This is a genomic window from Providencia xihuensis (assembly GCF_041953405.1).
Lineage (GTDB): Bacteria > Pseudomonadota > Gammaproteobacteria > Enterobacterales > Enterobacteriaceae > Providencia > Providencia vermicola.
Genome location: NZ_CP169565.1, coordinates 2537544 through 2595214, shown reverse-complemented (window position 1 = coordinate 2595214; position 57671 = coordinate 2537544). Strand labels below are relative to the sequence as shown.

Sequence of the window (57671 nt, the reverse complement as noted above, 5' to 3'; positions counted from 1 at the left end):
ATTTAATCAGCTCCCCTTAAGCGAAGGGATTATGACCGTTTCTCAATGTATCCGTCATGATTTTCCGCTGATGAAAGTCCAAGCTCAATTAGATAGCCTTGTTGTATCTGCAAAATCGGCCATTGATTTACATGCGGATAATGAAACTAAAGTAGCGCAATTGATTTCATTGTTTTATCAACAATGGTCATTCGGCCCTGCACAGGGTATATATGCATTATCAGACATGCTTTGGCTTGATAAAGTCTTAATTTCCAAACAAGGTACACCTGTCACTCTCGGCGCCATTTTATTGTATATCGCTCAGCACCTAGATATTGATATTCGGCCTGCCATTTTCCCTACTCAGCTATTAATTATTACTGAAAAACGTGATGGTGAACCATGGTTTATTAACCCAGCTAATGGTGAGTCATTGTCATTTCATACGCTGAATATGTGGCTAAAAGGAACAGTCGACCCATTCTCTGAATTTTTCCAAGACCAACTTGATGTTGCGGAAAATAGCATCGTTATTCGTAAAATCTTTGATACGTTAAAAGCCGCTCTAATGGAAGAGAAAAAAATGGAGCTAGCGTTAAAAGTTTGCGAAACGTTGCTTACGCTAGACCCTGAAGATCCCTATGAAATCCGTGACCGTGGGCTGATACTGGCGCATTTAGATTGTAATCATGTGGCATTAAGTGACCTCAACTATTTTATTGAGCACTGCCCAGAAGACCCAGTATCTGAAATGATCAAAATTCAAATTTATTCATTGGATAACCATCCAATCGTATTACATTAATTAGCATACAAGCTTCTTGGCTATTCATAAACATGATTGAGTGTCATATTTATCAGTAGCTTGGGCTTGTAGCTAAAATATCATCCTATTGTGAGCAACTTTTTATTGATGATGCTAATGATAATTGTTATCGTTAGTGTTATTTAATAGAGATTGCAACATGAAAAAAAAATATCACCTGCTAGCAATATCCTTTTCTGCATTACTTCCTTTTGCAACATCAGCAACAACATACCCAATAACGGTTACAGATACCGATGGCCAAAAAATAACGTTGAAACAAGAACCGAAGCGAGTTGTATTGCAAGATGGGCGCGATATTTTAACGTTAGCTTTACTTGATAGAAGTAACCCGTTTGAAAGAGTCGTCGCTTGGAACAACAACCTAAAAAAATCAGACCCACAAACAGTTGCTTTACTTGAACAAAAGTGGAAATCAAATATAAATGCGATCCCTGACATGGGCTTCAATGATAAAGGTGAAGTTAATACTGAACAAGTGATTGCACAGAAACCCGATGTTTTGATTGCTCAATTAAGAGCAAAACCTGCTTTAGAAGGTTCTGGAGTAGTTAGTCGATTAAAAGATGCCAACATACCAATTATTTATATTGATACTTTCTTAGAGCCTGTCAAGAATACGAAAGAAAGTGTTGATCTCCTTGGTGTTATTTTAAACAAAGAAAATGAAGCGAAGGAATACACTGATTTTTATCAACAGCACCTAAACAGCATTCAAAGTAAAACACAGTCAATTAAGCATAAGCCACGTGTGTTTGTAGAAGCAAAGGCTGGAGCTAATGGAGATAGCTGTTGTTTTACACATAACAATGCAGGTTGGGGGGGAATGGTACAGGCTGTTGGTGGCGATAATATTGGTAGCCGCTTCCTACCGGGGGCTTCAGGTGTTGTCTCATTAGAGCAAGTCATTAGTACCAGCCCTGATGTTTATATTGTGACGGGTTCTCATTGGGTTAATAAAAATAGCATCGCGGCACCGTTTGGTTATGGGGTATCTGACAAAGCAGTGCAAGAAGGATTTAATCGCCTGAAGAACCGTATCGGTTTTAACCAAATTAGTGCGGTCGAAAATAACCGATTGTATGGCGTATATCATAACTTCTATAACCATCCATATAACATCGTTGGTTTAGAGTATTTAGCGACGTTTATCTACCCAGAGCAATTCTCTGAATTGAAACCAGGTGATACATACAAAGAGATAATACAAAAATATACGACACTTCCAAGTTCAGAAGCTATTTGGGGTGCGAAAGCAATCAAATAACATCGATTGAGTCTTAAGCCCTTAATATTTTAAGGGCCTTTATTCGTTGTATCAATATATTCGCAGCCTCAATAATCGGCTATAAACGATTTTTTATTGGGTTTGGTGGGCTACTTTAAACAACATTTACTATTCGGGATAAACCTCTCAATGCAACAGTGTGAATGATGGGGGAAACGCTTGTACAACAGTCGCTTAATAAGGTTAACTTATATTTTTTTGCTTGCTCAGAAATTGCTGTAAATAGTACACAGTTTTGAGTCATCATCCCACATAGTTCAATGTCGTTAATATTATGAGCTATCAGTAAATCATCAAGTTGAGTTTCATCAAATGAGTTACCATGATGTTTAGTCACAATAAAATGTTTTGTAGATAGCTTGGTTAAACTTGATATCAGTTCACAACCTTGTGTTGTTTCATCAAAAAAAGCAGCGCCTTGCGGTGATAAGTGCTGAATAAAGATAACGATATAACCATTTTCTTCATATTGTGAAGTCTTATCTGATATATGTTTCAATGTTTCATCAATATTCCATAGTGGAAATCTGCCATCAGAAAGATAGTCATTTTGTGCATCTATAATGATTAGAGCCTTATTCATAATTCCTCATTTATTTAGCTTAAGTTGAGTTTAACTATGAAATAACACAGCTGTAATGACAACTGTTTTAATAAATATCAGTTATGAGTGAGGTAATCCCCCCTTCAGTATGATGCATAGAACGATTCATTAAGATGCGACTAGCGATGAGAAAAGGGAATTTACGTAAAGGGGTATTGGCTATGATGTTTTATTATATGCAACGATAATCTATAATGTCCTGAATATAGCAATGTACTAACTTGGTATGCACGGCTTAGAATAGAAAAATACATTTTTACGGTTTCGTTTTTCATGCGCTACATTGAAGATATCTCTATACAGTTCATGAAAAACAATCATTTAAGATATAATTATATTTAAGGTAAGAGTATGCAACAGAAAGTAGTCAATATTGGTGATATCAATGTCGCGAACAACTTGCCGTTTGTGCTGTTTGGTGGAATGAACGTTCTTGAATCTCGTGATATGGCAATGAAAGTGTGTGAGCACTATGTCTCTGTGACGCAAAAATTGGGCATTCCTTATGTTTTTAAAGCATCATTTGATAAAGCAAACCGCTCATCAATCCACTCTTACCGTGGCCCTGGTCTTGAAGAAGGGATGAAAATCTTCCAAGAACTTAAACAAACTTTTGGCGTAAAAATTATTACGGATGTCCATGAACCAGCACAAGCGGCACCCGTTGCTGAAGTGGTTGATGTCATTCAATTACCTGCATTTTTAGCTCGCCAAACAGATTTAGTTGCTGCGATGGCAAAAACAGACGCTGTCATTAATATCAAAAAGCCACAGTTCATCAGCCCAGGCCAAATGGGGAATATTGTTGAGAAGTTTATCGAAGGTGGTAATGACAAAATTATTCTGTGTGACCGCGGTGCAAACTTTGGTTATGACAATTTAGTTGTTGATATGCTTGGGTTTAATGTAATGGTTCAGTCATCTAAAGGCTGTCCTGTGATTTTTGACGTGACCCACGCACTGCAATGCCGTGACCCATTCGGTGCTGCATCAGGTGGTCGCCGCGCTCAAGTTGCTGAATTGGCGAGAGCAGGTATGGCTGTGGGTATCGCGGGGTTATTCCTTGAAGCGCATCCAGACCCAGATAACGCACGTTGTGATGGCCCATCAGCACTACCTTTAGATAAACTGGAACCATTCCTCAAGCAAATGAAAGCTATTGATGATGTGGTGAAAGGGTTCCCTGAGTTAGACACTAGCCGTTAAGTTTGGTGTAAATGCAACTCACTGAAGTTGTTTCCATGTTCGGCGCTGATCTCCAGCGCCGATACGGTGAAAAAATTTATAAAATTACATTACACGGGGGTTTTAGTTGCCCAAATCGTGACGGTACCCTTGGGCGAGGGGGCTGTACCTTCTGTAATGTGGCTTCTTTTTCCGATGAGAGCCAATCTAGTCAATCCATTAGTGAACAAATATCTGATCAAGTCACGCGAATTTCCCGCGCTAAACGCTATCTTGCTTATTTTCAAGCCTATACCAGTACCTATGCAGAAGTAAATTTACTTAAACAATTGTATGAAGAAGCATTACAACAAGCCGATATTATTGGCTTGTGTGTGGGGACGCGTCCTGACTGTGTGCCCGAGTCTGTTTTATCGTTGCTTAGTGAATACAAACAGCAAGGTTATGAGATTTGGTTAGAGCTTGGGCTACAAAGCGCTCATGACAAAACATTGCATCGGATTAACCGTGGACATGGATTTGACGCTTATCAGCAGACAACACAAAAGGCGCGGCAAGTCGGTTTAAAGGTGTGTACCCATTTAATCTGTGGCTTACCTGGTGAGGATGCCCTGATGAATATGCAAACCTTAGAAAAGGTACTTGAATGTGGTACTGATGGTATCAAGCTACATCCTTTGCATATTGTTGAAGGTAGTGTGATGGCCAAAAGTTGGCGAGCAGGGCGTTTACCCACATTATCTTTAGATGAATATACCGCTATAGCTGGTGAAATAGTACGTCACACACCGAAAGACATTGTTTACCACCGCATTAGTGCCAGTGCAAGAAAACCCACTTTACTCGCGCCACAGTGGTGTGAAAACCACTGGATTGGCATGAATAACTTATATCAATACTTCTTACGAAAAGGCGGGCAAGGTTCCGCACTGTAGTCGCTTAATTGAGAGCATCTATGAAACTAATCCTCAAAAAAACAATTATTACTCTTTCCTTATTTATTCTTCCTTTTCAAATTGTTGCACAGCCAGAATTGACCGCTGAAGATAAACTTCTTTTTTCTGAAGTGAAACAAAAAGCTGTTAATAATGATGCCTCAGCGCAATATCAGTTAGCACAAATGTATTACTCAGGTTTGGGCGTAATACAAAATTTAAATAGTGCACGTTTGTGGGCGAATGCGGCGGCAAAAAATGGTAATCCAGAAGGATATACCTTGTTAGCGGATATTAGCTTGCTAAGCGATAGTTATTTTACGCAAGAATTTGTCGCTGCAAGGCAATTTGCAACAAAAGCTGTTGAACAAGGCAGTGTACGAGGAAAGATTAGCTTAGCAGAATCATTAATTAATCCGATAGCAGGAAGTACGGATTACCCACAATCAATTCAATTGTTGGAAGAGGTGGTGGAGCTTAATAATCCAGATTATTTTAGCGCCCCATTGATGTTAGGGATCATTTATTTAGATGGGAAAGGTGTACCGATGGACGAGCAAAAATCACAGGAATGGTTTGATAAAGCCGATGCGATGACATATGCAGGTTATGCAGAGTGGATGGCTGCCTTTCGATTTGCAGAAGATAACACAGGAACCGTGACCCTTGATCAACAAAAAGCAAAGAAATTAAGAGGTTCGGCCTGTGAAAAAGGCAGAAAAGCAGGCAATGAAATGTTTTGCTTAGGTGAACAATAAACAATAATAGGTCACCCGCCACCACATTGCTGTGTGGTGGCGGGTTGAACAGTACAATTATACTGCTTCAGTATTAGTGGGAGTGTTTAATTGCTTAGCTTGTTCAATGGATTTAACCGCTTCTAATGCGTTATCCATGGAATTATGGAAGCTTAATACCCCAGCAATTGGCGTAACTTTAGCGCGAGCCAAGGTTTTTAGCGGTTGGAATGGAATATCACAAACCATCACATGGGTGTCTTTACGCACGGCATCAATGAATTTTTCAAAGGCTTCTAATCCCCCTGCATCCAAGACGGGTACTGCATCCCATTGCATGATGATAGTTTCATAGCCTGCACTTTTTACGCGCAACTCATCGAAAATACGTTCTGCGGCGGCGAAAAATAGTGGGCCATTAATACGCACGACTAATCGGCTATTTTCTTCATCCGTTTCAGCAAGTTGTGTTGAGCGAGTCATATTAGCGATACGGCGCATAAATAACAGAGATGCCAATACGATCCCCACCGTAATGGCAATGACCATATCGAATAAAACGGTTAAAGACATACATAGAACAAGCACAATGATGTCATCTTTAGGGGCGCGTTTAATTAAATACACCACTTTACCTGCTGCACTCATATTCCATGCCACAATTAACAGTAATGCGGACATCGCAGCGAGTGGTAAATAAGAAAGCATCGGTGCTAACACCAGTAAGGTGAGTAACACTAAGATTGAATGAATCACCGCAGAAATCGGTGATGTAGCTCCCGCGCGGACGTTTGCAGCAGAACGGGCAATCGCAGCTGTCGCCGTGATCCCACCAAAAAAGGGTGCCGCAATATTACCGACTCCCTGGCCAATCAGTTCACTATTGGAATGGTGCTTTTTACCCGTCATGTTATCAAGCACAACAGCACAAAGCAGTGATTCAATCGCACCAAGAACCGCCATCGAAAATGCTGCAGGCATAAGTGCGGTGATCATTGCCCAACTAATTGGCGCACTACCAGGAAGTTCCCAAGGTAAAATAAACTGAGGCAGAATAGGCGGAATACCACTCCCTTCAGTTCCATCAGGTAGAAAATAACTAAATTCAGAGCCGATGGTTGCCACTTCTTGCCCAAATAATGAAAGTACCCACATGACCAATGTGCCCACGACGAGAGCAGGTAAGTGCCCAGGGAATTTTAGCTTTAACTTAGGCCAAAAAATTAAGACAAGCAGTGTGGATAAACCAATTAGTGTGTCACTAAATTGAAACGTGGGGAATGTATTGCCGATGGCAATCAATTTATCAACATAGTTCTCAGGAACATGTTCCATCTGCAAGCCAAAGAAATCTTTGATTTGCATGGTGGCAATGGTGATGGCAATACCTGAAGTAAAGCCCAAAGTTACTGATACTGGGATATATTCAATAAACTTACCAAAGCGGGCAAAACCCATCGCCAGTAAAATGACACCTGACATAAGTGTGGCAACTAATAGGCCACTAAGACCAAACTGTTGTGATACGGGATATAAGATGACGACGAATGCTGCTGTAGGCCCCGAAACGCTATAACGAGACCCTCCCGTAATGGCAATAATTATTCCCGCAATTGCTGCGGTATAAAGGCCATATTGGGGGGGAACGCCACTGGCGATCGCTAAGGCCATGGCTAATGGTATAGCAATAATCCCAACGGTAATACCTGCAATTAAGTCCTTCACAAAACGTGCAGCAGTGTATTTTTCTTTCCAACACGAATCTATTAGTGCGCTAAAAGGGCGCAGCCTATTAATATTTTTTGTACTCATTATACCCTACCAAATAACAGGGTGAAAAATAAACGAAAATGTACCTATAAGGATACGCTTAGCTAAGCTCAAAAAATCTGTTATGCATCAATGAAACAGTAATTATCATAACGTTTTCAGTAACAAAAGTAAAAACCACCTAATTTACCAGGTAAATAAAGCTAATGGTGTTTTTACTTGAATTTAAAATAATAAGCAGAAATTTTTCATAACAAATAAATAAAAATTAACCTAACTCATTATAATGTTATTACCGTAACTAATAGCCATATCCAAAGGATAACAACAGATAAGACAGCATGTTTAAATAAGTTCTTTGTGCCTTGCCAACGCTGTTCCATCGTTCGGTTAGTGGGCTTTTTATGCATAAAGAAACTGAGTGCATAATCAAAGGGCTCAGTTGTTCCTTGTTGATAAATCATCTTAAAAAAATGATTATCAAGCCACAAACGATAAATATAGTAATGACTAATAATAAATAAAATAATGCCAACAAATAAATAGTACTTTCCGTTATTTATACCTAAAAAAAGATTAAGCTGGCAAATTAAACCTAATACAGAACCTATAGCCAAATAGAGCCAACTTCGCGTCAGTATCTGAATGACTTCTCCGCAGTTTTTATCTGTAAGCTGGTTCATTTATGTTTCCTATTTAAATAATAGTGCGTAAACCAATTATTTAATTGTTCTTTAGTTGCTGGGTTTAAAATAACCTGTGGCCTAGCAAGTTCAACCATTTCGACTGCTTTATCTATCGTTTGAGCATCACCATGGTGAACTAGCCATGCAACAGCAACGGTGGCACTGCGTGAATAACCCAGTTTGCAATGAATATAGACAGCACCGTGCTGGGCTAAACTATCCATCGTATGGACTGATTGCTCGATATCCTCTGCGCTCAGTGGTAACAAATCTATTTGTGGCTGGCTACAATACTTCAGCCCTTTGCTAAAAGAATTGCGAGGCCATTCGCAAGTCATGTCTAAAACAGCTGCAGTTTGCAAAGGGTAAAGCGGGCGGCCTCCCAAAACGATATGTTGATTCACAATGCTAGGTTGCCTGCAATGTTTAGCAAAGTAATGATAGGTTCCCCAAGCAATTAGGCGATAAGGTAATAATAAGATAGCGGCGGACGGGGAAATCTTGCCATCGGGTGTTTTTTGAAAGACGCTGGCACCAGCGCCTAAGTAACCGAGAGTAATAAACAATAAAGTAACAGCAGGCCACAGCAATATCCAAGCAGCACCTTGAATCAAAAAAGCGAGAGCAAAGCAAACGACTGAGCCAATGCCATAATTTTTGCTCATTTTAAAACTGCGAGGGGACCCTGTGTAATGCCATTGCCAGCGTGTATTGATAGGCAGCAAATAACTGACAAGCAAACCAACTGAGAAACCAGCAATAACATCAATAAAATGGTGCTGCCAAGTCGTGAGGACAGAAATTAAGATCAAAACTGACCAACTGTGGAGCAGCCAACGCCACCGTGTTGGTGTATGAGCTCGAAAGCGTAGCCATAGGAGCCAAAGCAAAATGATATGTAATGAGGGGGCTTGGTTAAATGGCAGGTCAAAAAGTTCTAAGCTGTCAAACATCCAGCCAAAAGCGCCATCCGTAGTTGGGCGAGGAAAGCTAAATTTAAGTGGAAATAAAAGAAAGCCAACGCAGGCAGAAATGGAAGCGGTAATTAATCGTAGACCATGGATTGTTTGTTCACGCCGTGTTGTACAGATAAATAAGGATAATCCGTAGAATAGGTCAATGCTCCAATAGGGAATAATAGTCCAAGGAACAAACGGGATGTGCTTTTCCCATGAATACACAAAGGAAGGTACATGGGGTAAGGTCGCTGTGTAGTTATTGACCTGTCCATAAGTGAGAAAGAAAAATGGAGCTAAAAAAATTAGCCACAGCAGGCCAAACAACAAAGTGTGTTGTTTAGATAATAGCTGAGTAGGTTGGTGAAGGGCTGTCATCGTCCTTTGCAATATTCCTTTGTGCTCTAAAAATCATCTAAGAATAAATAGTGAGTGCTGCAATTACCTGTTTGTAGAAAGAAAATGTATATTTAACTCACAACATAGGGGCTTTGCCTATCAGAAGCAATAGAGATAGCCAATATTGGCAAACTTGAGGTTAGCTACGTTGACGGCAACCAACCTCAAATGATAGGTTAAAAGATTAACGGCGTCTCGCTATTGATACGCTGAATATTCCCCAGTTATCAATAGATTGACTTAATTTTTCGAACCCTACTTCGTCAACTAAAGCATCCATTTCGCCTTGGCTGCGGCAACGCATAACCCAAGCTTGTCCGCCTTGGTGGCTGGGTAAAACACGAGCAATCATTTCCACTTGAGGGTGCCATGGTTGGCAAGTGTAAATGAGCAGCCCACCTGAAGGTATGACTCGGGATAATCCATCTAATGAAGCTCTAATTAGTTGGTTACTCGGGAATAGCTCATATAAACCACTCACAACACCCAGTGTAGGCGCAGGCGTCACGGAAGCTAAATCATCAGCGTCGAAGGCATTGCCTTCCACAAAATGGATTTTATCTTCAAGGAAACGCTCTTTTATATGTAAACGCCCCTGTTCTACATTAATTGGGCTGTAATCACGCAAAAGAACAGATTCAACTTTGCCATAATCGTTAATTGCATCGAAGATATAACGGCCTTGACCCGCTGCAATATCCATAATACGTACTGGCATATTGTTATCTGTTAAGTCACGGATAGCTTGGCGTAAAGTATTTTCAATATTGACTTTACGCTGACGGATCCCTTGCCAGCCAATACTGTTGAGGTATTGCCTGTCAATCACGCGTCCGAATAGGCCTTTTCCTTCCGCTTTATCACGATAGACATAGTCTAAAGTTGATCCTGAATCAAAGCCCTTATCGTAACCGATGCGAACACCCTCAGAAGCTTTACCTAAGGTGTTCATTGATTTACTCATAATCTTGAAGGCAAGGTTTTTCGGGCACCATTTGGGTAACGGAGTAGCCAGTTTACGGTAATTTTCTGCGCTAGTGCTCCATGTGTCTTCGTACTGGTAATCATGTCGGTAAACAGGGAGACTAAATAATTTACTAATAAAATCACGTATTTTTTCGATAGGAATATGACGCTCTTTCTCACCTAAAGTATCGTGATAAAAGCCTGGTAAGATGTGCTTTTCTTTGATTGGTGTATTTAAGCGCTCAAAAAACTGATGCTGTGGGCGGTGATGAACAACATGGTCGCTACCTGATATAAATAATTGAGTTGGCAAGGTAATTGCGTTGGCATCTGCAACGACTCGATCGGCTGTTTTATACAATTCAAGTAAGATATTAACGGCAATAGGTCGAGTGATTAGCGGATCGCGGTTAAACGAATCAATACGCTGTTCATCATGGGTAAGAAATTTCGCTTTTACATAAGAATTAACATAGAACAGGCCTCGCATTTTTTGCATTAAAGCTAACCCTGTGCGAGCAAAAGGAACATACAGTTTAACTTTAAATGCAGGTGAGGCAAGAACCATCCCACGAATTTTCGGCGCATAGTCATGTACCCATGCGGAAACCAACACAGCCCCCACGCTTTGCCCAATTACAATGATATTTTCTAAAGGGATTTGATATTGCGTGGAGACATATCGGACAAATTCATCGACATCATGGATGGATGTGCCAAGAGAAGGGCTATAGCCCCTTGGACCTTCATTTCGCCCATGACCGCGAGCATCCCAAGCGAACATGGCGTAGTCAGGAAAGTTTAACTCATCAACAAGGTGTGCAACACGGCCTGAATGCTCATGACCACGATGGAATAAAATAATTGCTTTGTCCGTTGTCGTTTCCGTTGGCCAGTGGCGGTAAAAAAGCGAAATGTGATCACTAGTTGTAAATTGCGATTCTAAAACAGGGCGTTGCGTCAGATAATCTGTCTGAGCGTTCATAATTATTCCTTAATTATTATCCGAAGACGTGCGAAACTCATCCAATGCACGGCGGATACGGTTATAGCAGGTATAAAGCAGCAACAAAGATAGAATAATAAAGAGATAATTTATCCAATCAGCGAACAGAAGCTGAGGAAAAATACTCACGAATAATCCGAGAGCGCCAAAAATAAAGGCTCGGTCACTTTTCCCGATAGGGCCGTCATAGCGTCTTGACGCACCTATTGCTTGTGAGGTGACACCAATAAACTCAGTCAACAGTGAGAAAAATAAAATAAGCAAAATTAGCCAAATTGCATGGGGAAAAATAATAGCAAAAGGGAGGTATAACGCGACATCAGAAACGACGTCACCTAATTCATTGAGGATTGCACCTAATTGGCTTTTTTGATGATGTTCTCGTGCTAGCATGCCATCAATAGCATTGAGCGCCATGCGGATAAACAACACAAACGGCAATAAAATAAATAGATGTGGGTTTGGGAAGAAAAACAAAACCAAACCGACAATAATGGAGAGTAATAATGCAGCCAAAGTCACTTGATTAGCCGTGATCCCTGCATTAAATAATTTACTAACGATTGGGCGAAGTAGATCTTGAAATTTTGGTTTCAGATCATAAATGGTCATTTTTTATCCTTTTATATGACATGCAATAGTGTCTTACATTGGACATATCAATACGCTATTCATAAATAGCCGCAATAAGAGCTATCTTAAGTTAATTTATTTTACTTAGGTATATTAAGATCAAAGTAGGATGTTTTTTTCGATTAGTCTATTGAAATCAATGAGGAAATTAGCTTAATCAACAAAGATTAAACAAAGCTTGTTTTATACTCAGTAAGATTAGAGATGAACAATAAGATACCCGATCACGCGATTATTTTTTGCTTATCAAGTGTTGAACGCATACGCTTAAATTGGCTGGGTGTCATGGTGGTCATTTCTTTAAATTTGCGACAAAAAGCACTGTGATCAGTGTAAGCACATTTTATTGAAATATCTGTAATTGAATGGTCATCTTCTAATAACTCAATGGCATGTTCGAGACGCTTTTTTTGAATATATTGTTGCGGTGTAATTAAAAAAATAGCTTTAAATTGACGATTTAATTGTGAAAGTGAAAGTCCTGAAATATCCGCAAGTTTCGTTATTTTAATTGCAGTATCAAAATGGTCACTAATATAGCGTTCAACGAGGCTAAGTTGGTTATTTAATTTAGGACTAACAGATTTAATATCTTGTAAATCGACAGAAATCCCTGCTACACCAATTACTTGGTTTCGAGTGTTAAATATGGGTACCTTTGTGGTTAAACACCAGCCAAGTAACCCAGCTTTATAAAGATGTAACTCAAGTTTATTAATCACACTGATTTTCTTTTCCATCACAAGGTAATCTTGCGAACTGTAACTTTGCCCTAATTCAGCGTGAAATAACTCTTCTGCACTTTTACCAATTACGTCATTAATACCATTCTTTTTACAGCGAATCGCCAAGTTATCATTGGCAAGTAAATACCGTGCATTATGGTCTTTCACAAAAAAAGTGACATTAGGGAGTGTATTAATTAACGGCATGACTAAACCGAGATGGTTTAGTAAAACTTCAATGTTATCAACAGGAAAAAGCATATTTTCTTGGCTGATTAATAATAACTTATTTAAATTGATCATGCTGCGCCCCCAAATATTAAATTATTGTTACTAATTTTCTTAAATATTTTTAGATTGTGCAGAAAAACGCATAAGTTCGATGGAAAGATATCAAGATTGATTAACAAAAATCAAGCAATCTATTAACAAACTATGATTAATAGGGTGCTAATCAATGCGATCTGAATATTCTAAAATTGAAGTAATAGATTCCCATACAGCAGGGGAACCAACACGCTTAGTGATTGAAGGATTCCCTCAGCTAGGTGGTGAAAGCATGGCAATACGTTTGGCAATATTGCGTGATAACCATGACGAATGGCGAAGAACAACCATCCTAGAACCACGAGGCAATGACATTCTCGTGGGGGCACTATTATGTAAACCACAAAATCCGAAAGCCGCGGCAGGGGTGATCTTTTTTAATAACGAAGGGTACCTTGGGATGTGTGGGCATGGAACGATAGGTTTAGTCGCATCCTTGCATTTTCTCGGGAAAATTTCTTACGGAAAGCATTTGATTGAAACCCCTGTTGGGGATGTTACGGCGGAACTGCACAACGATGGCAGCGTGAGTATCCAGAACGTATATTCATATCGTTACCGTAAAGCAGTACAAGTTGATGTGCCTGATATCGGTATGGTCACAGGGGATATCGCCTGGGGGGGTAATTGGTTTTTTCTTGTAGAAAACTCACCTATTTCGATTGATTTTAAAAACGTTAAATTGCTAACAGACGTGAGTTTGAAAATTAAACAAGCACTTGTTGACCAAAAAATCTTTGGTAAGAATGACCAAGAAATTGATCACATCGAACTATTTGGTTCACACCCTAAAGCCGATAGCCAAAGTTTTGTGTTATGCCCTGGTGGTGCTTATGACCGCTCCCCTTGTGGGACAGGTACCAGTGCCAAATTAGCCTGTTTAGCTGCGGATAAAAAACTCGCAGCGGGAGAAATTTGGCACCAAGCGAGCGTGATTGGCAGTGAGTTTCAAGCGAGCTTCCAGCCCGCGGATGAAAACGGCATTATTCCTACAATTCGAGGAAATGCCTATATTAGCGGCCAAAATACGTTGCTGATTGATGCGCAAGACCCATTTCGTTTCGGTATTTCGGTTGCGTAAGGGGATGGCGATGAAGAGTCAATATTCAGTGATTGTTGTCGGCGGTGGAATTATTGGCCTAAGCATTGCGCTTACCGTACAAGCTAATGGTACCGACGTCCTGCTGGTGGATAAAAATGAAATTGGCTCTGGGGCGTCATTTGGTAATGCAGGGCATATTGCAACTGAGCAAGTTTTCCCCATTGCAGACCCTTCTGTATTGAAATCAATTCCGAAAATGTTGCTCGACCCACTTGGCCCATTACGTTTGGATTGGCGTTACTTATTACCACTAACACCGTGGATGTTAAAGCTAGTCGGTAACATGCGCCATAAGCCGTTTACCCACATTCACCAGACGTTAATGACGTTAAATAGTGCGGCTTTTGACTCGTGGCAAGCCTTTATTCAAAAATGGCAACTCAGCGACCTTGTTAAAATGCAAGGCTCATTATTAGTGGCTGAAAAAAAAGAAACACTCGAAAAGCTCCATCAACATGGTGAATCTCTACAAAACATGAATGTACACAACTTGGTTATCGATCAAACCGAGTTACTTGAGCGCGAACCTGCACTTGCCACGAATCAACTTGGAGGGCTATTTTTCCCAAATACTGGGCATGTGGTTGATTTATCAAAATTACATTCAAAACTTGCGCAGTCATTTGTTGAGTTAGGTGGAAATATACTGACCAACTGTGAAGTCATTGCGATATCTTCGACATCAAATAAAGAAGCCTCTATCACCACAACCCAAGGGAAATTTACAGGGCAAAAAGTGGTTATTGCAGGCGGCGCATTTTCTAAATCATTAGTCAAAATGGTCAGTCGTATTAATGTGCCACTTGAAACAGAGCGCGGCTACCATTTAATGCTACCTCAAGAACAAGGGCGGCTGAATATTCCCGTATCCAGCATGGACAGGCGTTTCATTATGACCCCGATGGCGGGTGGTTTACGCCTTGCTGGTACCGTTGAATATGCAGGGTTAAAGCGCCCTGCAAATATGCAGCGGGCTCGTCACTTTTTACCACTCGCCGCCCCAATGCTAAAGGCGCCATTAAATGATGCACAATCAACACCGTGGATGGGGTTTCGCCCATCAACATCAGATTCATTGCCTGTCATTGATAATAAAGGCCCGTATATTTTTGCATTTGGTCACCAACACCTAGGGCTCACACAGGCAGCAATCACGGCTGACCTTGTAAATAGTTTTATTCACGAGCAGCCGACTGTTATCGACTGCACCCCTTTTTCCATTGAGCGATTTCTATAATTTTAAGGAGAATTCAGATGAATTTTCATGGCATTCTTGTCCCTTTAGTTACCCCTTTTCATGACGATTATTCATTAAATATTAGTGCATTAGCTGATTTAACTGAAAAGCTTATTGACCAAGGCGTCACAGGGTTAGTGGTCTGCGGCACGACAGGGGAATACTACGCGTTAAATGAAGATGAGCGCAAAACCGTTTTATCAACCGTGAGCAAAATTGCGAAGGGGCGCGTAACGTTGATTGCAGGGATTAACGATCTATCAACGGAAGGTGCGATCGCGCGCGCAAAACAAGCAAAAGACCTTGGATATGAAGGTTTAATGTTATCACCACCACCGTATAGTTTGCCTGACCAACAAGGCGTGTACGGGCATTATAAAAAAGTTGCAGAGGCCACAACGCTACCGATCATTATGTATAACTTCCCTGCACGCATTGGTATCGAAATTGAGTACGAAACTGTGGTTAAGCTGGCTGAAATCGACAACATAGTTGCCATTAAAGAGAGTAGCGGGGATTTCAGCCGTGCTTTACGCCTATTACAGACACCGTTTAACAACTTCGAGGTGATTTGTGGTTGTGATGACCAACCCGTTGATTTCTTCTTTTGGGGTTCAAAAAGCTGGATAGCGGGTGCAGGCAATGTGTTCCCTGCTGAACAAGTCGCTATTTTTAAGGCGACACAAACAGGAGATTGGCAAGAAGCGAAAAGAATAATGAATGAAATATACCCAGGAATTTATTCCATGGAGTCTGGCGATTATAACCAAAAAGCCAAAGCAGGTTGCTTAAATGGCACGTTTAACGCAGGCCCTGTGCGTTTACCTTTAACTAATTTAGCCGTTGAAGCTAAAGACGAATTTGTCAAATTAGTGAAAAGGTAAGGTGGGGATAATGAAACTAAATCAACAGCAGGTTTTTGAACTCGCCAAGCAAGGAAAACTATGGGCGGGTAATTTAATTGATGGGGTGAATATTTCTCAACCTAAATTAGAAAACCGAACTCCCATTGACAATAGCCTTATTGGCTATATCGCTGACGGTGAAGCAAGAGATGTTGATGCTGCAGTAAAAGTTGCTCGAAATACCTTTAAAAGCGGTGAGTGGAGTGCACTTTCTCCTCAAAAACGCAAAGAGGTGATGCTCAAGTGGGCGGATTTAATTGCTGAACACAGCGAAGAACTTGCAGCACTTGATTGCATTGATGCGGGAAAACCCATTACCGAATGTATCAATACCGATATGCCAGCAACCGTTGAAACCTTTTATTGGTATGCCGAAGCGATTGATAAATTATTTGGAAAAATAGCACCAACAAGCCAACAAGAATTAGGGTTGATAGTTAGCGAGCCTATTGGGGTTGTGTGCGCGGTTCTACCCTGGAATTTCCCAGCCCAAATGTTTGCATGGAAAGTTGCGCCTGCGCTTGCTATCGGCAACTCTGTGATTGTGAAACCCGCGGAGCTAACGTCACTGAGTGCTTATCGAATGGTTGAGCTAGCTTATGAGGCAGGTGTACCGAAGGGGGCGCTCAGCTTAGTTTGTGGGCTGGGCGAAAAAGTGGGCGAAGCACTGGGACGTCACCCAGACGTGGATGTGGTGTCCTTCACAGGGTCAACCGAAGTGGGGCGCTTATTTTTAAAATACTCAGCGGAAAGCAACTTAAAAGAAATTGTTCTCGAATGTGGTGGCAAAAGTCCGCAGGTTGTATTTGAAGATGCCAACCTTGATGCGGCTGTTCCTCATATCATGGCCGCCGCCTTTTGGAATATGAGTGAAAACTGTAGCTGCGGTTCTCGCTTAATTGTGCATGAAAATATTAAACAAGCTCTGCTGGATAAACTGGCGATTGCAGCAAAAGAATGGAAAGTGGGTGACCCGAGGCAAGCGGATGTATCAATTGGGCCGATGGTTGAAAAAGCGCACTTTGATAAAGTGAAATCGTTTTTAGATATCACAAAGCAAGAAGGGGGGAAAATCGCTATTGGTGGTCGCGTTCACCATGAAATTGGTTCAGGGTGGTATATCGAGCCGACAATTTTCGATAATGTGACTTCAGATATGTCGTTGTTTAAAGAAGAAGTTTTTGGCCCTATCTTAGCAGTAACCTCATTCAAAACGGAAGAAGAGGCAATTACGTTAGCCAATAAGACACAATATGGGTTAGCGGCCTCTTTTTATAGTCAAGACGTCCACCGAGCCATGCGCGTTGCTCGCCAAATTAGTGCGGGAACTGTCTCAGTCAATGGTTTTAGTGAAGGGAATATTACCACGCCATTTGGTGGTTTCCGTCAATCCGGTTTTGGCGGAAAAGACAATGGCCTAGAGGCTTTTGAACAGTATAGCCAAACCAAAGTTATCTGGTTTGTTCACCAATAAATAACGTTGACCTGAGTCTACAATGCTCAGGTTTTTTTTTACCCTGCAAACACACAATAAACAATTACAATAACGAAGGAGTACAAAATGGAAGCCATCGTTAATACCATCGTTGGTTACATATGGGGTAATGCACTGGTGTTTTTATCACTGGGCGTAGGACTCTACTTCACTTTAGCGACTCGTGGCGTGCAATTTCGCTATCTCATCAAAATGATTTGTTTATTAAAGGAAAATAAAGCATCAAAAGAGGGGATTTCTTCCTTCCAAGCTTTCTGTTTAGCATTGTCAGGCCGTGTTGGTGTTGGCAATATTGCGGGGGTTGCTACTGCAATAGCTGCTGGTGGGCCAGGTGCCATTTTTTGGATGGTAGTCATGGGGCTATTAGGTGGCGCGAGTGCCTTTATTGAATCTACACTTGCTCAAATCTATAAACAACGTTCAGATGGGCAATATCGCGGTGGTTCCCCTTATTATATTGAAAAAGGGTTAAAGTTGAAGCCGTTTGCCATCATTGTTGCCGCCGTAATTTGTTTATCTTACGGTGTATTAGTGCCAGGTATTCAGGCTAACACCATTGCTGACTCTTTCCAGACATCGTTTAACCTTCCTCCGATGGCGACTGGGGCGATTGTCACCGTATTAATGGCATGGCTTATCTTTGGTGGCGTGAAACGTATCGCAAGTGCAGCAGATAAAATCGTTCCCTTGATGGCGATAGCTTACTTGGTGATGATGGTGATTATTTTGGGCAGCCATTATGAAAAAGTACCTGCGATGTTTAATTTAATCTTCCAAAGTGCATTGGGTATGGATGCGGTATTTGGTGGGATTGTTGGAACCGCAGTATCATGGGGTGTTCGTCGCGCGGTATTTTCCAATGTGGCAGGTGCTGGTGAGGCAACATTTAGTTCAGCGGCTGCAGAAGTGAGTCATCCAGTAAAACAAGGGCTTATTCAAGCATTCTCCATTTATATTGATACGGTTGTAGTCTGTACAGCATCAGGCTTAATGATCCTTGTCACCAATATGTACAATGTATTCCCCGATGGTTCTGCAACCGCGCTGGTGGAATATGTACCAGGTGTTGCAGCAGGAACCGCATGGACACAGATGGCGGTTTCTACCGTGTTTACCTCTGCGGGCTCAGGCTTTGTGTCGATAGCAGTATTCTTATTCGCATTCACAACCTTAATGGCTTATTACTATATTGCTGAAACAACCATTGTCTACCTTGACCGCAAACTTGCTTATCCTGTTTTAAAACTGATACTTAAGTTTGTGTTCTTAATTATTGTGTTTATGGGTAGCGTGCAATCAGTGAGCTTAATGTGGAGCTTAGGTGATATTGGGTTTGGTAGTATGAGTTACCTAAATTTAATTGCGATAGTGTTTCTTTCTAAACCTGCACTAAGAGCGCTGCGAGATTATGAACGGCAGGAAAAATTAGGTGTTGACCCTGTGTTCAGTCCAAAAGTTGCAGGGATAGAAAATGCAGAGTTATGGGAAGATATTAGCCGTGAATATCATGAGCGAGGTATTGGTATTGAGCAAAAGAATAATGAAAATAAAGGGAAACTACAGATAAAAGAAGAGGAAAACTAGTAGAAAAAATGGCGGTGAGGGAGGGATTCGAACCCTCGATACGTTGCCGTATACACACTTTCCAGGCGTGCTCCTTCAGCCTCTCGGACACCTCACCGTTTTTTCTAAATCCGTTGCAGACCAGAGAGAAATCCTGCTGTGCAACGGGGCGCTACTATAGGGAAAATAGCGTCTTGCGTCAACTCCCTATTGATTCTTTTTCTTACTTTTATGTCCGTTTAGCTAAATAAAAATCAATTTGTATAATATCTAATCTTAATTGTTGCTTGTTAAGATAAATCATTTTTTTAATGTTAATAAGAACTGCAAGGATTAAGCATAAAATTCGTTAGCTAGTTAACAAAATCCTCAACGAAAGTGATCTTGGTTGCGGTATGGACTTGAAAATAAACGTCATTGCGCACACTCTGTTAGAAACCTAAGAGGAGCTGCCATGAATATTTTATTTTACCATCCATTCTTTAATTCAGAACAATGGATTGAAGGAATGCGTGCTAGATTACCACAAGCTAATATTCGCCAATGGGAAAAAGGGGATAAGCAAAGTGCAGATTACGCTATGGTGTGGCTGCCACCCTATGAATGCCTTGCGGGGCGCAATGATTTAAAAGGTATTTTTGCATTAGGTGCAGGTGTGGATGCCATCTTAAAGCAAGAGCAAGATAAACCAGGTACACTCCCTGCGGGTGTCCCTGTGATGCGCCTTGAAGATACAGGCATGGCTATCCAAATGGAAGAATATGCCTGTGCAAAGGTCTTAGCATACTTTCGTCGTATGGATGAATATCGTCAGTTACAATCTCAGCGTCAATGGAAGCAACTGCCTGCTTATCAACATGAAGAGTTTGTGATTGGTGTCATGGGGGCTGGCGCATTGGGCCAAGCTGTTGCGAAGCGCTTAGTCAGCTTTGGTTTTCATGTCAGAACGTGGAGCCGTTCTGAGAAACAAATCCCTAATGTAAAAAGTTATTATGGCAATGAGCAATTACCTGCATTCCTTTCGGGAACTCGTGTGGTCATCAATTTATTGCCAAGCACGCCAGAAACGGTTGGGATTTTAAATCAACAGCTGTTTAGCCAATTGCAACAAGGCGCTTATGTCATCAACTTAGCTCGTGGTGCACATTTGATAGAGCAAGATTTATTATCTGCATTGGATGCAGGACAAGTTGCTGGGGCTGCATTAGATGTGTTTGCGAGTGAGCCTTTATCCCAAATGCACCCGTTCTGGACGCATCCACGTATTGCGATTACGCCGCATGTGGCTGCATTTACCCAGCCGAAAGAAGCAATGGATATGATTGTCAGTAATATCAAGCGCATTGAAGCGGGGGAAGCGCCTGTGGGAGTGGTTGATATGGAACGTGGTTACTAATTACATCTAAAAGAATTGCAAGCTACCTGCTTTTTGCTAGCTTGCAATTTTGTTGTGTTTTTCTTCTCTAATACGTTTCTTATTTTTTCGGTATACTGAGCTTAAGAGCTGAGTCGCAACTGAATTTTAAATAGGAAAACCCATATGAACGAATTCTCAATCGTCTGCCGTATTTTAGGCACATTATTCCAACGCAGCGCTGATGACGCTCTTGTTAAACCTCTTATGGATATGATTGCGCAGGATAAATTGAAAGCATCATGGCCTCTAGAGCAAGATGAATTGTGGGCACGTATGGCGAAAGGATTGGATATTAAAGCGATTAGTGCTGACTACCAAGCCATGTTTGTCGGTGAAAATGCCACAGTATCAATGCTAGCCAATGATTATGACGAAGAAGTCACAGAAGCTGAAATCCGTGAGTTTTTAACCGTTAGAGGCATGACCTTAACGGATGCGCCAGTGAGCACATTGGGGGCGTTATTATTGGCTGCTTCTTGGTTAGAAGATCAAGCCGCCGAAGATGAAACCGCGGCACAAGAAGAATTATTTGATAGCTACATTCTCAGCTGGTACGGCGCATTTTTAGGTAAAGTCGAAGCCCATGCCACGACGGCGTTTTATCGCACATTAGCCCAAATTGCCCGTGATGCCGTTATTGCGCTGCGCGATGAGTTAGATTCCGAGGCTAATGAGGACTAATTTGTGAGTGTTTTATCGGTAGCCAGACCTCATGACTTACGGAATGCAAAAAGGCCAACGAAAGGCTCTTATGTGACACTGTCACTTATATTCAAGAGCGATAATAAACAGTATTGATTAATATTTCTGATTGAATTAAAAAGGCAACAGATTTCTCTGTTGCCTTTAATGCTTTTCTCAATCAAAAAAATTTATGGTTAAAATTAATCCACTAATGGAATGACCAGTTTACCTGGTTTAATCTCAAGTCCCTTAGCCAATTTTTTGGCTGTTGCTTCTGCAGCGCCGTTATCTGGGTTGAGGACATAGACGGGCTGTGTTTCGAAGAAAGTTTCAAGGGAACTATTTAGATAAGGGATTACCGCAGACATGGCGGTATCCATGTTCTCTGGGGTGACTTTATAATTGCTTATATTCAATTCTTTTAAGTAGATAGACCCTGTTTTTGCATCAAAAATTGGGCGAGCCGTTAAGGTTAAGCTAATTTGCGCCTCTGCTTTTCCAATCAAAGAGTCTAACTTAACCGTAGCATCACCATTTAGGGCGATTTTACCTGGCTCACTACGGCCTATTTCAGATTTTAAATTCGCCAGTTGGATATCTGCATCAGCAAGCCCAGAAATCCCCACTTTGTGGTCATATTTTACTTTATTAGCAAGGTAGCTATTTATTTGGGACTCACTGATACTGAATTCAGATAATTGGCTACAGCCCGTTATTAGAGTGATAAAACCAATCATTGTGGCCAATAAAAATTTTTTCATAAAGACTCCTTTTACAGTAATACCGCTAGTTTAGCGCATTACTGCCCACTCAACATGACTGTTTCAATTTTTTTACGGTTAAATTGCTTATGTAACGCCCACAGAGTGACAAAACCGATTATCCCCAGTAAAAACCAAGGCAATTGAGGCATATTCCATTGGTGCCCAATATCATACATCCAACCACCACCCGTATAACCAACAGCACCACCTAGGGCAAGGCCGAGACGGCTAAAGCCCATATAACTGCCACGAGCTCGGGGATCTGCAAGTGAAGCACTCAGCGTTTCTCTAGCAGGATCAGCAGTCACGGTTCCTAAATAGAATAGACAAATTAAACCAAATAACATATTTAACGAAGTTGTCATCCCTATTGGGAACATACTTAAGCTCATTAAAAATAGGCCTGCCATTAACCGCTGCTCTAGGCGAAAATGTTTTTCACTCCAACGTGCAATGGGATAAAGCAAAGTGAGAGAAATCATAGCTTCAATGGCATACATCCATTTTACTGCCGTTGGTGTTCCAGCTAGCTCATTGACAACAATTGGGAACATTAACATCACTTGCACAGAAAGCATAAAGTAACCTGCTAAGGTCACAACATAGGTGACAAACCGTTTGTCTTTTAAAACACGGTTCATACCTTCTTTAATCGGAGTCCTTACCGTTGAAATACGATAAGCGGGGAGTAACCATGCATTACAGATGGCGGCAATGATAAACACCACGGCACCCGCCCAGCAGACATAGTGGAAATCATATTGTAGCAGCCAGCTACCAATCAAAGCACCGATAACAGCACCAGCACTATCTTGCATCAATAAAAGTGAATAAAAACGGCCGCGTTCGTAGGGGCGAGTAAGTTTGATAACCAGCGCCGTTCTGGGGGGATCAAATAGCGTGCCACCAAGGGCAGAAAGCACACAAGATAGCCACAACACCCAAGGGTCGTAAGCGATTGCCATCAAAGCAAAGCCACTTGCTCGTAAAAGCATTCCAATAACAATCATAGGCTTAGCACCAAATCGGTCAGCAATTGCGCCACCAAAAATACCTAAGCCTTGTTGAACAAATTGCCGTAGGCCTAATGCGAAGCCTACCACTACAGCGGCCCAACCTAGTTGGTCAACAAATCGGATTGAAATCAACGGAAAAACGACAAAAAAGCCGAGGACAACTAACATGTTGTCGAGCAAAAGGAAATATTTACCAAGGCTTCTTGCCCGTGACACCTGTGCCATGACACACCATTAAAAAATTGCTAAGAGAGGATTGTTCCATAATGTTACTTATCAATAATATCAGTATAATAGAGAGCAATAGATGATATTTTTTTATCGAGGGTGGCATCGAGGATCGATGATTTATTTTTATCGATGCAATAGCCGTCATATTTTGCACCGCCGCGTTGTTGGCTACACTTAGCTCCCCTAATCACATACTTTTGTATGCTCATAGGGATAGCTGCGTTTGCCGCCTAGCTGCAATGCAAACTATTTAGGCTATTGAAAGAGTTAGTAAGAGAAGACGTTAAATCGTCATATTTTGCACCGCCGCGTTGTTGGCTACACTTAGCTCCCCTAATCACATACTTTTGTATGCTCATAGGGATAGCTGCGTTTGCCGCCTAGCTGCAATGCAAACTATTGAAGAATTGAAAATTGAGAGCAAGATAATTCATCTATTTGACTGACTGATTTTAGATGCTCATCAATAATAGAGAATGCTACACTTTGCTATTTAGCTAACGAATAAATATGCACGGCTAGGGAATCTAGCTATTTTAAATTAATAAAGGGTTAACGATGTTTGGTTATCGCTCAAATGTACCGAAGGTACGCCTGATCACTGATAGAATGATTATTCGTTTGACTTATGAGCGAGATAATTATCGCCTAGCTGATTATTACAGCTTGAATAAAGACTTTCTTATCCCTTGGGAACCGACTCGAGATAACTCTCACTATCAACCCGCTGGCTGGCAAAATCGTTTGCAAGTGATGAATGAAATGCATCGCGAAGGTAGTGCTTATCATTTCCTACTATTAGATAAAGAAGAAAACGAGGTGATGGGAGTGGCAAATTTTAGTAATGTCCTGCGTGGCTCATTCCATGCGTGCTATTTAGGGTATTCTCTGGGCGAAAAATGGCAAGGGCAAGGCTTGATGTTTGAAGCGTTAACCCAAGTAACTCGCTATATGCAACAACATCAGAAAATGCACCGCATCATGGCAAACTATATGCCTCATAATATGCGTAGTGGTAATCTATTGGCCAAGCTTGGTTTTGAGCGTGAAGGCTATGCAAGGCAATACTTACAAATCAATGGTGAGTGGCGTGACCATGTATTAACTGCATTGACGGATAATTCTTGGGCAATGAATAAAGCGTAAACTCTTAATTTACTTTTCAATCGTAGTCAGTGGCAGCCCGCGCTGTTAAACTGATACGATTGTTTACTTTTAGTCTATCAATCATGAATTTATTAAAATCGCTGGCGGCAGTAAGCTCAATGACCATGATGTCTCGGGTCCTTGGTTTTATTCGCGATGCCATCATTGCTCGGGTATTTGGTGCAGGCGCCGCTGCCGATGCTTTTTTTGTCGCGTTTAAATTGCCAAATCTGTTACGTCGGATTTTTGCAGAAGGGGCATTTTCTCAAGCATTTGTCCCCATATTAGCGGAATATAAAAACCAACAAGGTGAAGAAGCTACACGTACATTTGTCGCTTATATTGCGGGGATGCTCACCCTTGCTTTAGCGATAGTCACTGTATTGGGCATGATTGCGGCGCCCTGGATTATCTATGTGACAGCCCCTGGCTTTACTGATGATGCGGATAAGTTTGCGTTAACAACCGACCTGTTGCGAGTCACATTTCCCTATATTTTTCTAATCTCACTCGCTTCCCTTGCTGGGGCAATTTTAAATACGTGGAACCGCTTCTCTGTACCCGCCTTTGCACCCACACTACTCAATGTGAGTATGATCATTTTTGCTGCGTTTGCCGCACCTTACTTTGACCCGCCGATCATGTCACTGGCATGGGCGGTATTAGTGGGGGGGGTGCTACAATTGGTCTACCAGCTTCCCCATTTAAAGAAAATTAGTATGTTAGTGTTGCCGCGCCTGTCATTTCGCGATAGCGGTGTTTGGCGTGTAATGAAAATGATGGGGCCTGCGATTATCGGTGTGTCAGTCGCGCAAATCTCATTAATTATTAATACTATATTCGCCTCATTCCTACAGTCAGGGTCTGTTTCGTGGATGTACTATGCGGACAGATTGATGGAGTTACCCTCTGGAGTGCTTGGTGTGGCCTTGGGAACGATCTTGCTGCCATCTCTCGCGAAGAGCTTTACGAGTGGAAACCAGAATGAATATCGACAATTAATGGACTGGGGACTGCGTCTTTGCCTGCTATTAGCATTACCATGTGCTCTTGGTTTAGCTATCTTATCTGAAGCGCTGACGGTTTCATTATTCCAATATGGTAACTTTACCGCACATGATTCGTTAATGACACAATATGCATTGATAGCCTATTGTGTAGGGCTAACAGGCATGATTTTAGTGAAAATTTTAGCGCCTGGTTTCTATTCACGCCAAGATATTCGTACTCCAGTTAAAATTGCCATCGTGACCTTAATTTTGACGCAATTAATGAACTTAGCCTTTATAGGGCCTTTACAACATGCTGGTTTGGCATTATCTATTGGTTTAGCGGCTTGTTTTAATGCAGGTGTTCTGTATTGGCAATTACGTAAACAAGATATTTTCCAACCACTTGCAGGGTGGAAAGGTTTCTTATTTAAGCTACTGATTGCGTTAGTTGTAATGGGCGCGGTGTTATTTGGCCTGCTGCACTTTATGCCATCTTGGCAAGAAGGGAATATGCTCATGCGTATGTTGCGCTTAATTGGTGTGGTGATTGTCGGAGCTGGTAGCTATTTTGTTGCTTTATATATATTAGGTTTCCGCCCACGTGATTTTATGAAGAGAAGCATCGCGTAACATGCTGAAAGTCTGTTAATTTAATGAAAGCCCATTAATTTGGGCTTTTTTGTCTCGATATTCTATCGTTTTAAACCCCATTGTATTTTCTATCCATTTCCAATTTTTTCATCTCTTTTAATAATTCCTCAATTAATAATATTATGATTATTTTATGATATATCAAGTAATTGTTTTTATTGATAAAAATAACCTTCATTGTTTATTTTACGGTATATTTAATGCGCGCTTGTTTTTTATCAATAAAGCGTAGGAGGCCACTAGAAATTGGCATAAATAGAATGTTGACCAATGTCAACGTTTTTGGTTATAGTGTATTTATCGGAGGGCGATGAAAAAACATCCGAACAAGCATATTCAAGCAGCCATTGAATATGCGATTGCTAATGGCTGGTTTTGGGTGAGTGCAGGGAGTTCATCACATACATTTTGTAAATTACGTTGTGGTAACGCTGTTGATGAGCACAAAACACATATGATGAGTGTTTGGTCAACACCAAGAGTGATGGAAAACCATGCCAAGCAGATCATCCGGAAAGTGGATCACTGTATTGCACTTTCGAAATAATTATAGCGGCTTAGGCCGCTTATTAGATGATAAAAAAGAGATTAAGGAGCTTTGATGGCGCAATACGCATTCACGTTAACACTTTCTGGGGTAACGGTAGATACCACGGGCTTAGAAGATGCTTTATTTACGGCAGGCTGTGATGATGCCTTGGTGTGCTACTATGGTAATTCCGTTTATTTAGAGTTTGATAGAGAGGCGAGCTCACTGGATGCGGCTATTGAAACGGCAATTGCTGATATTGAGAGCGCAGAAATCTCAATGCAAGTGGCATCAGTTGATAGCACGCTGGTTGGTTTAAGTGATATTGCAGAGTTAGCAGGGTTAACACGCCAAGCGGTTGCATTATTAAAAGATGGGTCAAGAGGAAAAGGCAATTTTCCAGCCCCAGTACAACGTTTAAGTGGCAACTCACCTTTGTGGGATTGGGCTAGTGTGGCTAGGTGGTTAAAGGATAATAATCGTTTAGGGCATGACCCTGAACTTTGTGAAAAAGCAAAAACATTGTGTAAGTGGAATCTAGTCTTACAAAATTGTGCGAATGAAAACGTTGAAGAAATACAGACTTTGACGCAAAAGTTACTTACGCGACGAAAAGAAAAACAGCCCACCGAGGCGAGCTGTTAATTAAATAACGCGAACGTGATTACATTCTTTCGACTGTTTCAATACCTAATGTATCTAAACCTGTTTTTAAGGTTTTTTGCGTTAACGCCGCCAGTTTTAAACGGCTTTGGCGTACAGCGTCATCTTCGGTCGATAAAATTGGGCAGTGTTCGTAGAAAGAAGAGAATAGGCCTGCAAGTTCATACAGGTAAGCACACATCACATGTGGCGTTCCATCACGCGCAACAGTGAGAATGGTTTCTTCAAACTGCAATAAACGTGTCGCCAGTGCGATTTCACGTGGGTCTTGCAGTGAAATTGGTAAAGTCAGATCTGCTTGAGTTAAGTTGGCTTTTTTGAAGATAGAAGCAACACGGGTATACGCATATTGCATATACGGTGCGGTGTTTCCTTCAAACGCTAACATGTTATCCCAATCGAAAATGTAGTCCGTTGTTCTGTTTTTCGATAGGTCTGCATATTTTACTGCGCCAATACCAACGACATTCGCCACATTCAGTAGCTCGTCTTCAGGCATGTCTGGGTTTTTCTCGCGGATCAGCGCTTGTGCACGTTCAACGGCTTCATCTAATAAGTCAGATAAACGTACAGTACCGCCTGTACGGGTTTTAAATGGCTTCCCGTCTTTACCCAGCATCATTCCAAACATGTGGTGTTCAAGTGCCATTGTCTCAGGGATATAACCCGCTTTACGGACGATAGTCCAAGCTTGCATCAAATGTTGGTGCTGACGTGAATCGATGTAATATAATGAGCGATCGGCATGGAGCGTTTCGTAACGGTATTTGGCGCAAGCGATGTCAGTGGTGGTGTATAAGAAACCGCCGTCTTTTTTCTGGACGATCACGCCCATCGGTTCGCCTTCTTTATTTTTAAATTCATCAAGGAAAACGACGGTAGCGCCTTCACTTTCAACGGCTAAACCTTTGGCTTTTAAATCAGCGACAATGCCTGGTAACATGCTGTTATATAAGCTTTCACCCATTACATCGTCTTCAGTTAAAGTGACATTTAGGCGTTTGTAGGTTTCTTGATTCTGCTGCATAGTGATATCAACAAGCTTACGCCACATTTCACGGCAGTATTCATCACCTGATTGCAGTTTTACGACATAACCACGAGCACGTACCGCAAATTCTTCATCTTCGTCATAGTGTTTTTTAGCTTCGCGATAAAACTCTTCCAGATCAGCGAGCGCCATGTCATTGGCACTTTCGTTTTGCACTTTTTCAAGATAAGCAATGAGCATACCGAACTGAGTTCCCCAGTCGCCAACATGATTAGCGCGGATCACGCGGTGACCGATAAATTCTTGCGTACGTGCAGCAGCGTCACCAATAATGGTTGAGCGCAAGTGACCAACGTGCATTTGTTTTGCCACGTTAGGTGCAGAATAGTCGATAACGATGGTTTCGGCTTTTACAGGGGCAAGGCCTAAACGTTGGGAGGCTAATGCTTCTTCAACGTGTTTTTCAACCCAAGAAGGTTCAAGGAAGATATTAATAAAGCCTGGTCCAGCAATTTCCACTTTGCTGGCAATACCATCTAAATCTAAATGATTGAGGATCTGTTCAGCGAGTTGTCGTGGTGGCATCCCCAGTTTTTTAGCCGCGCCCATGACGCCGTTGGCTTGATAATCACCAAATTGGGCTTTAGCGGATTGACGCACGAGTGCATCACTGTCTGCTGGAGCGCCCGCTGCAAGCATTGCAGTACTAATTTTGTCTGAAAGAATCGCCTGAATATTCACTGAATTACCTTAAATTACGAACATAGTTACCACATTGTGCCATCACATGTGGAGAACTAAAAGGTGGAAGAGAAAAATCGGCAGGTTTTATACCATATTTTGGGGGACTCATGCTACAGTCAGCGCCATTGTTTAGATGATAAGTAGATAAAAAGAGGTTTTTGTTGTGCTGCCATTTCGTGAAGTTCCACAATTAAACGATTTATGGGAAGACTTACCTAAATTTGCCAACCAGTTGCAATTAATGGCGAAACAACTTGATGTGTCATTAACGGCTTACGTTATCGATCATATTTCAGTACGCTGCCACTACCTTGAAACAGCACAGCGCTGGCATGAAGGTTTATTGCAATGCGGGCAGATTATTTCCGATAATATCATCAATGGCAGGCCAATTCGTTTATATGAACTTAACCAGCCACTACAAATTGCTGGGCAGAGTGTATTTATCGTTGAGTTACCGTTTCCAAAAGATAAAAAATACCCACAAGAAAGTTGGGAACATATTGAAATGGTGATTAATGTGCCTCCCGCAGAATTGGAAAAAACGGCACGAGCATTACTGCCGAACCCTCTTCCAATCGGATTTAATGTGAAAGTAAGCCAGCCTAAAGGGCAGCAAGAACGTTTGCCCAATCCAACATTGGCAGTGTCAAATGGTAAAATAACCGTCAAATACCACCCATTTACGCTAAAAAAGATAATTGAAAGCGAAAAATAAGTGATGCAATTAACGTTATTGATCAATAGTGCCAGTGTTTTTTTCGGGGTGTGATATCCATCCGATAACATTTTTTAATAAATGGCATTATTCAAAACGGTATTAACAATTATTATTCTACCCCTATCTATTTGTATTAGGGGAATTTAAAGCATGGGCTTTATTACCACATTTGGAGGTAATCATGGCGAAACTGGAAATTTGCTGTTTCGGAATTGAATGTGCTCAAGTAGCGCAAGAATACGGTGCTGACCGTATCGAATTATGCTCTGGTGCCGCAGATGGCGGTCTAACACCAAGCTATGGCTATCTGAAATTAGCAAGAGAAAAACTTCACATTCCAGTTCATCCCATTATTCGTCCTCGTGGTGGTGATTTTTGCTATAACGTTAGCGAATTTGACGTTATTCGTGAAGATTTAATCATGATAAAGGAAATGGGGTTTCCAGGAGCAGTCATTGGCATTCTTGATAGTGAAGGGCGCATTGATATTAACCGTATGCATGGGTTGATGGAAATCGCCAATGGGATGAATATAACTTTCCATCGCGCGTTTGATATGTGCATCAATCCACTGCTTGCCTTAGAGCAATTAAATGAATTAGGTGTAGCGCGAATTTTAACTTCGGGCCAGCAGCAGAGTGCAGAATTGGGATTGCCATTATTGAAAGAATTGCACGAAAAAAGCCAAGAAATCAATGGTCCTAAAATTATGGCAGGTGCGGGGGTTCGTTTAGCTAATTTAAGTAAGTTTATGGAAATTGGTTTAACTGAAGTACACAGTTCTGCAGGTAAAACGGTACCATCAACCATGAATTACCGTAAAGTGGGCGTGACGATGGCATCTAATAGTGAAACGGATGAGTTCACACATTATTGCGTTGATGGGCCTACTGTAGAAGCGATGAAGGACTTTATTTCTATTACGGAAAAAGTACTAATTTAAAGGTGCTCAAAATTTAAAGGAGAAACCTATTATGGGTTTCTTCTTATTTTGTCTTGGTGCTATAGGGAATAGCAAAAGCAGTCAAGTAAACATTAGAGTAGTAAATCTATAATTTCTATAAATATTCTTTTTTGAAGTTCTGACTTTTACTAGTTGATTATGCGTTAGAATTTAACAAAAACCATGGATTATTGGGTTTAAGTAGCCAACATATTCACAAACTCATCTTGGTTGATGCATATCAATTAACCTTACAAAATACATGCCTACTATCTAATTATTATAAAAATATATTTTTTAGTTTATTTAATAATAATTAGAAGGTAGCAATGTAATGATTAATCACTTAGGAAAGAAAGCGTTAAGCAGGAGACGATTTATTCAAGTCTCTGCCTCAGCCGCAACAGCAACTGCCGTTGCAGGTTCTATCTCATTACCCTTTACGGCTCAAGCCGCTTCAATGGCTAAAACCCAGCCAGATGAAATTAATGAAAAAATCAAATATAGCGCCTGTTTAGTGAACTGCGGAAGCCGCTGTCCACTAAAAGTTCATGTCAAAGATGATGTTATTACCCGTATTTCTAATGAAACGATGTACGATGACAGTCAATTTGGTTTACACCAGATACGCCCTTGCTTAAGAGGGCGTTCTGTTCGTTGGAAAACCTATAACCCAGACAGAATAAAATACCCAATGATCCGTGTTGGTAAACGGGGAGAAGGCAAATTTAAACGTATTAGTTGGGATGAAGCGACAACCATTGTTGCTGAAAAATTAAAAGAGACAATTAATAAGTACGGCAATGAAGCGATTTATTACCAATATGGCTCGGGTTCGACAGGGGCTAATTTACAAGGGCGTAATGCCTGTAAACGTTTATTAAATCAGCTTGGTGGCTTTCTTGACCAACACGGAACATATTCAACAGCACAGATAAACGGCGTGATCCCTTATGTATATGGCAAGTTGGATGATTCCCTTTTATCTGAAATTGCCAACAGCGATCTCGTTGTTATGTTTGGGCACAACATTGCAGAAACGCGCATGTCAGGTGGTGGGCAATTCTATGAAACCTTACAAGCATTAGAAAAAAGCAAAGCAAAAGTGATTATTATCGACCCGCGTCGTACGGATAGTGTGACAACATTAGGCGCAGAGTGGATACCTATTTATCCTGGAACGGATGGTGCGCTCGTTGCTGCTATCATTCATACTTTAATTAAAGAAGAATTAACAGACGAAGCTTTTCTCGCACAATATTGTGTTGGGTGGGATAGCCAAACATTACCAGACTCGGCCCCTAAAAATGCCTCCTATAAAGATTACATTTTAGGGTTCGGTGAAGATGGTGTCGAAAAAACACCAGAATGGGCGAGCAAAATAACGGGGGTATCACCAACGCGGATCATTCAATTGGCTCGTGAATTGGGCAATGCCAAGGCCGCGTGGATTTCGCAAGGTTGGGGCTTACAAAGAACCGCATCAGGGGAACAAGCTGCACGGGCGGTGATGATGTTGCCTATCGTGACGGGCAATATTGGTCGAGCAGGCACCAATGCAGGGGGATGGGGCGGTAACGTAGCTTATCCCGTTCCTGGATTTGCGATACCTAACCCTGTAAAAACTAAAATCCCGTGTTTTATGTGGACTGATGCCATTGTCCGCGGTACTGAAATGACAGCGGAAAATGCCACGCTATTAGGAAAGGACAAGCTTGAAACCAACGTAAAATTTCTTTGGCATTACGCTAGTAATGTGACGGGAAATCAACACTCAGATTTAAATAAAACCCATAAGATTTTGGCGGATGAATCACTCTGTGAATTTATTCTTGTGTGGGATATCCACATGACGCCATCCACAAACTACGCAGATTTAATTCTACCTGATGTGAGCAGCGTTGAGTCGAATGACTTAATCAATAATTCCTATGCAAGTGGAGCTTATCACTATGCGATACGCCTGCAAAATGCGATCACACCGCTGTGGGAATGCCGACAATCTTACGATGTTTTAACTGATATTGCTGACAAATTGGGGATTAAAGACCAATTTACTGAGGGGCGAACTCATGAGCAATGGATAGAACATTGTTACAACCAAATGCGTGAAAAAAATCTACAGTTACCCACTTTCGAAGAAACCAATGACATGGGGATTGTTGATAGGAAACTCGCAAATAGTGCTGACTATATTGCACTGAAGTCTTATCGGGATTCACCAACCGAAAACCCGCTGCCAACGCCATCGGGTAAAATTGAAATTTACTCAGCACGCTTAGCAAAAATAGCCCAAGAATGGGACTACCCTGATGACCAACGTATTCCCGCAGTGCCTGAATACTGTGTGAATACAGAAGGGGTTGAAAATACAAAGGCAAGGGAAAAATACCCACTACAAATGACGGGCTTTCATGATAAAGGCCATGCGCATTCATCCTACTTTAATGTCGCGGTATTGCGTGAGGCTGTACCACATCAATATTGGATAAACCCAATCGATGCATCCGCTCGAGGTATCCAAGATGGCAATCTCACTGAGATTTTCAATGATAGAGGGCGCATAAAAATTAAGGCGAAAGTAACGGCGCGGGTATTACCAGGCGTGATTGCGGTTCCTCAAGGGGCATGGCGTGAACTTGATAGCGAAGGCGTTGATATTGGTGGTTGTATTAATACGCTAACGACTCAGCAGCCGTCTGCACTCGTAAAAGGTAATCCTCAACATACTAACCTCGTTGATGTGAAACGTGCATAAGGAGCGACAAATGAAACAGTATGGTTTTTATTTTGATTCGACCAAATGCACGGGGTGTAAAACCTGTCAGGTCAGTTGTAAAGATGAAAAGGATTTAGACCTTGGCCCTAAGTTCCGCCGTGTTTATGAATTCGGAGGGGGAAGTTGGCAGCAACAAGACGGTATTTGGCAGCAAAATGTGTACAGCTATTACTTGTCAATTTCTTGTAATCACTGTTCAAACCCAACATGTGTCGAGGGTTGCCCAACAGGAGCGATGCATAAACGAGAGCAAGATGGCCTCGTGGTTGTTGATCAAACTATTTGTGTCGGTTGTCGGTATTGTGAGTTACGTTGCCCTTATGGCGCTCCGCAATATGATGAAAAGAAAAAGCTGATGAGCAAATGTGATGGCTGTTATGAGCGAGTAGAAAAAGGCATGAAACCTGTGTGCGTCGAATCATGCCCTCAGCGTGCGTTAGATTTTGATGATATTAACGTGTTACGTGAGCGGCATGGACAAATTAGTGGGATTGCCCCAATGCCAGACCCAAGTTTAACAAATCCCAATATCGTGATTAAACCGCATAAAGATGCTAAACCATCGGGTGATAAAAGCGGGATATTACAGAACCCTGTGGAGGTCTAACATGCACGAACTTCCTCTTGTTTTTTTTACTGTTTTTGGTCAGTCCGCCGCTGGGCTTTATCTGTTTGCTTATCTAAGCAAACGAATCGGTTGGTCGAGTAGCGAACAATTACGCCAATCGAACATTCTGGCTTTTGTATTGATGCTTATCGCTTTAGTTATCGGCAGTTTGCATGTGGGGCAACCATTGCGTTTTTTCAATATGCTGTTAGGTGTAGGGCGCTCGCCAATGAGTAATGAAGCCTTACTGAGCGGTATTTTTGTCGCATTTGGTGCAGGGATTGTCTTTTTTACGTTGTTTGTCAAAAATGCCATGTTACGAGAAGTCTGTAATGTGGGCGCGATCATTTTCGGATTGGCATTCGTATGGTCAATACCGCAAGTCTATAATATTGAAACTGTTGCCAACTGGTTTACGGTTTTCACAACACTGCAAATGTGGATGACACTGTTTGTTGGCGGTGGGGCACTGGCGATTTTAATGGGGGCGCAACGGCTTGGTTCAATGGCATTTCTGCTTGGTGCGATTATCATTTTTGCCACAAGAGCGGCATATATCTCATTCCTAGGTGAAACAGGGCCTGTAATAAGTGCTGAACAAGCTGGTTTTTGGGCGTTTCAATTAGTGGTGATAGCAATCATGCTGTTTGTTTTTCCTGCGCTGCTCTATCGCGGCAGAAACTCTGCTATTGTGCTCAGTATTTGCGTGTTAGCGGTGATACTCGCCGAGTTATCTGGACGAGTTGCATTTTATAACTTATGGCAAATAGCGATGTAATAATGGGCTGATGAAATGTGCCTATGGGGTTATACCGATAGGCACATTACTCGTTTAAGGCTTTCGTGCAACTAGAATTGCCCGCAGCGGAGCTGGATAGCCCTCAACCGTCTTAGTTTGGTCATTCGGGTCCAAAAATTCTGCGAGAGAATCTGTTTTCATCCACGGTGTGCGGCGCTGTTCCTCTAATGAAGTTACGGCTTGGTCAACAATACGCACATCGACGAAACCGCATTTTTCTAACCACACCTTAAGCATTTTAGCGGAAGGGATAAAATAGACGTTACGCATTTGTGCATAGCGATCACCTGGGATGAGGCATTGAAATTCATCACCTTCAACCACTAAACTTTCAAGCACTAATTCGCCTTCACTAACTAATTGGTTTTTTAATTGCCATAAGTGGTCAAGTGGAGAGCGGCGATGATATAAAACCCCCATGGAGAACACAGTATCAAAGGCTTTTAGCTCAGGAAGTTGCTCAATACCGAGAGGTAATAAATGCACTTGTTGGTTATCACCCAATAATTTTCTTACCGCTTCAAATTGGCATAAGAAAAGTTCTGTGGGGTCAATGCCGACAACAAATTTGGCTTCTTGCCCTAACATCCGCCACATATGATAACCGCTGCCACAACCTACATCTAACACATACCTATCTTTTAGTGATGAAATATGCGGTAAAACGCGATCCCATTTCCAATCTGAACGCCATTCGGTATCAATATTGACACCATAAAGGGAGAAAGGGCCTTTACGCCATGGCATTAATTGCTCAAGGATATTATTTAAACGGCGTGTTTCCCCAGAGGTCAGCACTGGATCGCGAGTTGCCGTCACACTGTTAATTAAGTCTAATTGAGTTGGATGCATAACAGGCAAATTATCAAGCATTTTTTCCCATGAGGAAAAACCACCGTGTAAACCTTGTTTTTTCCACTCTGTTAACTGCGCAGGTAATGTTTCTAACCAGTGACTTAATGGGCCAACGGCAATTTGTTGGTAAAAACGACCGAAATCAATCATCTTTAAGCCTCTTTAAGCGCTAACAGTGAGCCAAAATTAAAACATTGGAACCAAACTTCGCAGTGGCTAAACCCAACGTGTTTTAGGCGAGCTTTGTGTGTTTCAACGGAGTCAGTCAACATCACGTTTTCTAACATGCTGCGCTTTTGGCTAATTTCTAATTCGCTATAGCCATTTGCCCGTTTGAAATCATGATGCATATTGAACAGTAACTCACCGATTTCGTTGTCTTCAAAATTAAATTTTTCGGAGAGAACCAAAATACCACCTGGTTGTAACCCGCGATAAATTTTTTCGAGTAATAAAAGTCGGTCATCAGGCTTGAGGAATTGCAAAGTAAAATTGAGTACAACCATTGATGCATTTTCAATATTCACATCACGAATATCACCTTCAATCACCTCAACGGGGGTCTTTGCGCGGTAGGCATCAATATGGCGGCGGCATCGTTCTACCATCGCTGGGGAGTTATCGATAGCAATAATTTTACTGTTCTCAACCGTAATATTGCGTCGAATAGAAAGCGTTGCCGCACCTAATGAGCAGCCTAAATCATATACGCGGCTGTTTGGCTTCACAAAACGGCCCGCAAGCATACCAATCATGGTAATAATATTGGAATAGCCAGGCACAGAGCGCTGGATCATATCGGGGAATACTTCGGCGACTTTTTCATCAAATTGCCAATCACCAAGGTTAGCAATCGGTGCGGAAAAAAGACTGTCTTTGTGGTTTGGATCCTGACTTGACATAAGTTCTGTATTAATAATCAAACAAAAGTAGTGGGGGATTGTATCAGAAAGGTAGCACAGTGAAAATCAATCCATTGAGAATGAAATAATGAGGCGGCACATTAAGTCGTGCCGTAGAAGAGCACTAAAGATTAAATGAAACGATTTGTAGCCATGGCAGATAATAAGTATTGGCGATAACCATTAATGCCATCGAAAGATAAGTTGCAACCATACCTGAGCGGCGATAAGAGTAATCATGGTTTTTTAAGCCATAAGAATGGAGTAACCGACCTGCAATTAAAATTAAACCACAAATGTGGATCATCCAAACTTGAGCACCGTTCATCTCCATTAAAAGTAATAAAATAAGGGAGATAGGTATGTATTCAATGGCATTGCCATGAACACGAATTGCGGTTTGCAGTTCATAAAAACCACCATCCCCATAGGCTATACGGTACTGGTTACGTAGCTTCACAACATTTAAAGATAATCTAAGCAGCAGTAAGGCACCCAGTACAGCGTACAAAGAGCTGACCATTTTTTACTCCACCATAAAACGAATCAAATTATGAAAACACCTAAAAATATAAGTTATAGTAATGGGTATTAACGATATTTTCTAAATTGTAAATCCTAAAATGCCGTTCGACAAATGAATTAACAACTTTTTTGGGTAATCACGTAGCGTTACTTGACTAAGCCATCTTGTTTTAATTGGGATAGAACCGCGGCGGCTGTCGTTGAACATCGAGGTAAATCTTCACTGGTAAACCACGCTAACTCAGCAATTTCAGCGGCAGGTTGCGGTATTCCTTGATAATCTGCAAAATAGCAGCGAATACGCACTTGTGTGCCACCGTCTTTACCATCAGCAAGTCCTATAAACTCACCATAAAAGCCAATAGAGCCAGGTACTAAGTTTAACGTCAATTCTTCTTCAATTTCACGACATAAAGCTTGCTCATCACTTTCACCTTGCTCGCGCTTTCCGCCTGGGATGTAAAATAAGCTTTTATTGTGTGAGCGTACCATGGCAACTTTATTTTCAGACAAAGCAATTAACCCAAGTTTATCAATAATTTTATCACTCATAATTTTGCTACTCTTGTTATTTCCGATGGTTAGTTTGCTCAATTTGGTTGAGATAAAATAAAGCCATTAAGCAGGAAGTAAGCCCACTTAATGATTATCAAGGATTAAAATTTATTTCTTTTCAACGATTTTTACAAGTTCATAGCGGATGCTTGGTGCATCAGCTGGTGGGTTTGGTACATCAAATTGTTTAACTTGTAAGACGTAAGAGAAGCCTGGTTGATATTCAAAACCTTGAATAGAACTATAGAATAACTGCCAGTCATCATTTGGGTTTTCTTTGACTTTCATACACTTCATTGGAGCAACACCCACGCAGTCAGCGAGTGTGGAATCGATGTAAAATGTTTTATTGTTATCAATATCTGCAGTTTTCACAGTTTGGCATCCAACAAGTAGCATCAGCATAGATGAAGCAATTAACAGTTTTTTCATGTGTGATCCTTAAGCAGCAGATGATTAATTAGGTTGATTACTGAGTTAATTGGATTATAGCAAACTGAAAAAGGTAACAATTCCTAAATCGACCTAATTCCCAGAATGTCTAAGCTATTAAGTTATAAAAAGGGATGAAGGTCTTACTCTGTAAGCTTCGTGTACTTTTTGTGCAGCAGTAAGTGATATTAGAAATAAACCTTTGCCATAATATATACATGGCGTCTTTAGTCCCTTAAAATCAACTTAACCATATTCCTCATTTAACCCTGTCTAGCTAAGGGTGGTAATCACAATGAAGTTGATGAACAACCATAAAAATGATGAAAATATGATTAAAAACAAAATGGTTTAGGCGATAAGCGGTATTCGCAACTATTTGTCTAACAGAATTTCCTGTATAATGTCTGCCTTTTTGACATTCTGAATTTTCAGCCCGTGTTTCGCAAATAGGGTTCAGCAAAATGCCAAAATCCCGCAGCAAGCAAAAGCACAACAGCTGAGTAAAAGGATATTGTATGCGTACTAATTATTGTGGGCAGTTAAGCATTGCTCACGAAGGCCAACAGGTCACTCTTTGTGGATGGGTAAACCGCCGTCGCGACTTAGGTGGTTTGATTTTTATCGATATGCGTGACCGTGAAGGCATCGTTCAAGTTTTCTTCGATCCAGATCGTAAAGACATATTTGAAAAAGCGTCAGAGCTGCGTAATGAGTTCTGTATCCAAATCACAGGGACAGTACGCGCGCGTCCAGATAGCCAGAAAAATAAAGATATGGCGACTGGGGAAATTGAAATTTTTGCGCAAGAGCTTTATGTATTCAATAAATCAGAACCGTTGCCACTCGATAGCAACCAAACAAATACAGAAGAGCGTCGCTTAAAATACCGCTACCTAGATTTACGCCGTCCTGAAATGTCTGAGCGCTTACGCACTCGTGCGAAAATTACCAGTTTTGTCCGTAATTTCATGGATACAGAAGGCTTCGTTGATGTTGAAACGCCAATGTTAACTAAAGCAACGCCTGAAGGCGCTCGTGACTATTTAGTTCCAAGCCGTGTTCATAAAGGTAAATTTTACGCGCTGCCACAATCTCCACAACTGTTTAAACAGTTACTGATGATGTCTGGCTTTGACCGCTATTATCAAATCGTAAAATGCTTTCGTGATGAAGATTTACGAGCAGACCGTCAACCTGAATTTACTCAAATCGATGTTGAAACCTCATTTATGACTGCAGAGCAAGTACGCGAAATCATGGAACGCATGATCCGCAATCTCTGGTTAGACGTGAAAAATGTTGATTTAGGCGATTTCCCAATCATGACGTTTGCAGAAGCAATGCGTCGTTATGGTTCAGATAAACCAGACCTTCGTAACCCAATGGAACTGGTGGATGTTGCTGATATCGTTAAAGATGTTGAGTTTGCCGTATTCTCTGGTCCTGCGAATGATCCGAAAGGCCGTGTCGCGGCATTGAAAGTGCCTGGCGGCGCAGCAATGACCCGTAAACAAATTGACGAATATGGCCAATTCGTGGGTATATATGGTGCGAAAGGGTTGGCTTGGATGAAAGTCAACGAACGTGCTAAAGGAATAGAAGGTATTCAAAGCCCAGTCGCAAAATTCCTCAATAAAGAGGTGATTAACCAACTGTTAGACCGTACTGGTGCAGCGGATGGCGATATCATTCTGTTTGGTGCAGGTGCGAAAAATGTGGTCACAGATTCAATGGGTGCACTGCGTTTGAAAGTGGGGCGTGATTTTGAACTGACAGATCTAAATAGCTGGCAGCCACTGTGGGTCATCGATTTTCCAATGTTTGAAGAAGATGGGGAAGGTGGTTTAACCGCGATGCACCATCCATTCACATCGCCGAAAGATTTCTCACCCGAAGAGCTAGCAAGTAAACCAGAAGATGCTGTTGCCAATGCTTATGATATGGTGATTAACGGTTATGAAGTGGGTGGCGGTTCAGTGCGTATTCACCGTAATGAAATGCAGCAAACCGTGTTTAGCATTTTAGGTATTAATGAAGAAGATCAACGTGAAAAATTTGGTTTCTTATTAGACGCACTGAAATACGGCACACCACCACACGCAGGTTTAGCTTTTGGCCTTGACCGTTTAGTGATGTTATTGACTGGAACGGATAACATCCGTGATGTTATCGCTTTCCCGAAAACAACCGCTGCGGCTTGTTTAATGACGAATGCACCAAGCTATGCAAACCCAGACTCGTTGACTGAGTTGGCGATTGCTGTTGTGGCGAAAGACGAAGAGTAAGACGGCGAATGACCGCATTTAAGCGCCCTGAATCGGTATTAGTCATCATCGTGGCTGAAACAAGCGGTCGGGTGCTAATGCTACGGCGTAAAGATGATCCAGACTTCTGGCAGTCCGTGACTGGAAGTCTGGAACCTAACGAAAAACCGTATGAAACTGCGTGTCGTGAAATCAAAGAAGAGACAGGTTTTGACGTTAAACAAAACGGCTTGCAAGACTTGTCCCATAGCATCATCTTTGAAATTTTTCCGCATTTCAGGCATCGTTATGCACCGAATGTAACACATTGCAAAGAGCACTGGTTTAAAATGGTGCTAGATGAAGAACACATGCCATTACTGACTGAACATACAGAGTTTCGTTGGTTAAGCCCAAATGAAGCGGCAAAACTTACTAAATCATGGAGTAACAGTCAGGCTATTTTAGAATTTGCTAATTAATTATTGTATTGACGTTTTTGGAGATATTTCATGGCAGGTCATAGTAAATGGGCCAATACCAAACACCGTAAAGCAGCCCAAGATTCTAAGCGCGGTAAGATTTTCACAAAAATTATTCGTGAACTTGTCACTGCTGCACGTTTAGGTGGTGGTGATACTGGCACTAACCCACGTTTACGTGCCGCAGTAGATAAAGCATTATCAAATAACATGACTCGTGACACCTTAAACCGTGCAATTGCACGCGGTGTGGGTAATGATGAAAGTGATAATATGGAAACCATCATTTATGAAGGTTATGGTCCTGGCGGTACTGCTGTTATGGTTGAGTGCTTAAGTGACAACCGTAACCGTACCGTATCTGAAGTGCGCCACGCGTTTACTAAAACAGGTGGTAACTTGGGAACAGATGGTTCAGTCTCTTATTTATTTACCAAACGTGGTGTTATTACTTATGCACCAGGTGTGGATGAAGATGCATTGATGGAAGCGGCGCTTGAAGCGGGTGCGGATGACGTTGAGACCTATGACGACGGTGCAATCGATGTTTACACTACCTTTGAAACATTTGGTACGGTTAAAGATGCATTAGATGCAGCAGGCTTTACGAGCGAAGCGGCTGAAGTTTCAATGATCCCATCGATCACAGCAGAACTTGATGCTGAAACGGCACCAAAATTGATGCGCCTTATCGACATGTTAGAGGATTCTGACGACGTTCAAGAAGTTTACCATAATGGTGATATTTCTGACGAAGTCGCAGCGACACTGTAATCAGTGACGTACTATTTTACATCTGTAATCTAGTCCCTCCGCGTAGAGAAAGCGGGCTGACCCAGCCTGTTTTCTCTAACGCCTTTGTTCTTCTTTCTTTTTCTTCTACTATACTTTTTATATTCCATGGATAACATTAAGAATCAAATAGCTATTTAATTGAAATAGATAGTATTATGCTACTAAGTAGAATGATGAATAAATAGCATTTAATAATAAGAGGTACAAATCGATTCTTTATGGCAATTATATTAGGAATTGACCCTGGTTCTCGTGTCACTGGCTACGGCGTTATTCGCCAACAAGGTCGGCAATTACTGTATCTAGGCAGTGGTTGTATTCGCACTCAGGTTGATGATTTACCAAGTCGTCTGCAACGTATTTATGCGGGGGTCTCGGAAATTATCACACAATACCAGCCCGACGTTCTTTCAATCGAACAAGTCTTTATGGCAAAAAACCCAGATTCAGCGCTCAAATTAGGCCAAGCACGTGGCGTCGCGATAGTTGCAGCGGCAAATTTGAGTATTCCAGTGTTTGAATATGCGGCTCGCCAAGTTAAACAAACGGTTGTTGGGACAGGGGCCGCTGAAAAAAGCCAAGTACAACATATGGTTAAATCAATACTCAAGCTGTCCGCTAACCCACAATCCGATGCTGCGGATGCGTTGGCGATTGCGATTACACATTGCCATTTTAATCAGAACTTATTAAAAGTGGGTGATCCTCGTTTAGTATTAACGCGTGGGCGGTTAAGGTAGAAGTTTGTCTGAAAGCTGACGGTATGAAAACAAATAGCTTGCAACTGGATATGCATCCAGCCCTTTTTGTGGTATAAACAGCACTATTAATAACTTTGGCTAAACAGATTTCGTCTTAGGCCATAATAGAGGAATTCAATGTGATTGGTCGTTTACGTGGTATCGTATTAGAAAAGCAACCACCAATAGTTTTATTAGAACTTCAAGGGGTAGGTTATGAAGTTCATATGCCAATGACGTGTTTCTATGAATTACCTGATATTGGGCAAGAAGCGATTGTTTTTACACATTTTGTTGTTCGTGAAGACGCCCAATTACTATATGGTTTTAACGATAAGCAAGAAAGAGCACTGTTCAAAGAATTAATCAAAGTTAACGGTGTTGGGCCTAAGCTTGCATTGGCAATTTTGTCTGGTATGTCAGCACAACAATTTGTTTCTGCAATTGAACAAGAAGCGATTGCATCATTGGTTAAGTTACCAGGGATTGGTAAAAAAACAGCCGAACGTTTAGTTGTTGAAATGAAAGACCGTTTCAAAGGGTTGAATGGTGATTTATTCAATCAAACCAGTGAGATCAACTTACCTAATGTGAATAGTAAGGTACCAAGTACTGCTGATATCGAAGCAGAAGCAGCGGCGGCATTAATTGCATTGGGCTATAAGCCACAAGAAGCGAGTCGCATGATAAGCAAAGTCGCGAAGCCAGGCAGTGATTCTGAAACATTAATCCGTGATGCCTTACGTGCAGCACTCTGATTAAGAGGCCATTGAGATGATTGAAGCAGATCGCTTAATTACTGCTGAAGTTTTACAGTCGGATGAAGAAGCCATTGATCGTGCGATTAGACCAAAATTACTCAGCGAGTATATTGGTCAGCCACAGGTTAAAGATCAAATGGAGATTTTTATCCAAGCAGCCAAAATGCGGGGTGATGCTCTCGACCATCTGTTGATTTTTGGCCCCCCAGGGCTGGGTAAAACAACCCTCGCAGGGATTGTTGCTAACGAATTAGGCGTAAATTTACGGACAACCTCAGGGCCTGTATTGGAAAAAGCAGGTGATTTAGCTGCGATGCTAACCAACTTAGAGCCACATGATGTGCTCTTTATTGATGAAATTCACCGCCTCTCACCTGTTGTTGAAGAAATTCTTTATCCTGCAATGGAAGACTACCAATTGGATATCATGATTGGTGAAGGGCCTGCGGCGCGTTCCATTAAAATTGACCTACCGCCATTTACGTTAATTGGTGCAACAACGCGGGCTGGGTCACTAACTTCCCCGTTACGTGATCGGTTTGGTATCGTACAACGCCTTGAATTCTATCAGGTTGTGGACTTACAGTATATTGTCAAACGTAGCGCCCAATATATGGGGCTTGATATCACCGAAGAAGGTGCCATGCAAGTTGCCATGCGCTCTCGCGGCACGCCACGTATTACAAATCGCTTGTTACGTCGTGTACGTGATTTCGCACAAGTTAAAGGTGATGGCTCTATTGATGAGCTAATCGCAAACCAAGCTTTGGATATGTTAAATGTCGATGCAGCAGGCTTTGATTACTTAGACCGTAAGCTACTCGTGGCGATTATCGATAAATTTATGGGTGGTCCTGTTGGTGTGGATAACTTAGCAGCAGCAATTGGGGAAGAACGTGAAACAATCGAAGATGTTTTAGAACCTTATTTAATTCAACAAGGTTTTATCCAACGTACTCCTCGAGGACGAATGGCGACAGCGCATGCGTATAACCATTTTGGTTTAACGCCAAAAGAGGTGTAACCAATACCCCACCAGCGAATTAAGGTGGGGGAAACTTTACGTGCTGGGTAGCGTTGAGCATTTATCGGGAATTTGGGTCGGTTGTAAAATCGATATCAATATCATCCGTGTCTTTCGGTAAACCATAATCTAGAATACTGTACAAGTTCAGGTTCGATGATGGTTTACATGCTTTTTTACTGATAATTTTGTCACCTTTGTAGACAACAACACCTTGATAATACCAACCTTTACCCTCCCCATCATAAAGTACATAATTATAATTACCATTCTGAAAACGAATGTAGACTGAGCTTGCACCACCGATAAACATCCCTTCTCCGACAAAAATATTCTCTTTACCTTTTGTATTGGTGGGCAGAGTAATCTCAGTTTTACCTAAGGTTCCATAACGATAGACAGGGGGTTTGCCTTTTTCTATAACAACGCTAACTAATTTGTTATTTTCTAACTGGCATGAGTATTCTATTGCGCTTGCCGATGCTGAAAATAACCCTAGAGCAACCAAAAAGGTGAGGGACTGCTTCATGTTACCATCCTGTGATTTAAATTACTCTTTGTGAGTATGGATAATCGGTAAAGGAAAAGCCATTTATATTAATTAAGTTTATATAAATAAAAACGCCGTTGTTCAAAATAAACAACGGCGTGGATAAACTTTTAAGTTATCAATTAGTTTTTTGCTTTAACTGTTAAGCTAAGCACAAATAAAACGGCAGAAACCAAAACAACTGATGGGCCAGCAGGGGTATCATAAAATGCCGAAAAGGTTAATCCACCCGTGACCGATATCATACCAATTAACACCGCAATAAATGCCATTTGCTCAGGTGTACGTGCAAAACGACGAGCGGTAGCGGCTGGAATAATCAGAAGTGAAGTAATAATTAGTGCACCAACAAACTTCATGGCGATACCGATTGTTAATGCAGTGACTAACATCAATAATAAACGTAAACGTTGAATATTGATGCCATCGACAAAAGCAAGCTCAGGACTAACGGTAATGGATAAAAGCGCTCGCCAGCGATAAAAAAGTAACCCGCAAACGACAATCACACCAATAAAGATCATGATAATATCTTCATAGTTAACAGAGAGAAGATCACCAAATAAGTAAGCCATTAGGTCAACACGTACATTAGCCATTAAACTTACGACCACTAAACCGAGTGATAACGAGCTGTGAGCCATAATTCCGAGTAATGTATCAACGGCAAGTTGTGGACGTTTTTCAAGCCAAACTAAAATTAGTGCAAGTAAAAGGGTAACGGCAACGACAGCATAAAAAGGGTTAATATTTAGTAATAACCCAAAGGCAACACCCAATAAAGAAGCATGTGCTAAAGTGTCACCAAAATAGGACATGCGACGCCAAACAACGAAAGAGCCTAATGGCCCCGCTGCAATCGCAAGTAACATGCCCGCTATCCAGCCAGGTAATAATAACTCAATCATGCTTGCAGTCCTTGCTGTGTTGATGGCTACGAATAATATTACCTTCTAAATCATGTTGGTGATTATGTTGATGGCGATATACCCCTAATTGTTGCGCACCGCGATACCCAAACATAGCAACAAATTCAGGGTGATTGGACACCACATCAGGTGCACCTGAACAACAGATATGGCCATTAATACAGAGTACTTTATCTGTTTTTGCCATCACTAGGTGTAAGTCGTGAGAAACCATGAGTACGGCACAGCCAAGCTCTGTTCTTAATTGATTAATTAAGTCATACAAAGCAACTTGACCTGTAATATCAACACCTTGCGCAGGCTCATCCAGTACGAGCAAGTCAGGTTTGTTGAGCAATGCACGTGCGAGTAAAACGCGTTGAGTTTCACCACCCGATAACTTTTGCATCGGTTGCTCTAGAAGATGAGTCGCATTAACACGCTCAAGAGCAGGTAATAAATGTTCTTGGCGAACACCTAGCTTGAGTAACATAAAACGCTTTACTGTTAGGGGGAGCGTTGTATCTAAATGCAATTTTTGAGGAACATAGCCAATAGAAAGTGATGAGGCACGTTCAATTGAGCCTGAAGTTGGGGGAAGTAACCCAAGAACAACACGTACTATGGTTGATTTTCCTGCACCATTTGGCCCTAAAAGCGTCACAATGTCTCCTTTGTTAAGTTCAAAGGACACATCTTTAAGGACTTGCTTGTCACCAAATGAAACAGAAATTTTATTTAAAGTCAGTAATGGTTGCATATGAAAAACATCTTGCAGAAATCATGTTGTGTTATATTATAACATTTCAAAATTAAAATCACGGAAAAAGACTGCTATGATACATAAATCGAAACACATTGCCCGTAAATTTCTTTTCGGAGCTGTGGCGACCTCCGTATTGAGTGCAACATTGGTGTCTACCTCAAATGCGGATGTGGTAACATCGATTCGTCCATTGGCTTTTATTGCCTCAGGTATTGCTGATGGCGTGACGGAGACACAAGTTCTACTGCCAGACGGTTCATCCCCGCATGATTACGCATTAAAACCTTCTGATTTGAAAAAAATTAAACAAGCAGACTTATTTGTGTGGGTTGGACCTGATCTCGAAATGTTTTTACAGAAGCCTATCAATACGTTACCTCAGAATAAACGTCTGGCACTAGCGGAACAGACAAACATTAAATCACGACTTATGGCCGAGTCTCATGAAGATGAACATGACCATGAACACTCGGATGAAGCTAATCATGACAAGGATCACGAACATCATCACCATGGTGAGTATAATATGCACATCTGGTTATCCCCAGAGATCGCAAATTTCGCTGCACAGGACATTCATGATCGTTTAGTAGAGCTTTATCCTGATCAAAAAGATAAGCTAGACGTAAACCTTCGTAAATTCAGAGAAAATATGGCGCAAAGTGATAAAAAAATTGCTAGTATTTTGCAGCCAGCTCGAAACAAGGGTTATTTTGTTTTTCACGACGCTTATGGCTACTTTGAAAAACACTATCAACTCGCTCCTTTGGGGCATTTTACGATAAACCCAGAAATACAGCCTGGTGCGCAGAAATTACATCAAATACGAACACAATTGGTTGAGCATAAAGCGCAATGCGTTTTTGCTGAGCCACAATTCAGGCCTGCAGTAATTGAAAGTGTAGCGCGTAATACGGGAGTCAAAATGGGAACTCTCGACCCACTCGGAATTGGGCTGGTACTTGGACCAGATAGCTACATGCAGTTTTTGACAAACTTGTCGGAACAATATGCCAGCTGCCTGAATTAAAAATAGAAGGAATTGTTTAAGTGCAGCAAATGGCCAAAGGTCTGGCTCAGGTATATGGTAGCCTGTCTAGAACTCATAAAATCGTATTAAGTACGCTTACAGTCGCTACCATGGCCGTCGCAATTTGGCGGCCAGTTCATGTTCCAACGACTTCTGAAAATGATGGTATGCCTGATACCATCATTCCTCTAGCGTTATTACCTTCCACTGATGCCACTGACGATATTATTCAAGATAGTAGTGATCAATTACCTGACGAAGGTCTTGCAGATACCGAAGCAGAAGCAGATGGTGCGGAGGGGGAGACAACGCCGTTAGCCCATGAATATGTTGTTGCAAGCGGTGATAACTTAACAACAATTTTAACTCAGTTTGGTATTGAAGCTGGGGATGTTGCAACACTTTCGAATCAACATAAGTCACTGAGAAACCTAAAAATAGGTCAGGCACTAAATTGGTCTTTGACAGAGCAAGGTGAATTAGAATCACTAACATGGGAAGTGAATCGCCGTGAAACGCGGGTATTTAACCGAGTAGGCACGACGAATAAATTCGAAGAGGTTAAGCAAATTCGTACTGGCGAATGGACGAACAGTATTTTAAAAGGTACTGTTGATGGTTCTTTTGCACAAAGTACCAGTAAAGCAGGTTTAACACGTAATGAAGGCCGTGAAGTCATTAAAGCGCTACAATGGCAAATTGATTTTCGTAAATTGAAAAAAGGCGATAAATTTAGTGTGTTAATGAGCCGTGAAATGCTCAATGGCCGCAGCGAACAAAGCCAGCTTGTTGGTGTACGTTTGCAAACTAATGGTAAAAGCTATTATGCGTTCCGAGCTGAAGATGGCAAATACTATGATAGCGAAGGGAATGGCTTAGAACGTGGTTTCCTGCGTTTTCCAACAGCGAAACAATTTAGGGTTTCCTCCCAGTTCAATCCTCGTCGTGTCAATCCAGTAACAGGGCGTGTTGCACCACATAAGGGTGTAGACTTTGCAATGCCAGTAGGGACACCCGTTTTAGCAGTTGGTGACGGTGAGGTGATTGTGTCGAAATACAGTGGTGCTGCGGGCAACTTTATTGCTATTCGTCATGGTCGCCAATATACCACTCGTTATATGCATTTACGTCAATTACTTGTTAAACCTGGTCAAAAAGTCAAACGTGGTGACCGCATCGCATTGTCAGGTAATACAGGGCGCTCGACAGGGCCGCACTTGCATTTTGAAATGTGGGTAAATCAGCAAGCGGTTAATCCTTTAACTGCCAAATTACCAAGTTCAGGTGGGTTAACAGGTAAAGAGCGCAAAGAATACTTAGCGTTAGTTAAAGAAACAAAACCTCAACTGAAGCTGTAATAAATTCTTCTCCTTTCATAACTGGCAGGTACTTGTATCTGCCAGTTTTTTTTGAAATGCTTCCATAAATCATTATTTTAAGCTATAAAAATATAGCCATTATTCACTTGAGTGCAGTATGAATAAAGATAAAGACACAGACAGTAAAAAAGGCTATGTGCCAACATTTCATCGTTCTTATTTATTGCCAAAATATTGGGGTGTTTGGTTGGGAGCCGCTGTATTTGCAGGGCTTGCTTATATACCTGTTAAAATTCGTGACCCGATGCTGGCTAAAATAGGCAAATGGGTGGGCAGAATAGCCAAAAGTGCTCGTCGTCGTGCGAAGATCAACTTACTTTATTGCTTTCCTGAGTACACGGAAGAGCAAAGAGAAGATTTAGTTGATCGCATGTTTGAAACTGCACCGCAGTCTTTTGTCATGTTGGCGGAATTGTGCCTACGAGGGGCAAATAAAACGTTAGCACGTACACATTGGCATAATGAAGAAATCATTCAGCGGTTAAAAGAACAACAAAGTAATGTGATTTTTATGGTGCCACATGGGTGGGCAGTCGATGCACCTGCGATGTTATTAGCGGCAAAAGGCCAGCAAATGGCCGCAATGTTTCACCATCAAAAGAATCCTGTTGCAGATTATCTTTGGAACAAAGCGCGCTATCATTTTGGTGGCCGCCTCCATTCGCGAGAGGCGGGGATTAAGCCATTTATCGCATCCGTGAGGCAAGGGTACTGGGGATTCTATCTTCCTGATCAAGACCATGGTGAGGAACACAGTGAATTTGTTGATTTCTTTGGTACATACAAAGCGACACTTCCTGCAATTGGTCGTTTAATGAAAGTATGCAAAGCGAAAATTGTGCCGCTATTTCCAGTATATGATCATAAAACTCATCAATTACACATTTATATTCGTGAGCCAATGGATGACATTGATGGGAAAGACGATGAGTATATAGCACGTAGGATGAATGAAGAGCTTGAATACCTCGTCTTGCCTAGCCTTGAACAATATACATGGATTTTAAAACTATTGAAAACGCGCAAAAAAGGGGAGATAGAACCCTATCAACGTAAGGATCTGTACCGGTAGTGCGACTTAAACGTTACAATTGAAACCATCACATTACTGTGGTGGTTTTTTTTCGCTAAGAATCATGATATTCAAGCCCAATGTGTTTTTATAATTTTATAAGTTTTAACATGAAAATTTAACATAAGGTAGGGTAATCCTAGGTTAAAATATTTATTTTTAGACTTACTTCTAAAATTAAAAAATTCACGAAGATAATCCATATATAATATTTCATTCTCAATTTATTGAAATTTAAAGAAATATTTTTATTTATTGTCATTTGCATTCCATAAATTAACCTCATTTTCTACGTCAAAAACCATATTTCCCTTTTTAAATGCTTTTAAAGAGTAAGTAAACTTTATCTATTTGATGATTTGATAAAGTTTATCTATGTTATAGTTTAATGTTTTACATATTTATATTTAATGTAATTCTTCATATACATTGATTTTTTGAACAAAACAGAAATCTAACCTTTATGTCTAATCTATAACACGCATTTAAAATCGACTTAATAAGCCAGATGATTGAGGGCAATAATACGGGTTATAGGTAAAATAAATTTCAGTTAGGGAGTGCGTTAAGCGGAAGACTAATATATTTATCTATCATCATGACTGGAAAAAAACATGCTGGTTTTGTTAAACCCTCAAAATTAGAGATAAATGTGATGAAAAATGGATGTTTAGGCTAACGTTATTAAATTAGCACGCACAGATCATGGTTTCTACCATTGACTATTGTGCTATATTTCATTTTTTATATGAGTTTTTTTAAATGTGAAGCATTTAATGTTAATTTATTATCATAAAAAGACTAACTATTAATGATAATGCAGGGGGTAATTTATTCTATTATGATTAGAATTATGTTATTTTTATGATTAAATATAGATGGTAATTTAATCGTATAAAGAGAAATTTAATGATAAAGTAAAAAAACAAATTATATTAAAATAAAAATTAAATAGTTTATTTCTATTTGTTATTTTAAATGAAAAATAAAAAGTCTATTGTTTTTATTTATTAAGTTTTAAATTAATTTAATATTATTGATTTTCATTTGATTTTTTAATTGTTAATAAATAAGAAACAATTGACCATTTAAAAACTAATGTTTTAATTTTTAAGAAAATTAACTTAAAAAAAATTAAACATATGTTTGTTAATTAACCTCTATGTATAAGTACCTATTAACGCATTTAAAATATATTGCTATATTTTAATGGAATTAAAAAAATAACTTCAGGCTAATACTTGGAGAGATTATGGAAAAAACCCGAACGACATTAGATCAATGGATTACTTTACAAGCTGTCGTTGACTATGGTGGCTTTGCTCAAGCAGCTGAAATTTTGCATAGAACACAATCATCAATTAGTTATACGATTAGCAAATTAGAGCAAACATTGGAACTTGAGATATTTTCTTTAGAGAGACGCCGTGCAGTACTCACTAAACAGGGCGAACAACTTTTAGCATTATCTAGGGAGGTTACAAATAAAGCAATTTCATTAGAAGAGTTGGCTAAATCATTGAATTATGATGGTAATGGAAAAATTAATATTGTAATGGACTCTTTGTATCAAAGTGATGAAATACTTGAAAAAATAGGACAATTCACACGTCTAAGAAAGGATTATGATATTGATTTTAAAAGAGTTTCATTAGATAGGGCTGATGTGCTATCACTGAAAAATTATGATTTGCTCATTACTCATCATAAAATTGAGTCTTTAAACCCAATTTATTTAGAGCAAGTTGATGCTATTTTAGTGACAAGCCCAGACCATAAATTACAATCATGTAATGAGTCTAATATACTGAATTTATTAGAAAAAACAACACATATCGTTCTGCTTCCTGCTTTTGGTGAAGTTGAGAAAAGCATTCAGACAATTAATGTAGCTAACGTTGAAATAGCGGTAAAATTAACTGAAAATTCAGTTGGATATTCATGGTTACCTAAAAATCTAATACAGGATGAGCTGAATAATAATTCACTAAAAGAGCTGAGAATTGCAAATAAAAGCAATGAATATCGCTTTTATATGTATTTGAATAAAAATTCAATGGTGAGTGATATTTTAAAATATTACCTTATCGATAATGATAAAAATAAATAAATACATCTTTTTTTGAATGATAAAAATAAACATGAAAATTTTAGATGTAATTTAAAAAAATTCAATGTATCAATTTGTTAACTTAACTAAAGGTAAATGGTATATTCCGTCCGCACTCCCAATATGAGTAATGTAATTATTCATTAAGTAATAATTAATAATTAAAGATCTATATTATAGGAACTATTATGAGTATTCTAAAAAAATCCCTAACAGTAATAGGGGTGGCTTTAGCTGTAACATCTGCGTCAACCGTTTTAGCTTCAGGTACAATTAATTTTACTGGAGAAATAACAGATATCGCTTGTACAGTAGATAGCAACTCTAAAAATTTAAATGTTGACCTTGGAAAAGTTTCATCAAAAAGCTTAGCTGCACAAGGTGAAGTTGCTGGACTAAAGGATTTTACAATTAAGCTTGTTGATTGCCCTGCTAACTCTAAAGTGACAGTACGTTTTGGCGGCACACGTGATACGTCTGACCGTGACATTCTTGCGATCAACCAAGCTGCGGGCGTTGCTAAAAATGTGGGTATCGCTTTATTTGAAAAAGATGCAACGACACAAATTAAACTGTTTGAAGATTCAAAAGAAGTTGAATTTGATGGTGCAACAGTCGATTTAGATTATGTTGCTCGTTATAAAGCAACGGGCGCTGCAACCGCAGGTCCTGCAAACAGCAGTGCAGTTTATAGTATTCAATACCATTAATACTATTAGAGGGTGGTATTCGCCACTCTCTATCTTTCTTTAAATCCAGGCTGTGTTTATGAAAAGAATATTACTTTCAGTATTTTTATTTACGTTCACTATGTCCAATTTTTCTTACGCAGCAGGTATTAGCGTTGGGGGAACACGATTTGTTTATGAAGAGAATAAACGTGAAATTGATATTCCAATTTATAATAGTGATAAAGAAAAACCATTTTTAATACAAAGTTGGGTATCACCCTATGAAGGTGAAGGAAAAACGCCATTTATAGCGACGCCACCTTTATTTAGGATTGAACCTGACACAAATGGTTCTGCACGTATTTCATATATAGGCGAGCCAATAGGGGCTAATCAGGAAAAACTGTATTTATTGAATATCAAATCAATACCACCAAAGGATAGTGGAATAGAAAACGAATTACAGATAATTATTAACTCACAGTTTAAATTATTTTTGCGTTCAAAAGATATTGAGCCATTCGACTTCGAAAAGGTTTTTTTAGTAAAAAAAACAGATGGAATTATGATTAATAATCAAACACCTTACCATTTGTCGATAAAAAATATATTAGTGAATGGCAATGTGGTAAATGGCAAAAACCTAATTTACCCATTTAACAACGATTATATTCTTAAGAAAAATATGAACAATGATAATTCTATAGTGGTGCAATTTATTAATGATTATGGCGCCATTATTGAGAAAAAAAACAAGTAAGAGTATATAAAAATGTCAGTTGCCTGCGCGAAAAATAAGCTAGCCTATTCTAAGATATTTATACCTATCAGCATGGTGATTTATACAAATAGTGCTATTTCTGAAGATATATTTGATATTAATGCAATTAATACAGGCATTGAAAGCCAAGTGGCGGACGTTAATAGTTTAGGCTACCTTTCGCAAGTCGGTGGACAACTGCCAGGTACTTACTATGTCGATATCTATATAAACAATAATTTAGTTGTGAACAAGAGCATAACCTTTGTTTATGACAATAAAATAAAAAAGCTCATCCCTGAAGTGACAAAAAAAATGTTATTAGAATGGGGGGTGAAAAATTCAGTAAGCCAAGAATTCTCAGATATGAATGAGAACGAATATGTGAAAAACATTGAGACACTTATTCCGGGGGCGAAGCTGGGCTATCATTTTGAAGTTAATCAATTGCAATTAAGTATTCCTCAAATTGGGTTAGAGAATACGAGCCGTGGTTACGTTGAACCAAGTGAATGGGACGACGGAATTAATGCCGCGTTTGTTAATTATACAGCAAGATATAACAAGTATTGGTATAAAGACAGAGATAACAATAATAACTCATTTCTAGGTTTGAGAAGTGGCATTAATTTAAATGCATGGCGGCTAAGAAATCATAGTACATACAGTAAAACGATGGATGAAAGCCATTGGAATAACCTACAAACTTATTTAGAACGGGATATTCGAACATTAAAAAGCCGTTTAACGATTGGCGAAACATCTTCTGATAATGGTGTAATGGAAAGCAACCCGTTTCGTGGGGTTAGATTAGCGTCAGATGAGAGCATGTTACCACAAAGCCAGAGGGGCTTTGCACCTGTTGTAACGGGAATTGCACAGACCAATGCCATTGTGACGGTAAGGCAAAATGGTAATGTCATTTACCAAACGACAGTACCGCCAGGTGAGTTTTCGATTAATGACCTTTACCCAACATCTTATAGTGGTGATTTAGACGTTACTATTGAAGAAACAAATGGTACAACACGTTCTTTTATTCAACCATTTTCAGCTGTGCCAATGATGCAAAGGTCTGGAGCGCTAAAATACAGTCTCGATATTGGTAAATATAATGTTGATAATGCGCGAAGAAATCCTAATTTTGCACAAGCTTCTGCAATTTATGGTTTACCTTATAACATGTCGATATATGGTGGTTTTTTAGTTTCCGCTGATTACCAAGCTTATACAATGGGAACTGGCATCAATTTGGGAAATATTGGCGCTATCTCAACGGATATTACGCAAGCCTCGACAACATTAATTGATAAAACAAAAGCGGATGGGCAATCATATCGCGTTCAATATTCAAAATACCTGCCTGGTACAGGTACATCATTTTCGTTAGCTTCATATCGTTATTCAACAAAAAACTATTATGATTTTTCTTCATCAAATAACTACTTCTACGATATAGGCAGGAAAAAGCAACAATTCCAAGCGTCTATTTCACAGTCATTGGATGGAGTTGGCTATTTTTCCGTCAATGGCTATCAACAGTATTATTGGGATAAGGGCGGTTCAGATAAAAATTTGACAATGAGTTTTAGTTCAAATTACAACGCGATGAACTACAGTGTTGCTTATTCATATATAAAGCAAGACTACTCTAATACAAATGATCAAATGCTTTCGGTGAATTTGAGTATCCCATTTGATATTGGTCAGAAAAATAATTGGGTTAATTATAGTTTTAATACTAGTCGTAAAGGAGATTCAACAAGTTCGCTTAGCTTTAATGGCACACGTTTAGAAGATAATAACCTTCAATACGACCTTACTCAACGTTATAACCATAGCAGAAATGAATACAGTAATTCGATAAGTGCTAACTATATTATTTCTGCAGGAGAATACAGTGCTGGATATAACTATGATCCTAAATATAACTCTGTAGATTTAGGTGCAACAGGTGCGCTGTTACTGCATTCTGGTGGAATGACGGCATCTCGAACAATTTATGACTCAGCGGTATTAGTTAAAGCGGAAGATATCGACAATCTTAAAGTGAATAACTCCCAAGCTTTATATACGGATACCTCGGGTTATGCGGTTATTCCAACAGTGACACGTTATGAACGTAATAAGGTAAGTGTGGATACTGCCACATTGACAGGAAATAATGATGTTGCAATCAATACGACGACAGTTGTTCCGACACAAGGTGCAATTGTATTAGCAAATTTCCAAGCGAAACGCGGGGCAAGAATTTTATTAAGGTTAATGAATAAAGATAATCCGATTGCTTTTGGTACTCAAGTCTTCGTGTTTGAAAAAGATAAACAAGTGACTAGTGGTATTGTAGCCAATGATGGTGAAGTGTATTTAAGTGGTGTACCAGAGCAAAGTGTTATTAAAGTGAAGTGGGGGAATAAACCAGCGCAGCAATGCACTGTGCCACTTTTATTATCACTAGAGAGTGACAAAATTCAGTTTATAGAACGCGTTTGTGAATAGGAGTTATCATGAAAAAATTAGGTTTAATATTCTGTATTCCTGCGCTTTTATATTCACAATCTGGTTTCGCAGAATATAGAGCTGAATTTGCGACAAGAACAAAAGATGTAGCAAAAACACTTTATGTGCCTCGAACTTTGCCTGTTGGCAGTTTTATTGATTCGGTCGATTTGGGAGGTTACACACCGTGGGTTTGGTGGAATGTAACAGGTCGAACAGAAGTGGGAATTTATCTTACAGGGCTTTCAGCTACATCAATAAAAATCCCTGGTGTTGGTTATGTGAGAGAGATCAACAGCTCAGGTGTAGGCTATGCGCTTCATGGCACAGTGACAAGCCCTTGTTCAGGAAATGCATATGTTGACGGCGTGAATACTAAAGATGGAAATATTAGCAATAGAATGATTTGTGGTGTTAATTCATCTTCAGCATCCTATTCCGTACAGTTAAGAGCAGATTTTTATAAAGTGGGTGAAAATGTTACAACACAAACATTACCCAGTATTGAGGCTGCAATGCTTATTTTGTACAACAATGGTTTTATTACGTCTGATTCATATGGAAAAACGGAGCCACGAGTCATGATGGGTCCAGTAAAGGTAGTTTCAAGCGGGTGCGAAGTGAAAAATAAAAATATTGATGTTCCTTTTGGAAATGTTAGCAAAACAACTTTTTCAGGCGTGGGGTCAACGAGTCCAGAGAGTCAGAAAAATCTTCAAATACAACTCGATTGTGACCCTATTTCGGCAATTAGGGTAACGTTTATCGGAACACAAGATGCGAGCCAAACACCAGGGGCTATTGCATTGAATGACTTAAGCGACATCAATACCGCGCAAGGTTATGCTATTCAAGTTAAATATAAAGGCGAGCCAATTAAATTGAATCAGCTGATGACTTTAGTCGAAAAAAATAGCAGTGCAGGGTTATATAATATTCCTTTAGAAGCCGCCTATATACAAACACAATCTGCAACGAAAACAGGCAAAGCGAATGGCACATTACAGTTTAATCTACAATATCATTAGCAATGGTAGCTTCTGTATTTAGCAAACAACTAAATGCAGAAGCACACTGTTTTATGCCAAATTTCCTATCAATTAAATGAATTTAACCCTGTATAGTAATGGTCGTTGATAAATAATAATGAAGGTGTAAAAGACAATGGCAATTGATCGTATGGATTGGCACTATGGAGGCGATTACCCTGAAGGGCTTCCTACTGAAAATGGTGGAACGCACATTGGTTTTTACCTGACTTGGATCATTCAAAATAATTTAGTTGGTGAGTTTCACCTTGAAGAATCGGAAGATGAAGTTGAGTTAGTTAAAGCACGAAAAATGGATGGTCGCGAATTCTTAATTTCTATGTGTGATGAAAAATTTATCAGTGAAGATTTAAACGATGAAGGTAATGCGTTCACTGAGTTTTATTACGGGGCAGAAGAAGGTGGGTACTTCGATGATTATGAACGTGTTTTACAAAGTGATTTACCGTCTACTTATCATGTTGAAAATAGTTGGGAAAATTACGATAAAATTGCCGTAATAATTAGCGATGCGTTTGCCAAGTGGAAGAAGGCAAAAGCTTGATGATACGGATAT

At 40.4% G+C, this 57671-nt stretch carries 55 protein-coding genes and 1 tRNA gene (1 of these 56 only partly in view); 36 read left to right on the top strand and 20 right to left on the bottom strand.

Features of this window, described 5'->3' with window-relative positions; all coding sequences use genetic code 11:
• Together sirB1 and ACE2AL_RS11565 are read left to right on the top strand one after the other, a co-directional pair.
• A protein-coding gene (gene sirB1, locus ACE2AL_RS11570; protein WP_206084129.1) for an invasion regulator SirB1 crosses the window boundary here: on the top strand, positions 1 to 787 show its 3' portion. The gene continues 23 nt to the left of window position 1, outside the view; the window shows 787 of its 810 coding nt (coding positions 24-810); its start codon lies beyond the left edge, outside the window; the stop codon is at positions 785 to 787.
• 160 nt (positions 788 to 947) lie between these two features.
• Complete coding sequence (locus ACE2AL_RS11565; RefSeq protein ID WP_371007126.1) at positions 948 to 2075, top strand: ABC transporter substrate-binding protein; 1128 nt, start codon at positions 948 to 950, stop codon at positions 2073 to 2075.
• A gap of 115 nt (positions 2076 to 2190) precedes the next feature.
• On the opposite strand, the gene ACE2AL_RS11560 is transcribed toward ACE2AL_RS11565, so the two are convergent.
• The gene (locus ACE2AL_RS11560; RefSeq protein WP_272538499.1) at positions 2191 to 2679 is read right to left on the bottom strand and encodes a cysteine hydrolase family protein; all 489 of its coding nucleotides are present in this window, start codon (positions 2677 to 2679) and stop codon (positions 2191 to 2193) included.
• A gap of 372 nt (positions 2680 to 3051) precedes the next feature.
• Here ACE2AL_RS11560 and kdsA point away from each other — a divergent pair, with 372 nt between their 5' ends.
• The 3 genes from kdsA to ACE2AL_RS11545 are packed head-to-tail and all read left to right on the top strand — an operon-like array spanning position 3052 to position 5578.
• On the top strand, positions 3052 to 3906 hold the full coding sequence (gene kdsA / locus ACE2AL_RS11555) for a 3-deoxy-8-phosphooctulonate synthase (protein ID WP_206084132.1): 855 nt from the start codon (positions 3052 to 3054) through the stop codon (positions 3904 to 3906).
• An 11-nt stretch (positions 3907 to 3917) separates the two neighbouring features.
• Complete coding sequence (locus tag ACE2AL_RS11550) at positions 3918 to 4820, top strand: TIGR01212 family radical SAM protein (protein ID WP_206084133.1); 903 nt, start codon at positions 3918 to 3920, stop codon at positions 4818 to 4820.
• 20 nt (positions 4821 to 4840) lie between these two features.
• Positions 4841 to 5578, top strand: coding sequence for a tetratricopeptide repeat protein (locus ACE2AL_RS11545; protein WP_272680883.1), 738 nt, complete (start codon positions 4841 to 4843; stop codon positions 5576 to 5578).
• Positions 5579 to 5635: 57 nt separating this feature from the next.
• Here ACE2AL_RS11545 and dauA read toward each other — a convergent pair whose 3' ends face one another.
• The 6 genes from dauA to ACE2AL_RS11515 form a co-directional block, all read right to left on the bottom strand.
• The gene (gene dauA / locus ACE2AL_RS11540; RefSeq protein WP_206084135.1) at positions 5636 to 7369 is read right to left on the bottom strand and encodes a C4-dicarboxylic acid transporter DauA; all 1734 of its coding nucleotides are present in this window, start codon (positions 7367 to 7369) and stop codon (positions 5636 to 5638) included.
• Between the two features lie 239 nt (positions 7370 to 7608).
• Positions 7609 to 8010: a hypothetical protein gene (locus ACE2AL_RS11535; RefSeq protein WP_272573267.1), complete on the bottom strand. Its 402-nt coding sequence runs from the start codon at positions 8008 to 8010 to the stop codon at positions 7609 to 7611.
• Positions 8007 to 9347, bottom strand: a complete 1341-nt coding sequence (locus tag ACE2AL_RS11530) for a phosphatase PAP2/dual specificity phosphatase family protein (RefSeq protein WP_375083514.1) — start codon at positions 9345 to 9347, stop codon at positions 8007 to 8009. The genes ACE2AL_RS11535 and ACE2AL_RS11530 overlap by 4 nt, the downstream gene beginning before the upstream one ends.
• A 205-nt stretch (positions 9348 to 9552) precedes the next feature.
• Entirely contained in the window at positions 9553 to 11319 is a 1767-nt protein-coding gene (locus tag ACE2AL_RS11525; RefSeq protein WP_375083513.1) for a bifunctional alpha/beta hydrolase/class I SAM-dependent methyltransferase, read from the bottom strand.
• 9 nt (positions 11320 to 11328) lie between these two features.
• A complete protein-coding gene (locus ACE2AL_RS11520) occupies positions 11329 to 11952 on the bottom strand; it encodes a CDP-alcohol phosphatidyltransferase family protein (protein WP_206084139.1) in 624 nt (207 codons plus the stop codon).
• A gap of 245 nt (positions 11953 to 12197) precedes the next feature.
• Entirely contained in the window at positions 12198 to 13001 is an 804-nt protein-coding gene (locus tag ACE2AL_RS11515; RefSeq protein ID WP_206084140.1) for an AraC family transcriptional regulator, read from the bottom strand.
• A 154-nt stretch (positions 13002 to 13155) separates the two neighbouring features.
• Here ACE2AL_RS11515 and ACE2AL_RS11510 point away from each other — a divergent pair, with 154 nt between their 5' ends.
• From ACE2AL_RS11510 to ACE2AL_RS11490, 5 genes are all read left to right on the top strand, one after another.
• The gene (locus ACE2AL_RS11510) at positions 13156 to 14106 is read left to right on the top strand and encodes a 4-hydroxyproline epimerase (protein WP_206084141.1); all 951 of its coding nucleotides are present in this window, start codon (positions 13156 to 13158) and stop codon (positions 14104 to 14106) included.
• Positions 14107 to 14116: 10 nt separating this feature from the next.
• Positions 14117 to 15364, top strand: a complete 1248-nt coding sequence (locus ACE2AL_RS11505) for an NAD(P)/FAD-dependent oxidoreductase (protein WP_375083512.1) — start codon at positions 14117 to 14119, stop codon at positions 15362 to 15364.
• A gap of 17 nt (positions 15365 to 15381) precedes the next feature.
• Positions 15382 to 16248: a 4-hydroxy-tetrahydrodipicolinate synthase gene (gene dapA / locus ACE2AL_RS11500; RefSeq protein WP_272538494.1), complete on the top strand. Its 867-nt coding sequence runs from the start codon at positions 15382 to 15384 to the stop codon at positions 16246 to 16248.
• Between the two features lie 10 nt (positions 16249 to 16258).
• Positions 16259 to 17743: an aldehyde dehydrogenase gene (locus ACE2AL_RS11495; protein ID WP_206084144.1), complete on the top strand. Its 1485-nt coding sequence runs from the start codon at positions 16259 to 16261 to the stop codon at positions 17741 to 17743.
• A gap of 87 nt (positions 17744 to 17830) precedes the next feature.
• The gene (locus ACE2AL_RS11490) at positions 17831 to 19348 is read left to right on the top strand and encodes a sodium:alanine symporter family protein (RefSeq protein WP_206084145.1); all 1518 of its coding nucleotides are present in this window, start codon (positions 17831 to 17833) and stop codon (positions 19346 to 19348) included.
• 9 nt (positions 19349 to 19357) lie between these two features.
• On the opposite strand, the gene ACE2AL_RS11485 is transcribed toward ACE2AL_RS11490, so the two are convergent.
• Positions 19358 to 19445: transfer RNA gene (locus ACE2AL_RS11485), tRNA-Ser, on the bottom strand.
• A 336-nt stretch (positions 19446 to 19781) separates the two neighbouring features.
• On the opposite strand from ACE2AL_RS11485, the gene ghrA reads away from it, so the two are divergent.
• Positions 19782 to 20723 carry a glyoxylate/hydroxypyruvate reductase GhrA gene (ghrA, locus tag ACE2AL_RS11480; protein WP_206084146.1) on the top strand — a complete coding sequence of 314 codons (942 nt, stop codon included), beginning with the start codon at positions 19782 to 19784 and terminating at the stop codon, positions 20721 to 20723.
• A gap of 144 nt (positions 20724 to 20867) precedes the next feature.
• Complete coding sequence (locus ACE2AL_RS11475) at positions 20868 to 21425, top strand: molecular chaperone (RefSeq protein WP_272538490.1); 558 nt, start codon at positions 20868 to 20870, stop codon at positions 21423 to 21425.
• Between the two features lie 203 nt (positions 21426 to 21628).
• Here ACE2AL_RS11475 and ACE2AL_RS11470 read toward each other — a convergent pair whose 3' ends face one another.
• Genes ACE2AL_RS11470 through ACE2AL_RS11460 form a run of 3 tightly spaced genes read right to left on the bottom strand, consistent with a single transcriptional unit; the run spans position 21629 to position 23648 of the window.
• On the bottom strand, positions 21629 to 22189 hold the full coding sequence (locus tag ACE2AL_RS11470; protein WP_206084148.1) for a lipoprotein: 561 nt from the start codon (positions 22187 to 22189) through the stop codon (positions 21629 to 21631).
• 38 nt (positions 22190 to 22227) lie between these two features.
• Positions 22228 to 23433: a multidrug efflux MFS transporter MdtH gene (gene mdtH, locus ACE2AL_RS11465; RefSeq protein WP_206084149.1), complete on the bottom strand. Its 1206-nt coding sequence runs from the start codon at positions 23431 to 23433 to the stop codon at positions 22228 to 22230.
• 44 nt (positions 23434 to 23477) lie between these two features.
• Positions 23478 to 23648 carry a hypothetical protein gene (locus tag ACE2AL_RS11460; RefSeq protein ID WP_353165975.1) on the bottom strand — a complete coding sequence of 57 codons (171 nt, stop codon included), beginning with the start codon at positions 23646 to 23648 and terminating at the stop codon, positions 23478 to 23480.
• Positions 23649 to 23997: 349 nt separating this feature from the next.
• Here ACE2AL_RS11460 and rimJ point away from each other — a divergent pair, with 349 nt between their 5' ends.
• The 4 genes from rimJ (at position 23998) to ACE2AL_RS11440 (ending at position 27402) form a co-directional block, all read left to right on the top strand.
• On the top strand, positions 23998 to 24585 hold the full coding sequence (rimJ, locus tag ACE2AL_RS11455; RefSeq protein ID WP_272538486.1) for a ribosomal protein S5-alanine N-acetyltransferase: 588 nt from the start codon (positions 23998 to 24000) through the stop codon (positions 24583 to 24585).
• An 83-nt stretch (positions 24586 to 24668) separates the two neighbouring features.
• Entirely contained in the window at positions 24669 to 26207 is a 1539-nt protein-coding gene (gene murJ / locus ACE2AL_RS11450; RefSeq protein WP_272573673.1) for a murein biosynthesis integral membrane protein MurJ, read from the top strand.
• A gap of 331 nt (positions 26208 to 26538) precedes the next feature.
• Positions 26539 to 26775, top strand: a complete 237-nt coding sequence (locus ACE2AL_RS11445) for a hypothetical protein (protein WP_206084153.1) — start codon at positions 26539 to 26541, stop codon at positions 26773 to 26775.
• Between the two features lie 54 nt (positions 26776 to 26829).
• Positions 26830 to 27402, top strand: coding sequence for an AlpA family transcriptional regulator (locus tag ACE2AL_RS11440; protein ID WP_206084154.1), 573 nt, complete (start codon positions 26830 to 26832; stop codon positions 27400 to 27402).
• 19 nt (positions 27403 to 27421) lie between these two features.
• Here ACE2AL_RS11440 and argS read toward each other — a convergent pair whose 3' ends face one another.
• The gene (gene argS / locus ACE2AL_RS11435; protein WP_206084155.1) at positions 27422 to 29152 is read right to left on the bottom strand and encodes an arginine--tRNA ligase; all 1731 of its coding nucleotides are present in this window, start codon (positions 29150 to 29152) and stop codon (positions 27422 to 27424) included.
• Between the two features lie 166 nt (positions 29153 to 29318).
• Between argS and ACE2AL_RS11430 the strand changes: the two genes are divergently transcribed.
• From ACE2AL_RS11430 to ACE2AL_RS11410, 5 genes are all read left to right on the top strand, one after another.
• Positions 29319 to 29873: a VOC family protein gene (locus ACE2AL_RS11430; RefSeq protein WP_375083511.1), complete on the top strand. Its 555-nt coding sequence runs from the start codon at positions 29319 to 29321 to the stop codon at positions 29871 to 29873.
• Positions 29874 to 30057: 184 nt separating this feature from the next.
• On the top strand, positions 30058 to 30819 hold the full coding sequence (cutC, locus tag ACE2AL_RS11425; protein WP_272538485.1) for a copper homeostasis protein CutC: 762 nt from the start codon (positions 30058 to 30060) through the stop codon (positions 30817 to 30819).
• Positions 30820 to 31153: 334 nt separating this feature from the next.
• Entirely contained in the window at positions 31154 to 33577 is a 2424-nt protein-coding gene (locus ACE2AL_RS11420; protein ID WP_375083510.1) for a DMSO/selenate family reductase complex A subunit, read from the top strand.
• Positions 33578 to 33587: 10 nt separating this feature from the next.
• The gene (locus ACE2AL_RS11415) at positions 33588 to 34205 is read left to right on the top strand and encodes a DMSO/selenate family reductase complex B subunit (protein WP_375083509.1); all 618 of its coding nucleotides are present in this window, start codon (positions 33588 to 33590) and stop codon (positions 34203 to 34205) included.
• Position 34206: 1 nt separating this feature from the next.
• A complete protein-coding gene (locus ACE2AL_RS11410; RefSeq protein WP_206084160.1) occupies positions 34207 to 34983 on the top strand; it encodes a DmsC/YnfH family molybdoenzyme membrane anchor subunit in 777 nt (258 codons plus the stop codon).
• A gap of 54 nt (positions 34984 to 35037) precedes the next feature.
• Here ACE2AL_RS11410 and cmoB read toward each other — a convergent pair whose 3' ends face one another.
• The 5 genes from cmoB to ACE2AL_RS11385 form a co-directional block, all read right to left on the bottom strand.
• Positions 35038 to 36009, bottom strand: coding sequence for a tRNA 5-methoxyuridine(34)/uridine 5-oxyacetic acid(34) synthase CmoB (gene cmoB, locus ACE2AL_RS11405; protein WP_375083508.1), 972 nt, complete (start codon positions 36007 to 36009; stop codon positions 35038 to 35040).
• A 2-nt stretch (positions 36010 to 36011) separates the two neighbouring features.
• Positions 36012 to 36761, bottom strand: a complete 750-nt coding sequence (cmoA, locus tag ACE2AL_RS11400; RefSeq protein ID WP_225818333.1) for a carboxy-S-adenosyl-L-methionine synthase CmoA — start codon at positions 36759 to 36761, stop codon at positions 36012 to 36014.
• A 124-nt stretch (positions 36762 to 36885) separates the two neighbouring features.
• Positions 36886 to 37284 carry an MAPEG family protein gene (locus tag ACE2AL_RS11395; RefSeq protein WP_206084163.1) on the bottom strand — a complete coding sequence of 133 codons (399 nt, stop codon included), beginning with the start codon at positions 37282 to 37284 and terminating at the stop codon, positions 36886 to 36888.
• 149 nt (positions 37285 to 37433) lie between these two features.
• Complete coding sequence (locus tag ACE2AL_RS11390) at positions 37434 to 37838, bottom strand: NUDIX domain-containing protein (RefSeq protein WP_206084164.1); 405 nt, start codon at positions 37836 to 37838, stop codon at positions 37434 to 37436.
• A 111-nt stretch (positions 37839 to 37949) separates the two neighbouring features.
• The gene (locus tag ACE2AL_RS11385; RefSeq protein WP_206084165.1) at positions 37950 to 38273 is read right to left on the bottom strand and encodes a DUF4377 domain-containing protein; all 324 of its coding nucleotides are present in this window, start codon (positions 38271 to 38273) and stop codon (positions 37950 to 37952) included.
• Positions 38274 to 38791: 518 nt separating this feature from the next.
• Between ACE2AL_RS11385 and aspS the strand changes: the two genes are divergently transcribed.
• From aspS to ruvB, 6 genes are all read left to right on the top strand, one after another.
• Complete coding sequence (gene aspS / locus ACE2AL_RS11380; protein WP_375083507.1) at positions 38792 to 40561, top strand: aspartate--tRNA ligase; 1770 nt, start codon at positions 38792 to 38794, stop codon at positions 40559 to 40561.
• A gap of 8 nt (positions 40562 to 40569) precedes the next feature.
• Positions 40570 to 41001, top strand: a complete 432-nt coding sequence (gene nudB, locus ACE2AL_RS11375; RefSeq protein ID WP_206084167.1) for a dihydroneopterin triphosphate diphosphatase — start codon at positions 40570 to 40572, stop codon at positions 40999 to 41001.
• Between the two features lie 30 nt (positions 41002 to 41031).
• Positions 41032 to 41775: a YebC/PmpR family DNA-binding transcriptional regulator gene (locus tag ACE2AL_RS11370; RefSeq protein ID WP_206084168.1), complete on the top strand. Its 744-nt coding sequence runs from the start codon at positions 41032 to 41034 to the stop codon at positions 41773 to 41775.
• 239 nt (positions 41776 to 42014) lie between these two features.
• Positions 42015 to 42536, top strand: a complete 522-nt coding sequence (gene ruvC, locus ACE2AL_RS11365) for a crossover junction endodeoxyribonuclease RuvC (protein ID WP_206084169.1) — start codon at positions 42015 to 42017, stop codon at positions 42534 to 42536.
• Positions 42537 to 42676: 140 nt separating this feature from the next.
• On the top strand, positions 42677 to 43294 hold the full coding sequence (ruvA, locus tag ACE2AL_RS11360) for a Holliday junction branch migration protein RuvA (RefSeq protein WP_206084170.1): 618 nt from the start codon (positions 42677 to 42679) through the stop codon (positions 43292 to 43294).
• A gap of 16 nt (positions 43295 to 43310) precedes the next feature.
• Positions 43311 to 44321 carry a Holliday junction branch migration DNA helicase RuvB gene (gene ruvB / locus ACE2AL_RS11355; protein WP_375083506.1) on the top strand — a complete coding sequence of 337 codons (1011 nt, stop codon included), beginning with the start codon at positions 43311 to 43313 and terminating at the stop codon, positions 44319 to 44321.
• A 61-nt stretch (positions 44322 to 44382) separates the two neighbouring features.
• Here ruvB and ACE2AL_RS11350 read toward each other — a convergent pair whose 3' ends face one another.
• The 3 genes from ACE2AL_RS11350 to znuC all read right to left on the bottom strand — a co-directional run bounded on the left by ACE2AL_RS11350 (position 44383) and on the right by znuC (position 46539).
• Positions 44383 to 44850, bottom strand: coding sequence for a hypothetical protein (locus ACE2AL_RS11350; protein ID WP_272573667.1), 468 nt, complete (start codon positions 44848 to 44850; stop codon positions 44383 to 44385).
• 143 nt (positions 44851 to 44993) lie between these two features.
• On the bottom strand, positions 44994 to 45779 hold the full coding sequence (gene znuB / locus ACE2AL_RS11345) for a zinc ABC transporter permease subunit ZnuB (RefSeq protein WP_206084173.1): 786 nt from the start codon (positions 45777 to 45779) through the stop codon (positions 44994 to 44996).
• Positions 45772 to 46539: a zinc ABC transporter ATP-binding protein ZnuC gene (gene znuC, locus ACE2AL_RS11340; RefSeq protein WP_272680888.1), complete on the bottom strand. Its 768-nt coding sequence runs from the start codon at positions 46537 to 46539 to the stop codon at positions 45772 to 45774. The genes znuB and znuC overlap by 8 nt, the downstream gene beginning before the upstream one ends.
• 76 nt (positions 46540 to 46615) lie before the next feature.
• On the opposite strand from znuC, the gene znuA reads away from it, so the two are divergent.
• The 9 genes from znuA to ACE2AL_RS11295 all read left to right on the top strand — a co-directional run bounded on the left by znuA (position 46616) and on the right by ACE2AL_RS11295 (position 57659).
• Entirely contained in the window at positions 46616 to 47575 is a 960-nt protein-coding gene (gene znuA / locus ACE2AL_RS11335; RefSeq protein ID WP_206084175.1) for a zinc ABC transporter substrate-binding protein ZnuA, read from the top strand.
• Positions 47576 to 47595: 20 nt separating this feature from the next.
• On the top strand, positions 47596 to 48933 hold the full coding sequence (gene mepM, locus ACE2AL_RS11330; RefSeq protein WP_241016837.1) for a murein DD-endopeptidase MepM: 1338 nt from the start codon (positions 47596 to 47598) through the stop codon (positions 48931 to 48933).
• Between the two features lie 118 nt (positions 48934 to 49051).
• Positions 49052 to 50026 carry a lauroyl-Kdo(2)-lipid IV(A) myristoyltransferase gene (lpxM, locus tag ACE2AL_RS11325; protein ID WP_206084176.1) on the top strand — a complete coding sequence of 325 codons (975 nt, stop codon included), beginning with the start codon at positions 49052 to 49054 and terminating at the stop codon, positions 50024 to 50026.
• A 1252-nt stretch (positions 50027 to 51278) separates the two neighbouring features.
• The gene (locus ACE2AL_RS11320) at positions 51279 to 52136 is read left to right on the top strand and encodes a LysR family transcriptional regulator (RefSeq protein WP_272680889.1); all 858 of its coding nucleotides are present in this window, start codon (positions 51279 to 51281) and stop codon (positions 52134 to 52136) included.
• Between the two features lie 188 nt (positions 52137 to 52324).
• The gene (locus ACE2AL_RS11315; RefSeq protein WP_375083505.1) at positions 52325 to 52846 is read left to right on the top strand and encodes a fimbrial protein; all 522 of its coding nucleotides are present in this window, start codon (positions 52325 to 52327) and stop codon (positions 52844 to 52846) included.
• Positions 52847 to 52904: 58 nt separating this feature from the next.
• A complete protein-coding gene (locus ACE2AL_RS11310; protein ID WP_206084179.1) occupies positions 52905 to 53567 on the top strand; it encodes a molecular chaperone in 663 nt (220 codons plus the stop codon).
• Between the two features lie 12 nt (positions 53568 to 53579).
• Positions 53580 to 56066 carry a fimbria/pilus outer membrane usher protein gene (locus tag ACE2AL_RS11305; RefSeq protein WP_206084180.1) on the top strand — a complete coding sequence of 829 codons (2487 nt, stop codon included), beginning with the start codon at positions 53580 to 53582 and terminating at the stop codon, positions 56064 to 56066.
• An 8-nt stretch (positions 56067 to 56074) separates the two neighbouring features.
• Positions 56075 to 57094: a fimbrial protein gene (locus tag ACE2AL_RS11300; protein ID WP_375083504.1), complete on the top strand. Its 1020-nt coding sequence runs from the start codon at positions 56075 to 56077 to the stop codon at positions 57092 to 57094.
• A 136-nt stretch (positions 57095 to 57230) separates the two neighbouring features.
• A complete protein-coding gene (locus ACE2AL_RS11295) occupies positions 57231 to 57659 on the top strand; it encodes a hypothetical protein (RefSeq protein WP_206084182.1) in 429 nt (142 codons plus the stop codon).
• Positions 57660 to 57671 lie beyond the last annotated feature (12 nt).

Bases quoted from the DNA above. Each gene is read 5' to 3' on its own strand.
- znuC (WP_272680888.1), bottom strand. From the start codon at position 46,539: ATGCAACCATTACTGACTTTAAATAAAATTTCTGTTTCATTTGGTGAC.
- dauA (WP_206084135.1), bottom strand. From the start codon at position 7,369: ATGAGTACAAAAAATATTAATAGGCTGCGCCCTTTTAGCGCACTAATA.
- mdtH (WP_206084149.1), bottom strand. From the start codon at position 23,433: ATGGCACAGGTGTCACGGGCAAGAAGCCTTGGTAAATATTTCCTTTTG.
- ACE2AL_RS11305 (WP_206084180.1), top strand. From the start codon at position 53,580: ATGTCAGTTGCCTGCGCGAAAAATAAGCTAGCCTATTCTAAGATATTT.
- nudB (WP_206084167.1), top strand. From the start codon at position 40,570: ATGACCGCATTTAAGCGCCCTGAATCGGTATTAGTCATCATCGTGGCT.
- ACE2AL_RS11470 (WP_206084148.1), bottom strand. From the start codon at position 22,189: ATGAAAAAATTTTTATTGGCCACAATGATTGGTTTTATCACTCTAATA.
- ghrA (WP_206084146.1), top strand. From the start codon at position 19,782: ATGAATATTTTATTTTACCATCCATTCTTTAATTCAGAACAATGGATT.
- kdsA (WP_206084132.1), top strand. From the start codon at position 3,052: ATGCAACAGAAAGTAGTCAATATTGGTGATATCAATGTCGCGAACAAC.
- murJ (WP_272573673.1), top strand. From the start codon at position 24,669: ATGAATTTATTAAAATCGCTGGCGGCAGTAAGCTCAATGACCATGATG.
- znuA (WP_206084175.1), top strand. From the start codon at position 46,616: ATGATACATAAATCGAAACACATTGCCCGTAAATTTCTTTTCGGAGCT.
- ACE2AL_RS11320 (WP_272680889.1), top strand. From the start codon at position 51,279: ATGGAAAAAACCCGAACGACATTAGATCAATGGATTACTTTACAAGCT.
- cmoB (WP_375083508.1), bottom strand. From the start codon at position 36,009: ATGATTGATTTCGGTCGTTTTTACCAACAAATTGCCGTTGGCCCATTA.
- ACE2AL_RS11440 (WP_206084154.1), top strand. From the start codon at position 26,830: ATGGCGCAATACGCATTCACGTTAACACTTTCTGGGGTAACGGTAGAT.
- aspS (WP_375083507.1), top strand. From the start codon at position 38,792: ATGCGTACTAATTATTGTGGGCAGTTAAGCATTGCTCACGAAGGCCAA.
- ACE2AL_RS11410 (WP_206084160.1), top strand. From the start codon at position 34,207: ATGCACGAACTTCCTCTTGTTTTTTTTACTGTTTTTGGTCAGTCCGCC.
- ACE2AL_RS11530 (WP_375083514.1), bottom strand. From the start codon at position 9,347: ATGACAGCCCTTCACCAACCTACTCAGCTATTATCTAAACAACACACT.
- ACE2AL_RS11505 (WP_375083512.1), top strand. From the start codon at position 14,117: ATGAAGAGTCAATATTCAGTGATTGTTGTCGGCGGTGGAATTATTGGC.
- ACE2AL_RS11525 (WP_375083513.1), bottom strand. From the start codon at position 11,319: ATGAACGCTCAGACAGATTATCTGACGCAACGCCCTGTTTTAGAATCG.
- ruvB (WP_375083506.1), top strand. From the start codon at position 43,311: ATGATTGAAGCAGATCGCTTAATTACTGCTGAAGTTTTACAGTCGGAT.
- ACE2AL_RS11385 (WP_206084165.1), bottom strand. From the start codon at position 38,273: ATGAAAAAACTGTTAATTGCTTCATCTATGCTGATGCTACTTGTTGGA.
- ACE2AL_RS11535 (WP_272573267.1), bottom strand. From the start codon at position 8,010: ATGAACCAGCTTACAGATAAAAACTGCGGAGAAGTCATTCAGATACTG.
- cmoA (WP_225818333.1), bottom strand. From the start codon at position 36,761: ATGTCAAGTCAGGATCCAAACCACAAAGACAGTCTTTTTTCCGCACCG.
- ACE2AL_RS11415 (WP_375083509.1), top strand. From the start codon at position 33,588: ATGAAACAGTATGGTTTTTATTTTGATTCGACCAAATGCACGGGGTGT.
- ACE2AL_RS11390 (WP_206084164.1), bottom strand. From the start codon at position 37,838: ATGAGTGATAAAATTATTGATAAACTTGGGTTAATTGCTTTGTCTGAA.
- cutC (WP_272538485.1), top strand. From the start codon at position 30,058: ATGGCGAAACTGGAAATTTGCTGTTTCGGAATTGAATGTGCTCAAGTA.
- ACE2AL_RS11420 (WP_375083510.1), top strand. From the start codon at position 31,154: ATGATTAATCACTTAGGAAAGAAAGCGTTAAGCAGGAGACGATTTATT.
- ACE2AL_RS11395 (WP_206084163.1), bottom strand. From the start codon at position 37,284: ATGGTCAGCTCTTTGTACGCTGTACTGGGTGCCTTACTGCTGCTTAGA.
- znuB (WP_206084173.1), bottom strand. From the start codon at position 45,779: ATGATTGAGTTATTATTACCTGGCTGGATAGCGGGCATGTTACTTGCG.
- ruvC (WP_206084169.1), top strand. From the start codon at position 42,015: ATGGCAATTATATTAGGAATTGACCCTGGTTCTCGTGTCACTGGCTAC.
- rimJ (WP_272538486.1), top strand. From the start codon at position 23,998: ATGTTTGGTTATCGCTCAAATGTACCGAAGGTACGCCTGATCACTGAT.
- ACE2AL_RS11545 (WP_272680883.1), top strand. From the start codon at position 4,841: ATGAAACTAATCCTCAAAAAAACAATTATTACTCTTTCCTTATTTATT.
- ACE2AL_RS11515 (WP_206084140.1), bottom strand. From the start codon at position 13,001: ATGATCAATTTAAATAAGTTATTATTAATCAGCCAAGAAAATATGCTT.
- ACE2AL_RS11490 (WP_206084145.1), top strand. From the start codon at position 17,831: ATGGAAGCCATCGTTAATACCATCGTTGGTTACATATGGGGTAATGCA.
- ACE2AL_RS11295 (WP_206084182.1), top strand. From the start codon at position 57,231: ATGGCAATTGATCGTATGGATTGGCACTATGGAGGCGATTACCCTGAA.
- ACE2AL_RS11475 (WP_272538490.1), top strand. From the start codon at position 20,868: ATGAACGAATTCTCAATCGTCTGCCGTATTTTAGGCACATTATTCCAA.
- ACE2AL_RS11315 (WP_375083505.1), top strand. From the start codon at position 52,325: ATGAGTATTCTAAAAAAATCCCTAACAGTAATAGGGGTGGCTTTAGCT.
- ACE2AL_RS11460 (WP_353165975.1), bottom strand. From the start codon at position 23,648: ATGAGCATACAAAAGTATGTGATTAGGGGAGCTAAGTGTAGCCAACAA.
- ACE2AL_RS11565 (WP_371007126.1), top strand. From the start codon at position 948: ATGAAAAAAAAATATCACCTGCTAGCAATATCCTTTTCTGCATTACTT.
- ACE2AL_RS11495 (WP_206084144.1), top strand. From the start codon at position 16,259: ATGAAACTAAATCAACAGCAGGTTTTTGAACTCGCCAAGCAAGGAAAA.
- ACE2AL_RS11560 (WP_272538499.1), bottom strand. From the start codon at position 2,679: ATGAATAAGGCTCTAATCATTATAGATGCACAAAATGACTATCTTTCT.
- ACE2AL_RS11300 (WP_375083504.1), top strand. From the start codon at position 56,075: ATGAAAAAATTAGGTTTAATATTCTGTATTCCTGCGCTTTTATATTCA.
- ACE2AL_RS11370 (WP_206084168.1), top strand. From the start codon at position 41,032: ATGGCAGGTCATAGTAAATGGGCCAATACCAAACACCGTAAAGCAGCC.
- ACE2AL_RS11520 (WP_206084139.1), bottom strand. From the start codon at position 11,952: ATGACCATTTATGATCTGAAACCAAAATTTCAAGATCTACTTCGCCCA.
- ACE2AL_RS11350 (WP_272573667.1), bottom strand. From the start codon at position 44,850: ATGAAGCAGTCCCTCACCTTTTTGGTTGCTCTAGGGTTATTTTCAGCA.
- ACE2AL_RS11510 (WP_206084141.1), top strand. From the start codon at position 13,156: ATGCGATCTGAATATTCTAAAATTGAAGTAATAGATTCCCATACAGCA.
- ACE2AL_RS11550 (WP_206084133.1), top strand. From the start codon at position 3,918: ATGCAACTCACTGAAGTTGTTTCCATGTTCGGCGCTGATCTCCAGCGC.
- lpxM (WP_206084176.1), top strand. From the start codon at position 49,052: ATGAATAAAGATAAAGACACAGACAGTAAAAAAGGCTATGTGCCAACA.
- dapA (WP_272538494.1), top strand. From the start codon at position 15,382: ATGAATTTTCATGGCATTCTTGTCCCTTTAGTTACCCCTTTTCATGAC.
- ACE2AL_RS11310 (WP_206084179.1), top strand. From the start codon at position 52,905: ATGAAAAGAATATTACTTTCAGTATTTTTATTTACGTTCACTATGTCC.
- ACE2AL_RS11445 (WP_206084153.1), top strand. From the start codon at position 26,539: ATGAAAAAACATCCGAACAAGCATATTCAAGCAGCCATTGAATATGCG.